The organism is Serratia sp. NGAS9 (assembly GCF_009905295.1).
Taxonomy (GTDB): domain Bacteria; phylum Pseudomonadota; class Gammaproteobacteria; order Enterobacterales; family Enterobacteriaceae; genus Serratia; species Serratia bockelmannii.
This window is the reverse complement of record NZ_CP047605.1, coordinates 1,031,005-1,088,040: the sequence shown is the minus strand read 5'-3', so window position 1 is coordinate 1,088,040 and position 57,036 is coordinate 1,031,005. Positions and strand designations below refer to the sequence as shown.

The window sequence follows — 57,036 nt, the reverse complement described above, 5'->3', positions numbered from 1 at the left end:
AGAAAGGCCCCGGCGATACGGTGCATGCCGGGACGGTGGTCGACGACGGCAGCGTGCTGTTCCGCGCCGCCGCCATCGGTAGCCAAACCACGCTGGCGCGCATCATCAAACTGGTGCGTCAGGCGCAGAGCAGTAAACCGGCGATTGGCCAGTTGGCTGACCGCGTCTCGGCGGTGTTCGTGCCGGCGGTGGTGGCGATCGCCCTGTTCAGCGCAGCGATGTGGTACTTCTTCGGCCCGCAGCCGCAGCTGGTCTATACGCTGGTGATCGCCACTACGGTGCTGATCATTGCCTGCCCGTGCGCATTGGGCCTGGCAACGCCGATGTCGATCATCTCCGGCGTCGGCCGCGCGGCGGAGTTCGGCGTGCTGGTTCGCGACGCCGACGCCCTGCAACAGGCCAGCCAGTTGGACACCCTGGTGTTCGACAAAACCGGCACCCTGACCGAAGGGAAACCGCAGGTGGTGGAGATCCTGACCTTCAATCAGGTCAGCGAGCAGCAGGCGATCGGCTGGGCCGCCGCGCTGGAACAAGGCTCCAACCACCCGCTGGCGCGCGCCATCATGGAACGCGCCGCCGGGCAAACGCTGCCGCAGGTGGCGCAGTTCCGCACCCTGCGCGGCGCCGGGGTCAGCGGGGAGATCGACGGCGCGCAGTTGCTGCTGGGTAACGCCGCGCTGCTGGAACAGCATCAGGTCGCGGCCGACGAACTGGATGCGCCGATGCGCGCCCAGGCCGAACGCGGCGTGACGCCGGTGCTGCTGGCCGTTGACGGTAAACCGGCCGCGCTGTTCGCCATTCGCGATCCGCTACGCGAGGACAGCGTCGCGGCGCTGCAGCGCCTGCACCAGCAGGGATATCAGCTGGTGATGCTGACCGGCGACAACCCGGTGACCGCCAACGCCATCGCCAAAGAGGCCGGTATCGATCGGGTGATTGCCGGCGTGCTGCCGGACGGCAAAGCGGCGGCGATCAAACAGCTGCAGGCGCAGGGCCAACGCGTGGCGATGGTCGGCGACGGCATCAACGACGCCCCGGCGCTGGCGCAGGCCGACGTGGGCATCGCGATGGGCGGCGGCAGCGACATCGCCATCGAGACCGCCGCCATCACCCTGATGCGTCATAGCCTGCACGGGGTGGCGGATGCGGTGGAACTGTCGAAGGCCACGCTGCGCAACATGAAGCAGAACCTGTTCGGCGCCTTTATCTACAATACGCTGGGCATTCCAATCGCCGCCGGCGTGCTCTACCCGCTGACCGGCACGCTGCTCAGCCCGGTGGTGGCGGGCGCGGCGATGGCGCTGTCATCGATTACCGTAGTCAGCAACGCCAACCGGCTGCTGCGTTTTAAACCCAGGAAGTGAGCTCCGGGGCGCCGTCAAGGCGCCCCGCTGTTTTCCGGGCTTCCCTGCGCGGCGGATAGCGTTTAGCATGAATGACGATTTTACCTCGCCTTGCACGCGAAAACGCGCACCCGTTATTCAGGAGCCACGCCGTATGGGTCAACTGTTACGCCGCCTCGCCGCCTTTCTCGGCCTGATCTCGCCCAAAAGTTACGCTTATCCGGCGCTGGACATCACCCTGCCGGGCGAACGTCGGCTGCATCTGGTGGGCAGCATCCATATGGGCACCGTCGATATGTCGCCGCTGCCGCCCCGGCTGGCCGCCCGGCTGCAACAGGCCGACGCGCTGATCGTCGAAGCCGATATCACCGGCGCCGCCTCCCCTTTCGACCACGCCGAACAGCAGCCGGAGCTGGAACAGCGCCTGTCCGCCGAAGAGTATCAACAGCTGCTGGCGCTGTGCCACGAACTGGGCGCCGATCCGCACGCCTTCGCCACCCTGCCCGGCTGGCAGGTGGCGCTGATGATGCAGGCGCGGCAGGCTCAGCGTCTGGGGCTGCGCGCAGAGTACGGCGTAGATTATCAGCTGCTGCAGGCCGCCCGGGCGCAGGACAAACCGGTGATCGAACTTGAAGGGGCGCAGCAGCAGTTGGCAATGCTGGAACAGCTGCCGGAAGGCGGCATCGCACTGCTGCGCGATACGCTGGAACACTGGCATACCAACGCGCGGCTGCTGCAAACCATGGTGAGCTGGTGGCTGGACGCCAAACCGCGCGGCACGCTGGACACGCTGCCGGCCACCTTCAGCGCCGGGCTGTACGACGTGCTGATGCATCAGCGCAATCGCGACTGGCGGCGTCAGCTGGAGGCGCTGCCGGCCGGGGACTATGTGGTGGCGGTTGGCGCATTGCACCTGTATGGCGAGGATAACCTGCCGGCGATGCTGCAGCCACAGGGGTAAAAAAGTGGCCAATATCGCTATTGGCCAGTCAAAGAGGAATTTCTTGTATTCTAGTTATACGCATAGCAACCGTGTTAACGGTTACAGTAAACAGGGTAGCAACCCGGTGAATATCTTGGCAACCCGCTTTATGTAACAGCCGTTCAGGTTGCCGGGCAGGTTGGATTTTTGTATTTTTAAGACTGGTTATCACCCCTTCCCCGCTGGGGACATTTTGGACAACACATCATGACGCCCGCAGTCGTTCTGCTTGAGAAACAAAAGGTCGCCTTCACCCTCCATCCTTATCACCACGACAGCGACGAAACCAACTTCGGCGATGAGGCGGTGAGAAAGCTGGGGCTGGATGCCGATCGGGTTTACAAAACCTTGCTGGTGGCGCTGAACGGCGACGCCAAACACCTGGCGGTGGCGGTCACGCCGGTCGCCACCCAGCTGGATCTGAAAAAGGTTGCCCGCGCCCTCGGCGCCAAAAAGGCCGAGATGGCCGATCCGCAGCTGGCGCAGCGCGTCACCGGGTATCTGGTGGGCGGCATCAGCCCGCTGGGGCAGAAAAAACGGCTGCCGACGGTGATCGACAGCCCGGCGCAAGCGTTCGCCACCATCTACGTTTCCGGCGGCAAACGCGGGCTGGACATCGAGCTGGCCGCCGCCGATCTGTGCCGCCTGCTGGCCGGCAGCTTCGCCGACATCGCCAAACGCGACTGACGCCGCGTACTCAGCGGCACACCACCGTGGCGTCACAGGCTGCCAGCGTCTCCACCAGGCGGTCCTCCAGCGCCTTCACCTCCGCGCCGGGCACCAGATAGTTGTTGCTGATAATGGCGAACGCCAGCGGCCGTCCGGTCGCCGAATCGACATAGCCGCTGAGCGACGAGACCCCGGTCATGGAGCCGCTCTTGGCGTGGGCGCGCCCCGCCGCCGCGCTTTTTACCATACGGTGCTGCAGCGTGCCGCCCACCAGCAACCCCGGCTGGCCCGCGACGGGCAAAGCGCGATACCAGTCGGCGAACCACGGCTGTTTTCTGGCCGCCAACAGCAGCGTCGTCAGCTGTTGCGGCGTGATCTGGTTCATGCGCGACAGCCCTGAACCGTCCACCTGACGGTACGCGCCGGCCGCGATGCCCTGGCTTTGCACAAACTGGCCGATCGCCTGCAGGCCGGCGGCCCAATCCCCCTTACCCTGCGTTTTGCGGCCCATCGCTTTGGTCAGTACCTCACCGTAACCGTTATTGGACACTTTCAGGAAGGTGACGATCAGGCGGGAGAGCGGCGGCGAGTTTTTTTGCGCCAGCAGCTGTGCGCCGGCTGGCGTCACACCCTCTTCAGCATTACCGCGCAGGGTAATGCCGTGCGCGCGCAGGGCATTTTGCAGTAAGGCACCAACCACGCGGGTGGGTTGATCGACAGTGATCAATCGCGAACGGGCCTCCGCCTGCGCGGCAATGGTGCCGCTGACCACAACCCGGTTACTGCCCGGTTGGCGCTCGAACGCCAGTGCGGTGTCGCCGCCGGTGCTGGTACGGTTGACCAGCGTCACCGCGTCATTGGCGGGATAGAAGCTCACCCGCCCCGGCGCACCGGCGCGGGCGCCCGGTTGCACATCCACCCGCACCACGTTGATATCGCCGCCGGGGGTAAAGGCGTAGTTTAGCGCCGAGATCGGTGCAGCGAAGGCAAAGGGTTCATCGTCCCAGCTCCAGCCGGCGCCGAATGGCGTTTGATCGAACGCGCTGGCGTCCAGGATCAGCCGCCCATGAATCTGGCGAACGCCGCGCTGCGCCAGCGTGGCGGCGAAGGTGTCGAGATCGTCAGGATGCAACGTCGGATCGCCGCTGCCCTGCAGATAGAGATCCCCCTGCAAGGTGTTGCCGCGCTGTTCACCGGTGGTCAGCAGCCGGGTTTCAAACCGGTAATCCGCCCCCAGCACGCCGAACGCCGCCAGAGAAGTGAACATCTTCATGTTGGAAGCCGGCGCCAAACGCTGCTCCGCGTGCGCCTGATAAAGCACGGTGCCGCTCTCGGCATCGCGCACCATCACGCCGCTCGACGCCCCAACCAGCGCCTTGTCCTGGCCGAGGGCCGCCAGCGCCTGGCTAAGCGTTTGCTCATGACCTTGGCCGGATGACGAACACCCCGCCAGCGCCAGGATGGCGGGCAGCAGCCAGCCTGCGGTTTTCAACATGTCATCTTCCTGTTTGCGTTATCAAAACCAAATTGTCGCTCAGGCTATCATTGGAAGGCAGCGGTGGCGAGAATGTCCGCCCCGTTTATCATTCAGCTACGCGCAGGCAACGCCAAACGACGCTCGTTGTGCGCCACCCGCCACGCCAACAGCAGCACGCAGAGACTGCAGAGCGACAGCACGGCACCCAGGTGCAGCGACAGCCCCGCCAGCACCAGGCCACCGCCGAGCATCAGGTAATACATCAGGCCAAGGATGGCGCCGGCAGTGCCCATGCAGTCTTTATAATGGCGCAGCGCGCGCGCCAGAATATTGGGAATGGCGATGCCGTACGCCATCACCACCAGCAGCATCGGCAGAACAAACCACAAGGTCCCTTCCAGCAGCAATACCAGCAGGCCGCCGGTCAGCGACAGCGCGCAGGCCAGCATCAACAGTGCGGGGAACAGCCAGCGTTTGCCGATCAAAAACTTGTTGATCGCCGCGCCGATACCCACTCCGACCGCCAATACCAAACCGGTATAACCGAACCACTGCGCCGGCAATCCCAACGCTGAGAAGTGGAATGGCGCCAGTTGGTAATAGCTGAACATGCAAATATTGAACAACGCCACCAACAGCGCACTGAGCCAAATATCCCCGTCCTTGATCATCCGCCCCAGCGTGCCGAAAAATGAACTCTTCACCACCTGTTGCGGACGCGTCTCCGGCAGTTGCCAACCGGCATAGCCCAACAACAGCGCCGCCAACAGCGCCAAACCGCCGAACACCCCCTGATAGCCCCAATAGTAAGTCAGCACTGCGCCGCTCAACACGCCAACCGCCGGACTGATCGCCATGGCGATCCCCATCACCGAGAACACCCGCGCCAACTCATAACCGTCGAAGCGATCGCGAATCGCCGTTTGCGTCCCGACCGAACCGACCGCCGCGCCAAAGGCGGCCAGCACACGCGCCGCCAGCAGCACGCTGAAGCTGCCGCTGAACAGCGCGATGATAGAAGCCAGCAGATAGAGCGTCAGCCCGGCCAAAATGGTAGGACGCCGCCCGATGACGTCGCACATCCGCCCCCATACCACCACGCCGAGCGCAAAAGCGAAAAAGTAACAAGAGAGCGTTTGCGCCGCCATCTCCGCACTGACCCGGAAACCGTGCGCAATGTGCGTCAATGCCGGGCTGTAGATGGTCTCCACCACCTGGGGAAACATCATCATCGACGTCGCCAACGTCAGTGTCAGTTTACGTTGCATAACAGATCCTGTAGCCAAGAATAGGCTGCACAAGGTAGCATCAGCTCCCCGGTACCGATTACAATATAAAAGACAATAAATTTACAAAATCGGACATACTATGGCGTGGCTTCAGGCGCAGGACAGTTTTAATCCGGATACGCTCGACAACGGGGTACTCGGGATCGCCGCCGAACTGGCGCAGCACGACTCGGGCACGCATTGGCATGACAGGGGGCAGTTGCTGTTCTGTCAGCAAGGCAGCATGCGCATCACGCTCAACCAAAGCATCTGCATGCTGCCGCCGGGCAGAGTCGCCTGGATCCCGCCGCAGGTGGCTCACCGCGTTCAGGTCAACGGCGTCGTCGGTTACCGTTCGCTTTATCTCGACGCCGATCGCTATGCCTGTCTGCCTGCGCAGCTTGCCGTACTGACAGCCTCGCCGCTGCTGCGCGAGGTGTTGGAACGCATCGCGTTCGCCGCCTTCGACACCGACTGGCAGCACGGGCCTCACACCAATATTCTGGCGGTCTGCCTCGACGAGATCGCCGCCGCACCGCGCGAACTGACGTTGCTGCCGCTGCCCAGCGACCGGCGCCTGCGCCATCTGGCCAATCTGGACATGCTTCCGCCGCTGCACGAGCTATCGCGCTATGGCGGCGCTTCCGAGAAAACCATCAGCCGGATTTTCCGCCGTGAAACCGGTCTCAGTTATCAACAGTGGCGTCAGCAATGGCGCCTGATCAAAGCGATAGAGATGTTGGCCGCAGGGCTGAGCCAATCCGAGGTCGCCGGCCAGCTGGCGTTTTCCAGCGACAGCGCCTTCGCCACTTTTTTCAAGAATATGATGGGTTGCCCAGCGAGGGCGTATATGGAGAGACGAAAGTAAGACGCCGTCTAAAACGGCAACGCCGACAGAAGGCGTTGATGGAGAGGAGGCTCGCGAAGGCGGGCACGGCGCCCCCGCGACAAGCGAGAACGCCGTTCCGCTACACCTCTATCGATAGACGATCTCGCCCTTTGGCTCGTAGGCCGCCGCATCCAGCGGCGAGTGTTTCTCGATGTACTGCTTCAGCACTTCGGCATCGATAAAGCCGGTGTTGACGTAGCTCGGCAGCCCGTCCAGCTTCGGATAGCCGTCGCCGCCCAGCGCATTGAAGTTCAGTGTCGCCATGCGGTAGGTTTTATCCGCCTGCAGTGGCTGGCCGTTAATCTTCACCTCGCTGACGCCCTTGCCGTCCGCCACTAGGCTGACGTTGGCGAACTGGGCGTAGGCGCCGGAGTCCGGCTTCATGTTGGCCACCACCGCCAGATACTGTTCAACCTCACGGCCTTTCATATCGACATGCACCAACGTGTTGCCAAACGGCTGCACCTTGAGCACGTTCTTGTAGGTGATATCGCCGCTTTCAATCGAATCGCGCACCCCGCCGCCGCTCATCACGGCGAAGTCGGCGTCGGCGCGCTCCCTCTGCGCCGCCAGCATCACCCGAGCCAGGTTGGTCTGCACGAAGCGCACCTTGCTGCGATCGCCTTCAAGCTTGCCGTTGACGCTGCCGATCTTCACGCCCAGCTGCGCCTTGCCCTTATCCTGGAACGGCGTCAGCAGCTTCATCATGGTCGGATCTTCCGCAATCTGCTGGGTGTAGTACACCCGCTCGCTGGTGCCGTCCGCCTTCTCCACCTTCTTCTTCAGGTTTACCGGGATCAGCTGATAATGCACCAGCTTCAGCTCGCCGTTGCGGAATTCGAAGTCGGCGCGCCCGACGTATTTCCCCCACTCATGCGCCTGCACGATCCAGGTGCCGTTCTGGCGATCCGGCGAGCACGGCGTGCCCGGCACATAATCCACCTGTTTGCGGTTGTCGCCGGCCATACACACCGGATCCTGCGAGTGGCCGCCGACGATCATGTCGAGATATCCGGCCGGCAGGCTGCGCGCCATCTCCACGTCGCCCGGCGCGTTCGAGCCGTGTTCGCCGTTGTCATAGTGCCCCATGTGGGTGGCGGCGATGATCACGTCCGGCTTCTCGTCCTTACGCAGTTGCTCCACCACCTGCTTCGCTTCCTGCGCCGGCACGCGGAATTCCATGTCGGTGAAGTACTCCGGGTTGCCTATCTTGGCGGTGTCGTCGGTCGTCAGGCCGATCACGGCAATCTTGATGCCCTGCTTGTCGAACAAGGCGTAAGGCTTGAACAGGCGCTGGCCGGTGCTTTTCTGATAGATATTGGCGGACAGCAGCGGGAAGGTCGCCCATTTCTCCTGCTGGCGCAGTACGCTCAGCGGGTTGTCGAATTCGTGGTTGCCGATCGCCATCGCGTCATAGCCCACCAGGTTCATGCCGCGGAAGTCCGGCTCGGCGTCCTGCAAATCCGATTCCGGCACGCCGGTGTTGATATCGCCGCCGGACAGCAACAGCAGGCTGCCGCCCTGCGCCGCCACTTCCTGACGAATGCCGTCCACCAGCGTTTTCTGCGCGCCCAGACCGTATTCGCCGTGATCGTTCTGCCAGAAGTGACCGTGATGATCGTTGGTATGCAGAATGGTGATGGCGTAGGTCTTATCCTTTTCCCAGGCACTGGCGGCCCCCGACAGCAACGTCAGGGAAACGGCCAGCGCGCATGCGGTGGTTTTCAGCGAAAAACGCATGGCGGATCTCCGTGTATTCAATAGCTTTTATGATGAGGGCGGAATTGTAGCGCGAATTAATGACAGCTGATTTCAAATTTTTGCGATGTGAGTCTGATTATTTCAGATATGGTAAAAATTGGGCGCCCTGCCTAAGATGTCATCTCTGTGCTCAACAACTTCTCAGGCTAATAATAATATGACCGACAGTAGCCAAAGCGCGATGCCGCCCGCCAAGGGCAGTGCGGTGAAGGGAACCGCCTTCTCCATCCTTGGCGCCATCAGCGTGTCTCACCTGCTCAACGATATGATCCAGTCGCTGATCCTGGCGATCTACCCGATCCTGCAAGCCGATTTTCACCTCAGCTTCGTGCAGATCGGCATGATCACCCTGACCTATCAGCTAACCGCCTCGCTGCTGCAGCCGTTGATCGGCTATTACACCGATAAACACCCGCAGCCTTACTCGTTGCCGATCGGCATGGGCTTTACCCTGTCCGGCCTGCTGCTGCTGTCGGTGGCGAACACCTTCCCGCTGGTGCTGCTGGCGGCGGCGCTGGTGGGCACCGGCTCATCGGTCTTCCACCCGGAATCCTCGCGCGTGGCGCGCATGGCCTCCGGCGGACGACACGGCCTGGCGCAGTCGCTGTTCCAGGTCGGCGGCAACTTCGGCAGCTCGCTCGGCCCGCTGCTGGCCGCGCTGATCATCGCGCCTTACGGCAAAGGCAACGTCGCCTGGTTCACGCTGGCGGCACTGCTGGCGATCGTGGTATTGCTGCAGGTCAGCAAGTGGTATCAACATCAGCACCGGGCAACTAAAGGGCAGCCGAAAAGCCCGTCGATGCTGAAACCGCTGCCAAAACGTACCGTTGCCTACTCGCTGGGCATTCTTCTGGTGCTAATTTTCTCCAAATACTTCTACTTGGCCAGCATTAGCAGCTATTACACCTTTTATCTGATACATAAGTTCGGCGTTTCAGTGCAGAATGCGCAAATTCATCTGTTCGCCTTCCTGTTCGCAGTAGCGGCTGGCACCATTATCGGCGGGCCTCTTGGCGATAAGATAGGGCGTAAATACGTTATTTGGGGCTCTATTCTCGGCGCTGCGCCATTTACCCTTGTTTTACCCTATGCATCACTCTATTGGACCGGCATTTTAACGGTGATCATCGGGGTTATTCTCGCCTCGGCGTTCTCCGCCATTCTGGTCTACGCTCAGGAGCTTATCCCCGGTAAAGTCGGCATGGTTTCCGGCTTATTCTTCGGTTTTGCTTTCGGTATGGGCGGGTTAGGCGCGGCAGTTCTTGGTTATGTCGCCGATTTAACCAGTATCGAACTGGTCTACCAAATCTGTGCTTTCCTACCGCTGATCGGCATTATCACCGCGCTACTGCCCAATATGGAGCATAAACCGCAATAACCCCGCGAACCGCCCGGATGAAATTATTTATTCATCCGGGTTATCCTACGGATAAATCAATGTTATTTGGCTTATCTGACACAAAACTCCCTTATTGCCCCGCCTTGAGTGAAATCCTCTGCTTTTTTACAAAAAAGGCCAAATTAGCCAAGCAAGCCGCGAACAAATGCAATAAACTAAATGTATCTTTTCGTAACTTTGTTGCGTTTCTCCCGTGCCGCGATGCATAGCCAGAAGGAGTATGGATGCATAATTCAACACCGCTCATTACCACCATCGTCGGAGGGTTAGTACTCGCCTTCCTCCTCGGCATGCTGGCGAACCGCCTGCGCATCTCCCCTCTGGTGGGGTATCTGGCCGCAGGGGTACTCGCCGGCCCGTTCACCCCCGGTTTCGTTGCTGATACCTCACTGGCGCCGGAACTGGCGGAAATCGGCGTTATCCTGTTGATGTTCGGTGTTGGCCTGCACTTCTCTTTGAAAGACCTCCTCGCAGTAAAATCTATCGCCATACCCGGCGCCGTGGCGCAGATAGCCGTCGCTACCCTGCTCGGCATGGGGCTGTCCAAGCTGCTCGGCTGGGATCTGATCTCCGGGCTGGTGTTCGGCCTCTGTCTCTCCACCGCCAGCACCGTGGTGCTGCTGCGCGCGCTGGAGGAACGGCAGCTGATCGACAGCCAGCGCGGGCAAATCGCCATCGGCTGGCTGATCGTCGAAGATTTGGCGATGGTGCTGACGCTGGTGTTACTACCGGCCTTCGGCAACATGCTGGGCAACAACAACGCCAGCAGCGGCCAACTGCTGATGGAGCTGGCGCTGACCATCGGCAAGGTCATCGCCTTCATCGCGCTGATGATCGTGGTCGGCCGCCGTCTGGTACCGTGGATCCTGTCGAAAACCGCCAGCACCGGCTCGCGCGAACTGTTCACCCTGGCGGTATTGGCGCTGGCGCTCGGCATCGCCTACGGCGCGGTGAAACTGTTCGACGTCTCCTTCGCCCTGGGCGCCTTCTTCGCCGGCATGGTGCTGAACGAGTCCGAACTGAGCCACCGCGCGGCGCACGATACCCTGCCGCTGCGCGACGCGTTCGCGGTGCTGTTCTTCGTCTCGGTCGGCATGCTGTTCGATCCGATGATCGTGATTAACGAACCGCTGGCGGTGCTGGCGACGCTGGCGATCATCGTGTTCGGCAAATCCGCCGCTGCGTTCCTGCTGGTGAAAATGTTCGGCCACTCCAAGCGCACCGCGCTGACCATCTCCGCCAGCCTGGCACAGATCGGCGAGTTCGCCTTTATTCTGGCGGGCCTTGGCATCACGCTCGGCATGATGTCGGAACACGGTCGCAATCTGGTGCTGGCAGGCGCTATCCTGTCGATCATGCTCAACCCGCTGTTGTTCACCCTGCTGGAGCGCTATCTGGCCAAGACCGAAACCATCGAAGAGCAAATCCTCGAAGAGGCGGTGGAAGAAGAGAAGCAGATCCCGGTAGAGATGTGCAACCATGCGCTGGTGGTCGGCTACGGCCGCGTCGGCAGCCTGCTGGGCGGCAAACTAGCCGAGGCGGGCATTCCGCTGGTGGTGATCGAAAACTCCCGCCCGCGGGTGGAAGCGCTGCGCGAGCAAGGCATCAAGACGGTGTTGGGCAACGCCGCCAATCCGGAAGTGATGGATCTGGCGCGGCTCGACTGCGCACGCTGGCTGCTGCTGACTATCCCCAACGGCTATGAGGCCGGCGAGATCGTCGCCTCGGCGCGCGCCAAGCGCCCGAACATCGAGATCATCGCCCGCGCCCACTACGACGACGAGGTGGCCTACATCACCGATCGCGGCGCCAATCAGGTAGTAATGGGCGAACGGGAGATCGCCAACAGCATGCTGAACATCCTGCAGCTGGACACCCTGAGCGAAGAAGAAAAAATGGGCGGCTGCCCGATCTGAAACGCCCCGCGCGCACAAAAAAAGGTCCGGCATGCCGGACCTTTTTTTGTGCGCGCGGGTTAACGCTCCCAGTAAGACTCTTCCAGGCTGTCTTCGCGCTCCGGCAGGCCGCGAGTGAGGCGCGGCGAATGCTGGTTCAACACCTGGTAGCTGACGCGGTTGGCGTATTTGCACACCTGCGCCAACGAAGAGTATGTCAGGTAACTGCGCACGTGCTTGCTGGAATTCGGCACGTTATGGCGGTGATAGCCGTTCGCGGCGATATCGTGCAGCAACGCCGACAGTGCGCCGTCGCCGGCGCCGTTGGTGTTCATGATCCTCTCGGGGCCGCCCATATAAGGCGCGATGTGCGAATAAACGCGCAGCGGATTTTCACAGTGTTCGCGGCGCATGGCGCGGCTGAATTCGTAGCGGTTGAACTCGGCGATATGCCCCGGCAGCAGCGGGTGCTGGGTCTGGCGCTTGTTGGCTTCTTCGGTGTAACCCGCCATATACAGGCCGTTCGGCCCGGCGGTGCACAGCACCAGATCCACCCACTCCAGCGCCATGTCCGAGGCGGTCAGCGGATCGCTCAGCCCGGTCAGCTCCAGCGCTTCGTCTTCATTCATCGCCAGAATCGTCACGTTTTCCTTCAGGAAGTCGCGCCACCACTGCGGGTTGTCGGCGATCACGTACTTGGTGCCCAGCGTCAACACCACCGGCACGTCGTGTTTTTTGGCATATTCGATCGCCTGCAGGGTGGCGGCCTTCATCGGCTCCCCCTCCTTACAGCGCACCAGATAAGAGCTCAGCACCAGCGCCGACGCGCCGGCGATCACCTCTTCAGGAATGCTTTCCGGGCGCAGCTGGTTCATTTGGCCAGGGTTGATGGCGAAGGTGCGCTCGCCGCTTTCCCCGATCAGCGTGAAGCAGCGGCCGATGGCGCCGTCTACGCCCTGCAGATAGTTGAGATCGGTACGGCTGGAGGTATTGCACAGATAACGGTAGGCGTAGCTGCCGATTTTCACGTTGCTGCACATCACGCCGAGCAGCACCGAGCGATCGTCCGCCAGCACCGAATAGTTGTGCATGGTGTTACCGATGGTGCCGCCGGCGAACTGATGGGTAACCAGGTTGTTTTCGTTCAGTTCCTGATACAGCGCCTCGGCGACGTCGTCTTCGATCACCAGAGAGTGGCCCAGGCTCAGGCCGTAGCGCTGGACAAAAGCGTCGTCCACTTTCGCCTCGATATCCACCAGCGTCTGATCGATGCCGACGATATACGAGGTGCTGATTTCACTTTCGGGCTGAGCCTGCTGCAGAAGCGGATCGCGGGCGCTCACCGGGAAATAGTGTTTGGACTTGCGTTTACCAGGAAATTTCATGTGATTGGCGGTGGTGACGGTTTAACAAGCGGAGAATGTTAACACATCCCCGCCCGATCACGATGCATCTAATAGACAGATTATGGATGATTACAGGCGCTGCGCCACCAGCTGCTGCATCATATCGATATGCGCCGGCTCGTCGTTCAACGCCGAGATATATTCAAACTTCTCGCCGCCGGCCTTGAGGAAGATCTCGCGGTTCTGTTCTTTGATCTCTTCCAGCGTTTCCAGGCAGTCCGCCGAGAAACCGGGGCAAATCAGCTGAATGTGCTTCACGCCCTGCGCCGGCAGCCCCTTCAGGGTCTCATCGGTGTATGGCGTCAGCCACGGCTCGCGGCCAAAGCGCGATTGGTACGTCATCATCACGCGCTCCGGCGCCAGCGGCAGCGTGGCGCTCAGCGCACGCAGCGTATCCTCGCAGCGCTGCGGGTAGTCGTCGCCCAGGCGCGCATAGCGTTTGGGGATGCCGTGGAACGACAGCACCAGCCGATCCGGCTGGCCGTGCTCGGCGAACGAGCGCTCCACGCTTTGCTGCAGCGCGGCGATATAGGCCGGGTGTTCGGCGTAATCGCGGATGAAGGCCACCGACGGCAAGCGGCGATAGCCTTTCAGCACTCGCGCTACGCCATCCCATACCGCCGCGCTGGTGGAACAGGAGTATTGCGGGTAGAGCGGCAGCACCACCAGGTTGGTCACACCTTGCGCCAGCAGCTTGTCGATGGCTTCCGCCAAACTTGGCGAGCCGTAGCTCATTCCCAGCTCCACCGGCGTATTCGGCATGCGCGCCGCCAGCGCCCGCTGTTGGCGGCGGCTGTATACCAGCAGCGGCGAGCCTTCTTCCATCCACACCGACTGATAGAGCTTCGCCACGCGCGGCGAGCGGATCGGCAGGATCGCGCCGTTGAGGATCGGCCACCAGATCAGCGGCGCCGTGTCGACCACGCGATCGTCACTGAGGAATTCCTTCAGATAGCGTTTGACCGCCGACGAGGTCGGCGCATCTGGTGTGCCCAGGTTCACCAGCAATACGCCGTGTTTCTCTTGCTTCATCTCAGTTCCCCTCATTTCCTTTCCGGCCGGCATTCCGTTCTGGGTCGGGATGTCAGCAGCCATTAATGCCGGCTATTGTAACGGAAAAGTCCTGCGTCGGAACCGATAACAGCAACAGGTTATCCCTGTGGGCTTCCCCCTTGCGCCAGTTGCCATACCGCCGCCACGTTGCGCGCCGTCACCTGCAGATTGCGATCGGCGTCCGCCAGCGCGTCTTCCAGCGTCACGATGCGATCGAGCACCGAAAACGCCGCATCGATGCCGTGTTGATGCACCACCGAATAATCCGGCGTCAGGCTGCCGGCGATGGCGATCACCGGCACGCCGTGACGCTTGGCCACTCGCGCCACGCCGATCGGCGTTTTGCCGTGGATCGACTGGCTGTCCAGCCGCCCTTCGCCGGTGATCACCAAGTCGGCATCGCGCACCGCTTCATCCAGGCGCAGGGTTTCGGTGACAATCTCGATGCCCGGCCGCAAGCGCGCTTCGAGCATGCCAAGCAGCGCCGCCCCCATGCCGCCGGCCGCGCCCGCCCCTGGCTGGGTCAGCACGGCGCGGCCGGTTTCCCGCTCCAGCAGTTCGCCATAGTGATGCAGCGCCGCATCGAGCTGGGCCACCATCTCCGGCGTCGCCCCCTTCTGCGGCCCGAACACCGCCGACGCGCCCTTTTCGCCGCACAGCGGGTTATCCACGTCGCAGGCGGCGGTTACGCTCACCCGTTGCCAACGCGCGTCCAGCCCGGCGAGATCGAGATGCGCCAGCTGCGCCAGTGCCGCACCGCCCACCGGCAGCGGCCGGCGATCCTTATCCAGCAATTTAACGCCCAGCGCCTGCATCATCCCAGCGCCGCCGTCGTTGGTGGCGCTGCCGCCGATGCCGAGAATGATCGCCTTCACGCCGCGCTCCAGCGCCGCCAGCATCAGCTCACCGGTGCCGTAACTGGTGGTGATGCGCGGATCGCGCCGGTTGGGCGGCGCCAAATGCAGCCCGGAAGCGGCGGCCATTTCAATCACCGCGGTTTCGCCGTCGCCCAGCAGGCCATAAAATCCCAACACCGGCTCCCCCAGCGGCCCGGTGACCGTCACCTGGACGATTTCGCCGCCGGTGGCCGCCACCATCGACTCCACTGTGCCTTCGCCGCCGTCCGCCATCGGCAGCTTCACGTAGTGCGCCTGCGGGTAAATTTGGCGGAATCCCCGCTCGATGGCGTCAGCGACGCCGAGCGCGCTCAGGCTCTCTTTGAAAGAATCCGGGGCAATAACCACTTTTTTCAGCGTTTTCATCACTGTTCCTTATCCCGCCAGGTTAAATACGCCAAACATCAGCGCCGAGATTGCCGCAATGGTGAACCCCACCAGCGTTTCATACGGCAGCAGCTTCAGCCGCTCGTGCACCGCCATATTGACGCTGCCGCCGGTGGCGTGGAAGAAGCTGCCGTGCGGCAGGTGATCCAGCACCGTGGCGCCCGCATGGATCATCGCCGCACCGGCCAATCCGCTCACCCCCAGCTCGAGCAGCGTGGAGCTGAACACCCCGGAAGCCACGGCGGTGCCGGCGGTGGTCGAGGCGGTCGCCATCGACATCAGCGCGCCGGACAGCGGCGCCAGCAGCCAGGCCGGTAGCCCGGTGTGCGTCAAACCGTTAATCAAGACATCCTTCAGCGCCGAGTTGGCGATAATGCCCGCCAGCGTGCCGGTGCCGAGCAGCATAATCGCCACCGGCGCCATGCGCGACAGGCCGGAAACCATAAACTGATTGCACTGGCGGATGCGCCCCATCAGCAGCGCGCCCGCCAACCCGCCAGCAGGCAGCGCGATCAGCGGATCGACGGCGATACCGGCGATCGGCCGCAGCGACAGCAGCAGGATCGCCACCAGCGGCGCGCTGATCGCCGCAGCGAAGCCCGGCCGCGCCCCTTCGGCATGCTGAGTCAGCTCTTCAGCCATCACCCTGCCGCCTTTATCGCTCAGGCGGCGCGCCAGCAGATAGGCCACCACCAGGCCGCACAGCCCCGGCACGATGCCGGCCATCATCACCGAAGTGAGCGGCACGTGGAAGTTGTCCGCCGCCGCGATGGTGTTCGGGTTGGGAGACATCACGTTGCCGGCCTTGCCGCCGCCGATCATCGCCAGCAGGATCGCCGCGCGCGAAATGCCGGCCCTCTGGGCGATCGACAGCGCGATCGGCGCGACGGTGATCACCGCCACATCGATAAACACCCCCACCGCCGTCAGGATCAGTGTAGCCACCGCCAGCGCCAGCAGCGCGCGGGTTTCGCCCACCTTGCGCACGATGGTTCCGGCGATGGTGTGCGCCGCGCCGGATTCGATCAGCACCCCGGCCAGCACCCCCGCCGCCAGAATGCGCATCACGGCGTTGGTGATGCCCTGCGCCCCGCCGATCATCAGCGTTACGGTCTGCACCAGATCGGCGCCGCCGCACAGCCCGCCCGCCAGCGCGCCGGCAATCATGCCGTAAGCCGGCGGCACCTTGCGTAGGATCAGGACGATGGCGACGGCTAACGCCACCAGCGCTCCCAGAGTGGATACGGTTGTCATTGTTGTTTTCTCCGTGGTTGATGTGCAGGCCAACATATCCCGCGCGCCCGGCGTTGACCTGAGGGGAAACAACAAAAAATTGCCGAAGGAACGGCGCGAAATTTGTGGGTTGGCACAACTCAGTCGTGCATCAGCATGCCGATATACAACCGCAGAGCGTCGGTTAATTGATTGATTTTCATGCCAGTTATGGCTTCGATACGCTGCAGGCGGTAGCGCAGGGTATTGACGTGAATATGCAGCTGCGCGGCGGCCTGCGTCTGATCACAATTCTGCGAAAAATAGTGGCGCAGCGTGGCGCGCAGCACGCCTTTTTCATCCTGTTCGCCCAGCGTCCGCCAGGGGCGCCCCAGCTCTTGCGCTCGCCAGTCCTCCCCGAGATCGCACAGCAGCGACGGCAGCGGATAGTCGTGGTAGAACAGCGTGGCGTGACGCAGTTTCAGGCGCTGCGCCATTGCCTGGGTGGCACGCGCCGTCAGGCTGGAACGGTAGGCGCTTTGCGGATCGTCATAAAAACCGCCGACGATCAGCCGCACCCGAAAGCGGTGTTTTAGCTGGTTTTGCAAACGCTGCGCCTGCTGGCGCTCCAGCTTCAAACTCCATTCGCCCTGAGCCATGCAGGCCGGGCGCAACAGGGTCATTTCATTGAAGCCGGTAATGGCGATCAACGCGTCGCGCTGGGTGGCCTCCAGCTCCGCCAACAGCTCACGCAGCAGGTGCGGCTGCGCCTCTTGCAGCTCGACGATCCAGACGATGCGCGCCTGGCGCAGATCCAATCCCAGATACGCCGCCATCGCCTCCAGCGACGCGGTGTTCGGCTGCGGTTGCAGCAGCTGATTCGCCAGCTCTTCCCGGTAACGTTTTTCCCACTGGTGCTGATCCAGCAGCGCCGCCTGCTCCACCATCATCTCCGCCGCCATCTTCACCAGCTCGGCATAGGCGCGCACCTCGGCCGGCTCGCCGGAGATGCCGATCACCCCCACCCGCTGATTGCGAAAGCTGAACGGCAGGTTGATGCCGGGCCGCACGCCCTTCAGGTGTTCGGCGGTGGCGCGGTCGATTTCCACCACCCGGTTCTCCGCCAGCGCCAGCACCGCGCCTTCATGACGCTGGAACAGGCGCTGCGGGTTGCCGGAGGCGATGATCACGCCGTTGCTGTCCATCACGTTGACGGAATGGCTGATGATGCCCATCGCCCGCTGGACGATCTGGCGCGCGGTGGCTTCCGCCAGAAGATTGGTTTGTCTGAGCATGCCCGGCTCCCTGCTGAGGGTGAAAACGCAGGCTTGTTATACGCCATTTGGCGCGGGCGATTAACGGGCACGGCCGCAACAAGCTGCCGCGATCACAATTTGGCGGGAAAACGGCAAAAAAAAACGCCGGACCACAGGCCCGGCGTCATGCACAGCCAGTTTGCTATCAACCGAGGATAGTCGCCAGCTCTGCGCTCACTTCGGCCACCTTGCGGGTGCCGTCGATTTTGCGGTATTGGGTGTTGCCCGCTGCCGCTTCTTTGCTGTAGTAAGAGATCAGCGGCGCAGTCATCTGATGGTATTCCACCAGGCGCTTGCGCACGGTCTCTTCCTGATCGTCCTTGCGCGTGGTCAGCTCTTCGCCGGTCACGTCGTCTTTGCCTTCCACCTGCGGTGGGTTGAACTTCACGTGGTAGACGCGGCCGGACGGCGCGTGTACGCGGCGGCCAACGATGCGGTCAACGATCAGCTCGTCCGGCACGTCGAACTCCAGCACGAAGTCCACGTTGATGCCGGCTTCTTTCATCGCGTCAGCCTGCGGAATGGTGCGTGGGAAGCCGTCCAGCAGGAAGCCCTTGCGGCAATCTTCCTGCGTGATGCGCTCTTTGACCAGCGCGATCACCAGCTCATCGGTCACCAGCTTGCCGGCGTCCATGATCTCTTTCGCCTGCTTGCCCAGTTCACTGCCGGCCTTCACGGCTGCGCGCAACATGTCACCGGTGGAGATTTGCGGAATGCCGTATTTCTCCATGATGAATTGAGCCTGAGTACCTTTACCAGCGCCCGGAGCGCCCAGCAGAATGATACGCATTGCGTAAATCCCCTTGCTATGTAGTTTTTATAAAATTGCGAAAACGCTCAACGATACCATTTCAGGGGGGGCAGGCTCAAGGCGCGCGAAGGAAATCGATTGCGGAATGTGCAAAAAAACGGACGAACAAAAGGCAAGAAAAAGCGGGGAAAAACCGGAAATACGCCCCTAACGGTGCCGTTAAGGGCGCATATCTTCAGCTTTTAAGCGGACAGCAACTTATTCATGCGACGGATGAACAAGTTCGGATCCTCCAGCGTGCCGCGTTCAGCCAGCAGCGCCTGATCCAATAACAGGTCGATCCATTCGGCGAAATGTTCGTTATCGCCCACGTCGGATGCTCGTTTGACCAGCGCATGCTCGGGATTAAGCTCGAAAATGTACTTCACTTCCGGCGCCTGCTGACCGGCGGCGGCGAACAGCTTGGCCATCTGGGTGCTCATTTCGTCGGCGTCGGTCACCACGATCGCCGGCGTATCGGTCAGGCGGTGCGTCAGGCGTACATCCTTCACACGCTCGCCCAGCAGGGTTTTCACACGTTCGATGAACGGTTCCAGCTGCTTCTCGGCCGCCTTCTGCTCTTCGGTTTCATCCGCCAGTTTATCCAGCGTTTCATCCGCTTTGCTGACCGACTGGAACGGCTTGCCGTCGAACTCGGTCAGGTAGCTCATCATCCACTCGTCGATGCGATCGGACAACAGCAACACTTCGATGCCTTTCTTGCGGAACAGCTCCAGATGCGGGCTGCTCTTGGCGGCGGCGTAGCTGTCGGCGGTGATGTAGTAAATCTTTTCCTGCCCTTCCGCCATGCGGCCGACGTACTCTTCCAGCGACACGGTCTGCGCCGAGCTGTCGCCGTGGGTGGTCGCGAAGCGCAGCAGTTTGGCGATCGCCTCCTGGTTGCCGTTGTCTTCCGCCGGGCCTTCTTTCAGCACCAGACCGAACTGCTGCCAGAATTTCTGGTAGCCTTCGGCGTCGTCTTTGGCCAGCTTATCCAGCATCTGCAGCACACGCTTGGTCAGCGCACCGCGCAGGTTCTGCGTCACACGGCTGTCTTGCAGGATCTCGCGCGACACGTTCAGCGGCAGATCGTTGGAATCGATCAGGCCGCGCACGAAGCGTAGGTAGTTCGGCATGAACTGCTCGGCGTCGTCCATGATGAACACACGCTGCACGTACAGCTTCAGGCCGTGCTTGTGATCGCGGTTCCACATGTCCCACGGCGCCTGCGCCGGGATATACAGCAGGCTGGTGTACTCCTGCTTGCCTTCCACCCGGTTGTGGCTCCAGCTCAGCGGATCGGTGAAGTCATGGGCGATGTGTTTGTAGAACTCTTTGTACTCTTCGTCGGTGACGTCAGCCTTGCTGCGGGTCCACAGGGCCTGCGCCTTGTTGATCTTCTCCCAGGTGACGGTGCCGTCTTCTTCGTTCTTGCTTTCGATCTCTACCGGCAGGGCGATGTGATCGGAATATTTGCCGATCACCGAGCGCAAGCGCCAGGCGTCGAGGTACTCATCTTCGCCTTCGCGCAGATGCAGGGTGATTTCGGTGCCGCGGGTCTCTTTGGTGATGTCGGCGATGGTGTAGTCGCCTTCACCGGCGGACTCCCAGAACACGCCTTCGTCATCGGCGGCGCCGGCAGCGCGGGTGCGCACGGTCACTTTGTCCGCCACGATGAACGCCGAGTAGAAACCGACGCCGAACTGGCCGATCAGTTGGCTGTCTTTCGCCTGATCTGAACCGATGGATTCCAGGAACGCTTTGGTGCCCGATTTGGCGATGGTGCCGAGGTTTTCGATCACTTCTTCGCGGCGCATGCCGATACCGTTGTCGGCGATGGTCAGGGTGCGCTGCTCTTTATCGAAGGACAAGCGCACGCGCAGCTCGCCGTCGCCGGCATACAGCTCTGGCGCGGACAGGGCGCGGAAGCGCAGCTTGTCGGCGGCGTCAGAGGCGTTGGAAATCAGCTCGCGCAGGAAAATTTCTTTGTTGGAGTACAGCGAATGGATCATCAAATGAAGCAGCTGTTTTACTTCAGACTGGAACCCGCGGGTTTCTTGACCTTTCATACTCATTGATTACCTCAAAAGACAATGGCTACCAAAATCGAACAATGAGGATCAGATGAGGGTCAGGGTCTTGTTTTTCAAGCGGACGGCGGGAAATTTTTGGCAAAAAAACGACGGGGCCGAGTGGCCCCGTCCGGGAAAACATCAGAACTTGATGGCGTGACGCCCGGCCAGCGAATGCGACAGCGTGGTGCCGTCGACCATCTCCAGCTCGCCACCCACCGGTACGCCGTGGGCGATGCGGCTGGCGAGCACGCCATACTGGCCGCACATCTCGGCGATGTAGTTGGCAGTCGCTTCCCCTTCCACCGTCGGGTTGGTGGCGAGGATCACTTCGGTGATGCTTTCCTTTTCCAGCCGTTGCTCCAGGCGATCGAGACCGATATCCCCCGGCCCGATGCCATCTAGCGGCGACAGATGGCCCATCAGCACAAAGTAGCGCCCGGCGAACTGGCCGGTCTGCTCGATGGCGTGAATATCCGCCGGGCTTTCCACCACACAAATCTGGCCGTTTTGCTGACGGCGCGGATTGGCGCAGATGGTGCAGATGTCCTGCTCGGTGAAGGTGCGGCAGTCGGCGCAGTGGCCGATTTCCGACATCGCGCGCGTCAACGCCTGCGCCAGGCGCATGCCGCCGCTGCGATCGCGCTGCAGCAACTGAAACGCCATGCGCTGCGCCGATTTCGGGCCGACGCCCGGCAGGCAGCGCAGCGCCTCCATCAGGGATTCAAGGAGCGGGCTGGTTTGCATCAGAACGGCATCTTGAAGCCAGGCGGCAACTGCATGCCGCTGGAAACGGAGGCCATTTTCTCTTTCTGAGTCTCTTCGATGCGGCGCGCGGCGTCGTTAAACGCGGCGGCGATCAGATCTTCCAGCATGTCTTTGTCATCTTCCATCAGGCTAGGATCGATCTCCACGCGGCGGCAGTTGTGTGCGCCGTTGATGGTGACTTTCACCAGGCCTGCGCCAGACTCGCCGGTCACTTCCAATTTGGCGACTTCTTCCTGCATCTGCTGCATTTTTTCTTGCATTTGCTGGGCTTGCTTCATCAGGTTGCCCAGACCGCCTTTACCAAACATAGTCGTCTCTCGTCGCTAGGGCCGCGCACCTCGCGCGGCGTTTAAAGGGGGCGGATACTCTCTTCATCCAGATCCGCGTCGAAGAACCGGCACAGCGTCTGGATATGGGTATCCGCAACGATGGACTGGCGCGCCTGCGCCAGCTTTTCTTCATAGATGGCTTGTCGCCACTCCAGCGGGGTGCGCTCCGCCGGATTATCGTCCTCCACCACGGTCAGCTCAACCGGGCTGCCGTACAGCTCGCCGAGCGCTTCGGCCAGCGTCTTCTGCGCCGAAGGCGAATTCAGATGGCGCTGCGAAGACCGCAGATGGAGGTTAATCTTGCCCGCTTCCGGCTGCTGCTTGAAGGCGTTCAACGCCAGCTGCTGCACCAGTTTCGGGATCTTGAGCTTATCGATTTCCGCCGCCCAGGCGTCGCGCTCCAGCGATTCCACCACCAGCTTGGCGGCCAGCTCCGGCGTTTTCTCGTGCTCCAACGCCGTGCGCAGCGCTTTCGGCGTCGCCAACGGTTCCGGCGCCGCTTCCGGCTCGGTCTGCGCGCGCCAGCGATAGGCTTCCGGCTTCGCCGGTTTTTCCGGCACCTTCTTCTCCGCCAGGCGCTGCTGGCTACGCTCGGTCACGGAAGCCAAACGCCCCAGCGCCGAGTTTGCCGGCCGCGCTATTCCTGGCGCCGCCGGCTCATTCTTTTTTGGTGTGGATGCTCCCTGCTGCCGTTGCAGCTGGGACCGCGCTTTCAACAGCTGGGCGGTGGCATCCGGTAAAGGGGTCGATGATTGTCGCTGCGGCGCGGCCGGCTGCCCTAGCGGGGGCGGCACGTCCTGAAACTGCGGCGGCTGTGGCGATGTGGCCTGCTGCGGTTGCGCCATCGGCGCCGGCGCGGTCTGCACCAACGCCACCGGCTCCGGGATCACCGCTTTCGGGTGAAACGCCAGCGCACGCAGCAGGGTCATCTCAACCCCCATGCGACGATCCGGCGCATAGGCCAGCTCTTTGCGGCCCACCAACAGCGTTTGGTAATAGAGTTGCACATCGGCCGGCGGCAGAGTGCGCGCCAGCTCACGCAGCCGTTGTTCTACGGCGGCGTAGTGGTTGTCGAGCATCGAAGGCAGCAGTTGCACCATCGCAATGCGGTGCAGCAACGCCAGCGTCTCCACCAGCAGGTTTTCCCAGTCCACGCCGCGCGAAGCGGCCTGCGCGACCTGCGCCATCACCTTTTCGCCGTCGGCGCTGACCAGCGCTTCGAGGATCGCCAGCGGCTGCTCGTCATCGAGCGTGCCGAGCATCTGGCTGACGGTGGCGGCGGTCACCTGCCCCTGCCCCATGGCGATCGCCTGATCGGTCAGGCTCAGCGCATCGCGCATGCTGCCGTCGGCGGCGCGCGCCAGCAGTTGCAGCGCGCGGGCGTCGCTGGTGATCTGCTCCGCCGTCAGCACCGTTTCCAGCTGCTGACGGATCTGATCGACGTCCAGCGCTTTGAGGTGAAACTGCAGGCAGCGGGAAAGAATGGTCACCGGCAATTTTTGCGGATCGGTGGTGGCCAACAGGAATTTCACGTGCGATGGCGGCTCTTCCAGCGTCTTCAGCAACGCGTTGAAGCTGTGGCGCGAGAGCATGTGCACTTCATCGATCAGGTAGACCTTGAAGCGGCCGCGCGCCGGCGCGTACTGAACGTTGTCCAGCAGATCGCGGGTATCTTCCACCTTGGTGCGGGAAGCGGCGTCGATCTCGATCAGATCGACGAAACGCCCCTGTTCGATCTCACGGCAGTTGTCGCATTGGCCGCACGGCGTGGCGGTGATGCCGGTTTCACAGTTCAGGCCTTTGGCCAGCAGGCGCGCGATGGTGGTTTTCCCCACGCCGCGGGTGCCCGAGAACAGATAGGCGTGATGGATCCGCCCCAGCGAGAGGCCGTTGGCCAGCGCGGTCAGGACATGTTCCTGGCCGACCACGTCTGCGAACGTTTGAGGGCGCCACTTACGGGCGAGAACCTGATAGCTCATTAATACCGGAGAAGTCGAGTAATCTGGAGGGTCATGCTAACACAGCCCCGCGGCGATCCGCGAGGCCGTTGTGCCCAAGGGGCGATGCCGCATCAATGGCCGGCGAAGTCCACCAGGCAGTAGCAGTCGATACCCAGCTTGTTCAGACGCGCTTCCCCGCCCAGATCCGGCAGGTTGATGATGAACGCGGCGTCTTTCACTTCACCGCCCAGACGGCGGATCAGTTTGGTGGTTGCTTCGATGGTGCCGCCGGTCGCCAGCAGATCGTCCACCACCAGCACTTTGTCACCCGCGGTGATGGCGTCGGTGTGGATCTCCAGCTTGTCGGTACCGTACTCCAGCTCATAGCTTTCGCTGAGCGTGGCACGCGGCAGTTTGCCCGGTTTGCGCACCGGCACGAAACCGACGCCCAGCGCCAGCGCGACGGGCGCACCGAACAGGAAACCACGCGCTTCGGTACCCACCACCTTGGTCACGCCCGCTTCGCGATAGCGCTCAACCAGCAGCTCGATGCTGGCGGCGTAGGCCAACGGGTTTTCCAGCAGGCTGGTCACGTCGCGGAACAGGATGCCCGGCTTCGGATAATCCGGGATGGTTTTGATACTGTCTTTAATAAACTGAAGCTGCTGCGCAGTAGCGGTCATAATTGTTGCCTGATAAAGCTGCCTGAAAACCGGCGCGCCGCTCACCCGCCGCCTCTGGGTGAAACACACCGGAGAAGGAATGGCAGGCGATCCGCGCACGAAAACGCCCAAATCTATGCAAACTGGCGGACAAATGCAACCAGCGGCGCACAATCAGCGCTGTTTTTGTTGCGACAGGTCAATAACCGGCAGGCGCAGCATAAAGGTCAGCAAAATAGCCAACATCAGCAGCAACAGACCGCGCACCCACCAGATTTTCACCAGCCACAGCGAACAGGCGAAGGTCAGCACGATCACTAGCACCGCCTTCCACTTCGCTCCCGGCGGCAGCGCGCGATGCTGCTGCCAGTGGCGCAGATAAGGGCCAAACCAGGAACGGTACAGCAGCCAGTGATGAAAGCGCGGCGAAGAGCGGGCGAAGCACCAGGCAGCCAACAGCAGGAACGGCGTGGTCGGCAACAGCGGCAGCACCACGCCCAACGTCGCCAGCACCACCGCCAGCCAGCCCAAAATGATCAATAACCCTCGCTTCATGCGGCTCTTCGCTCCTCAATCGGTTGCGGCTTACTGTAGCATCGGCGCCGCGCCGGCGGAATATGCATGCGGCGCTTGTTTCAGGGCGGCATCGCGGGCAAGCTTACGCCTGTTGAAATCAAGAGGGAGCTTATGTGAGCACTCAGCGTCTATTACAGGTGTTGGCGCAGCAGATCGCGGCGCTGGCGGCCGAAGTCACTCCGCGCGGCGACGCCCCGATCCCGCAGGCGCGCTTCGACGCCGCCCTGTTCGCCAACCGCGGCACGCGGCTGCGCGACTACCTGGCCGAGGTGGAGAAAAACTTCGCCCAGCTGCAAAACGCCGCTAACGACAGCCGCGCCAGCCAGGTGGCCTTTCTGGCCGAAAAACTGGTTGCCCAAATCTCTGCCCTGCAGCGCGAGCTGGCAACCCAGGCGCTACGGCGCAAGAATCAGCCGAAGGAAGCCCCCGAGGCCGATCTGTACCACAAGCTGGCCGAGCACCAGGATTACGAACGCCGGCTGATCGCCATGATTCAGGATCGGGAAAGCCTGCTGGGGCGCCAGACCACGCTGGCGGCGCAACAAAAGCTGCAGCACGAGCTGGCGGCGCTGGAGGGGAGACTGATGCGCTGCCGTCAGGCGCTGGCGCGCATCGAGCGCAATATCGAGCGCAAAGAAAACGGTTTTTGAAGATTTATCACAATATTTTAATGATTATTCCCGGTTGCGCGCCGGGTTCACTATACTCTGGCGAGACACGAGTTTTTCATCCCATTAATTAATAAGCGCAGGTGCTATGTCTCTGGAAAATGCCTCACCCGAACTGCAGCTGGCGGTAGACTTGATTTACCTGCTGGAATGCAACGAGATCGATCCGGCTACCGCGTTGGCAGCACTGGATATCGTCAAACGGGATTATCAGGAAAAGCTGCAGCGCGCCGGCGTCACCTCTCCCTATCTGCCTGCCGGACAGTAACCAGGGACAGCACCGCTGTCCCTTCCATCTTTCAACGCACATCAGCCCGCCGTCTGGCCGCCTTCATCCGGCGAGAGCGTTCTTTTCACTTCCTGCACTTCATTGCCCTGCTGATTATGCAGATACACCTCCAGCTGATTGAAGGCAATGTCGATGTCGTTTTCCCGGCACAAGCGGTCGATTGAGCGGTTCAGTTCGTCCACCGTGTAGCTGCGATCGCGCAGTTCCCGCACATAGAGCCGCAGTTCGTGATCCAGCGTGCTGGCGCCGAAGTTGAGGAAGAACACCTGCGGTTCGGGATCGGTCATCACCCGCGGGTTGTCGTGCGCCGCCTGCAGCAGCACCTTTTTCACCTTGTCGAGATCGGAACCGTAGGCCACGCCCACCTTGATCAGCACGCGGGTGATGGTGTCGGACAGTGACCAGTTGATCAGCCGCTCGGTGACGAACGCCTTGTTCGGAATGATCACCTCTTTGCGATCGAAGTCGGTAATGGTGGTGGCACGAATGCGGATCTTGCTGACCGAACCGGAGAAGGTGCCGATGGTGATGGTATCGCCGATGCGGATCGGGCGTTCGAACAGAATGATCAGGCCGGAGACGAAGTTGGCGAAGATCTCCTGCAGGCCAAAGCCAAGCCCGACCGTCAGACCGGCGGCCAGCCATTGCAGTTTGTCCCAGGATACGCCCAGCGATCCCAGCGCAACCACGGCGCCCACGGCGGTGATCAGGTAAGTGAGCACGGTGGTGATGGCATAAGACGCCCCCTGCCGCAGCTGCAGCCGCGACAGCACCACCACCTCCAGCAGGCCGGGCAAGTTGCGGGTGAGCACATAAGCGACGATCACCGCGGCGATCGCCACCATCATGTTACCCAGCGTCACCGCCTGCGACACGCTGCTGCCCGCTACGGTGCTGGTGTAATGCCACAGCGTGATGCTGTCCAGATAAGCGATGACCGTCACCAGATCCGACCAAATGGCGTAGAAGGCGCTGGCGAAGATGGCGAACAGCACCAGGGTGGTCAGGCGCAGCGACTGCTGGTTGATCTGATCGAGCGCCAGCGGCGGCTCTTCCACCACCGCTTCGCCGCCTTCGGCTCCCTCTTTCGCCACGTTTTGCCGCCGCGCCAGCGCGCGCCGGTAGGCCAGACGCCGCGCCGCCACGCTCAGGCCGCGCAGCGCGGTCAGGTACACAATATTCCACAGAAAGAACAGATACAGGCTGTCTATCCAGCGGCTGGCCAGCCGCAGCGTGGTATAAAAGTAGCCGGCGAACATCAGCCCCAGCAGGATTAGCGGCGTGGCGGCCAGCGCAGTGACCATCACCAGCCGCACGGCGTGCGACCCCTTTTCACGCCAGCTGTCGCGACACAGCGGGAACACCAGCACCGTGAGCAGCGCCAGCGTCAACATCACCACGATCTGGCCGATGACGTCTTCCACCAGGCGCAGCGGCGCTTTCTCGCCCAATACCGACCAGAAGATCAGCGGTTGCAGCGCCAGCCCCAGCCGCAGCGTCTGGCGGCGGTAATGCGCGCACAGGTTGGCGCCGAAGTTGAAATGCCGCTCGGCGATGCCGCCCGGTTTCAGCATGCGGTAACTGAAAGCGAATACCAGCCATGACAGCGCCAGCTGCTGCGACAATGCCCAGATAAAGTCGCTGATGCCGAAATCCGCGCGATACATCCAGAAACCGACGCCGAGGAGTAACGCGGCGCCGGGCAACACTTTCAGCAAGGTCAGCGCGATGGCCTTCGGCGTGTGCAGCTGGCCGTCGCGCTTCAGTTGCCCCACGTCGTTGGCCAGTTTTTGCAAATGACTGTCGATCAGCCGGTAGCGCCAGCGCAATACCCCGATCGCCAACAGCAACGGGATCAGGAACACCAGCGCATTCAACCCGCCCTGCACCAGCTTGCCGCCGTCGAATTTGAGATCGAGCCCGGCAATCTGATCGCGCACCGCCTCGGGCATCGCCTTCAGCCACGCCAGATCGACCGGCTTGTTGCTGTTGACCCAGAAAATCTGCTGGGTCAGCGTATCCTGCAGCGAGCCGTAGACGCTGGTGAGCTGCTGTTGGTTGATCTGCAGGTTGATCGACAGCGACAGCTGGTTGCTGAGCTGCTTGTTCAGCTGATCCAGCAGTTCGCGGCGCATGTCGACGATCTCGTTCAGTGCGTCGATCACTTCCGGGCCGGCCTTTTCCTTGCTTTCGGCCACCAGCTGGTTGATGTAATCCTCACCCTTGAACAGATCGTCGCGTTGCTGATTGATATCGAACTGCTCCAGCCGCAGATCGGCGATGCGCGTGTCTATATCAGCCAGCAGCGTGCCCTGCGGCAGGCTCTGCTGCTGCTGATACAGAATGCGCGACAGCACCAGGCTGCCCTTCAGCACCTGGATCTGCTCTTTCAGGTTACGTTCCGCCTGCAGACCGCGATCGAGCCAGTTTTTGACCCGAATATTCTGCTGGAACAGGGTGTTGCTCTCTTCGGTGGCGGCAATCAGCTGTTGGCTCAACTGTCGGTTGACGTCCAGCTGCTTGCTGACCAGCTGATCGTGCTGGATATCGGTGGCGTCTTCCGGGTTCTGCGCCTCTTTGGCGGTTTTTTCAGACAGCGTCAGGCGCTTGCTGTTGACGAGCTCCTGCAGCAGCTGCACCGACCGATCCAGCGCATCGATATGCGCCGTGGTGTAATCACGCTGTTTTTGCAGCAGATCTTGTAGCGTGGTGTTGGCTTCCAGGCTCTTGCGCTGCAGCTCCAACTGCGCGTTGAGCAGCGCCTGTTCGGTGGCCAGCATGACCTGCTGGCTATTGCGCAGCGAATCTTGCCCCGGCGTCTGGCCGCTGAGCTGGCTGCGGATCTCCTGCAGGCGCTGCGAAGCGGCGTACATGGTGCTCTGCACCCGTTCAGGCTGGGTTTGCAGCGACACCAGTTGGCTGTTGTAGGTCGAGAGGCTCTCCTGCGCGCTTTGCAGCTCGTCGAGCGTTTGATACAGCCGGCTTTCCAGCTGGCGCAGCGACAGCGGCAACAGCGCGGCGCGCGCGGCCGCGTTGTCCGTCGGCTGCTTCAGCGCATCCAGTTCGGCGGTGACCTGATTGAGCTTCGCCGGCGCCTGCTGCACCTGCTGTTTAAGCTGTGCGACGTCTTGCCGGTTGCGCTCGATGGCATCCAGCAGTTCCAGCGTGCGGGTCAAATCCTGCTGGGAGAGCTTTTCGACCGGCGTCAGGGCTTTTTGTTTGTTCAGCGTTTCCAGCTGGCTTTGCACTTCGCTGCGCTGCGGCAGATCGCCGTTCAGCGCCGCCTGTGCCGGCAAGCAACACGCAAAAATCAGGAAAAGGAGTGTCACGGCGGCGATGCGCCGCCGGCATGCGCCGACAAACGTGAGCGGCGTCAGAGAAGGCAGAGTCAACCAGCGATGCATGATTTGGCTTCGGATCGGTAAAGAAGCCTGAAGATTATCACGACCGCCGGCGGGCAACGAACAACAAAAACGTTGCCGGTGATGTCTCGTTGTCGCGAAATCAGAAAGTCAGCACTTTCTCCGCCGCCAGCGTCCACTGCGCCAGCTCGACCAAGGTGCCGATCGCCACGCCGTCCGCCAGCGGCAAGCGGCTGACGCCGCGCGCGTCGGCGCAGGTCTTGCACAGCTTGACCGGCACCTGCTGCGCGGTGAGGATCTCCAGCATCTGCTGCAGATGGTACCCTTCGTGCGGCTGCTGTCCGGCCAGCCCGGCCACCACCGCGTCGGACATCAGAAACAGCCGCAGGTCGAGGCTGCTCTGCTGCTCTTTCATGGCGATGGCCAACCGCAGCGCATTGAACAAGGATTCATGGCCATAGGCGGCGCCATTGGCAATAAGAACAACTGATGACATGAAATCTCTCCTTATAAAGGAACGCGGTCGGCGTCAGGCGTCACCGCGTCGGGTTTGAGGCGCAAGGTGGGGCAAAACTGCAGCATCTCCAAAAACGCGTCCACCAGCGCTTCGGCTTCGGCCCGCAGATCGAAACTTTCCGGCATAAACAGCCAGTTTTCCATCAGGCCGGTGATATAACCGCGCAGGATGATCGCCGCACGACGGGTATGTAAATCGGCGGGCAATTGCCCGTGGTGAATGCAGTTATACAGCACCGCTTCGATGCGTTCATAACCGGCGAGGTACAGCACCTTGCGCGAATCCAGCAGCGGCATCATTTCACCGACAAACTCGCATTTGTGGAATATAATTTCCATCAACGCCCGCCTACGGCCGTCTTCAACCGTAGACGTCAGAATGTAAATCAGAATTTCTCGGATAACCCGCAGTGGATTATCGGGAAACTTTGCCTGATACTCTGTTTCGAGCTGGTCAATTTTCGGCTCGGTAGATTCCCAAACTTCATTAAACAGGTCTACCTTATTCTTGAAGTGCCAGTAGATGGCTCCACGCGTAACCCCGGCAGCGGTGGCAATATCTGTCAGTGACGTTGCAGCAACGCCACGTTCAGAGAACTCTCTCACCGCAGCATCAAGGATTTGCTGTCGGGTTTCTTGCGCCTGCTGTTTGGTTTTTCGTGCCATGGCATTGTTATTTAGGGGGAGTGTGATTTACATACATTCGCGAATGTATGTACCATAGCACGCACATATAATTAACGCAGCAATGGGTTTTAAAGCTTGTGATCCATTGATCATTTTGAAATCGGACACTTGAGGTTTTTCTATGAACAAAAACAGAGGGTTAACGCCTCTGGCGGCCGTTCTGATGCTTTCAGGCAGCTTAGTGCTAACAGGATGTAACGATAAAGAAACCCAACAGCAAGGCGCCCAACAACAGGCGCCTGAAGTGGGCGTAGTCACCTTGAAGGCTGAGCCTCTCAACATTACTACCGATCTTCCTGGCCGCACCGCTGCGTATCGTATCGCCGAAGTTCGCCCTCAGGTCAGCGGCATCATCCTGAAGCGCAACTTCGTTGAAGGCAGCGATATCAAGGCCGGGACGTCTCTGTACCAAATCGATCCCGCAACCTATCAAGCCAGCTACGACAGCGCGAAAGGCGATTTGGCCAAAGCACAGGCCAGCGCTTCCATCGCACGCGTGACGGTAAACCGCTACAAGCCATTGCTGGGCACGAGCTACATCAGTAAACAGGACTACGACAACGCCGTCTCCACGCTGCAGCAGGCGGACGCCGCCGTCGTGGCCGCCAAGGCCGCCGTGGAAACCGCGCGCATCAACCTGGCGTACACCAAGGTGACCTCTCCGATCTCCGGCCGCATCGGCAAGTCCGCCGTGACCGAAGGCGCTCTGGTCAGCAACGGCCAGGCAACCGCACTGTCTACCGTGCAGCAGCTGGATCCGATGTATGTCGACGTCACCCAGTCAAGCACTGATTTCCTGCGCCTGAAGCAAGAGCTGGCCAGCGGCGCGCTGAAGCAGGAAAACGGCAAGGCAAAAGTGAAACTGATGCTGGAAAACGGCACCGAATACGCGCAGGAAGGCACGCTGGAGTTCTCTGACGTCACCGTCGATGAAACCACTGGCTCCATCACCATTCGCGCCCTGTTCCCTAACCCGAACGATACGCTGTTGCCGGGCATGTTCGTACGCGCCCGTCTGGACGAAGGCGTGCGCAGCGATGCGCTGCTGGTGCCTCAGCAAGGCGTTACCCGCAACCCGCGCGGCGACGCGACGGCGTTGGTGGTAGGGGCAGACGACAAAGTTGAGCTGCGCACGCTGAAGGCCGACCAGGCGATCGGCGACAAATGGCTGGTTACCGATGGCCTGAAATCCGGCGATCGCGTGATCGTCTCCGGCCTGATGAAAGTGCATCCGGGCGCGCAGGTAAAAGTGCAGGAAGTTGACACTCAGGCGCAAAAACAGCCGCAGTCTGAAGCGCAGAAGTCATAAAAAGGAGCCTGTAATACATGGCTAAGTTCTTTATAGATCGCCCGATTTTCGCCTGGGTAATCGCCATCATCGTCATGTTGGCGGGGGTGCTTGCAATAATGAAACTGCCAATCGCGCAGTATCCCACTATTGCACCGCCGGCGGTGAGTATTTCCGCCAACTACCCGGGCGCAGATGCCAAAACGGTGCAGGATACCGTCACGCAGATTATCGAACAGAACATGAACGGTATCGATAACCTGATGTACATGTCCTCCACCAGTGATTCCTCTGGTAGCGTCACCATTACCCTGACGTTTGATTCCGGCACCGATCCTGACATCGCGCAGGTTCAGGTTCAGAACAAACTGTCGTTGGCCACCCCGTTGCTGCCGCAAGAAGTTCAGCAACAGGGCCTGAAAGTAGAAAAATCCAGCAGCAGCTTCCTGATGGTGGCCGGCTTCGTTTCCGACGATCCGAACATGACTCAGGACGATATTGCGGACTACGTGGCGTCCAACATCAAGGACCCGATCAGCCGTTCGTCCGGCGTGGGTGAAGTGCAGCTGTTCGGTGCCCAGTACGCGATGCGTATCTGGCTGGATCCGAACAAGCTGAACAACTTCCAACTGACGACCACGGACGTGACCTCCGCCATCACCGAGCAGAACAACCAGATCGCCGCAGGCCAGCTGGGCGGCCTGCCGCCGGTGCCGGGGCAGCAGTTGAACGCCTCGATCATCGCGCAGACCCGTCTGACTTCGCCGGAAGAGTTCGGCAAGATCCTGCTGAAAGTGAATACCGACGGTTCTCAGGTACGCCTGCGCGACGTCGCTCATATCGAGCGCGGCGCGGAAAGCTATGCCGTTACCGCTCGCTACAACGGCAAGCCTGCCGCCGGCCTGGGTATCAAACTGGCGACCGGCGCCAACGCCTTGAACACCGCCAAAGGTGTGAAAGACGAGCTGGCCAAGATGGCGCCATTCTTCCCGCAAGGGATGAAAGTGGTTTATCCGTACGACACCACCCCGTTCGTTAAAATCTCCATCAACGAAGTGGTGAAAACGCTGATCGAAGCCATCATCCTGGTCTTCCTGGTGATGTATCTGTTCCTGCAGAACTTCCGCGCGACGCTGATCCCAACCATCGCGGTGCCGGTAGTACTGCTGGGGACCTTTGCGATCCTCGCCGCGTTCGGCTTCTCGATAAACACCCTGACGATGTTCGGCATGGTGTTGGCGATCGGCCTGCTGGTGGATGACGCCATCGTGGTGGTGGAAAACGTCGAGCGCGTCATGTCCGAAGAGGGGCTGCCGCCGAAAGAAGCTACCCGTAAATCGATGGGCCAGATCCAGGGCGCGCTGGTGGGTATCGCCATGGTGCTGTCGGCGGTATTCGTGCCGATGGCGTTCTTCGGCGGTTCAACCGGCGCCATCTATCGCCAGTTCTCGATCACCATCGTGTCCGCGATGGCGCTGTCGGTGCTGGTGGCCTTGATCCTGACGCCGGCGCTGTGCGCCACCCTACTCAAACCGATCCCGAAAGGCGATCACGGGGTTAAAACAGGCTTCTTCGGCTGGTTTAACCGCATGTTCGAGAAGAGCACGCATCACTATACCGACAGCGTGGGCAACATCCTGCGCAGCACCGGCCGCTATCTGATCATCTACCTGTTGATCGTGGTTGGCATGGGCCTGCTGTTCCTGCGCCTGCCTTCCTCGTTCCTGCCGGACGAAGATCAGGGCATTCTGTTGACCATGGTGCAGTTGCCTGCCGGTGCCACCGAGTCCCGTACCAACAAAGTGCTGGAAGAAGTCTCCGACTACTTCCTGAACAAGGAAAAGGACAACGTGGTTTCGGTGTTTACCGTCGCGGGCTTCGGCTTCAACGGTAACGGCCAGAACAACGGCCTGGCATTCGTCAGCCTGAAAGACTGGGGTGAGCGTCCAGGGGCCGGGAACAAGGTCGAGGCGATCGCGGGCCGTGCCATGGGTGCCTTCTCGCAGATTAAAGAAGGCCTGGTGTTCCCGTTCAACCTGCCGGCGATCATCGAACTCGGTACCGCAACCGGCTTCGACTTCGAGTTGATTGACCAGGGTGGCCTGGGGCACGAAAAACTGACCGAAGCGCGTAACCAGCTGTTGGGCATGGTTGCTCAGCATCCGGACGTGCTGGTGGGTGTGCGCCCGAACGGCCTGGAAGATACGCCGCAGTTCAAACTGATCGTCGATCAGGAGAAAGCCAAGGCGCTGGGCGTCAGCATCACTACCATCAACAGCACGCTGAGCACCGCCCTGGGTGGTTCGTACGTCAACGACTTCATCGACCGCGGTCGTGTGAAGAAGGTGTATGTACAGGCCGACGCGCCGTTCCGTATGCTGCCGGAAGACATCAACAAGTGGTACGTGCGCGGTACCAGCGGCCAGATGGTGCCATTCTCCGCCTTCTCTTCGGCGAAGTGGGAATACGGCTCACCGCGTCTGGAACGCTATAACGGCCTGCCGTCGATGGAAATTCTGGGCCAGGCCGCACCGGGCAAGAGTACCGGTGAAGCGATGAACCTGATGGAACAGCTGGCATCCAAACTGCCAAGTGGCATCGGTTACGACTGGACCGGTATGTCCTATCAGGAACGTCTGTCGGGCAACCAGGCGCCGGCGCTGTACGCCATCTCGATTCTGGTGGTGTTCCTGTGTCTGGCAGCGCTGTATGAAAGCTGGTCCGTGCCGTTCTCGGTCATGCTGGTATTGCCGCTGGGGGTTATCGGTGCGTTGCTGGCCGCGACGATGCGCGGCATGAACAACGACGTGTACTTCCAGGTGGGGCTGCTGACCACCATCGGTCTATCGGCGAAGAACGCCATCCTGATCGTTGAGTTCGCCAAGGATCTGATGGAGAAAGAAGGCAAAGGTCTGATCGAAGCGACGTTGGAAGCGGTGCGTATGCGTTTGCGTCCAATCCTCATGACGTCCCTGGCCTTCATCCTCGGGGTTCTGCCGCTGGTTATCAGCAGCGGCGCAGGCTCCGGCGCACAGAACGCGGTAGGTACCGGCGTAATGGGCGGGATGATCACTGCCACCGTCTTGGCGATCTTCTTCGTGCCGGTGTTCTTCGTGGTGGTTCGCCGCCGCTTCAGCAAGAAGAACGAGGACCTGGAACACAGCCATCCGGTAGAGCACCACTGATCGCTCAGTGATGTGAGCTCCACCCGATAACCGAAAAGGCCGCGCATGCGGCCTTTTTCTTTTGCTTCAGTTGCTTAATGCAAACCGTTCTCATTAATTCACTTTTGTGTGCAATTTGCGCTTGATCGCGATGCCAGGTCGGCGCATAATTATTGTTATAGTATAACATTACACGAGAGGGCCATTATGAAACCCGGCATCCACCCCGATTACCGCACCGTGGTGTTCCACGACGTCAGCGCCAATGCCTACTTCAAAGTGGGATCGACCATCAAAACCGATCGCACCATCGAACTGGACGGCGAAAGCTGGCCGTATGTCACCCTTGACGTCTCTTCTGCTTCGCATCCGTATTACACCGGCAAGCAGAAAGACTATTCCAAAGAAGGCAGCACGGCGCGCTTCCAGCAGCGCTTTGGCCGCTTTATCGGCAATAAGTAACAAGGAAACCCCATGCAGGTATTGAGTTCATTGCGTTCGGCGAAAAACCGCCACCCGGATTGCAAAGTCGTGCGTCGTCGTGGCCGCATCTATGTGATCTGTAAAAGCAATCCGCGATTCAAAGCGGTACAGGGACGTAAGAAAAAGCGTTAACTCCAAAGTGTCATCTGTCGCAAAGCCCCGTTGCTGCTCAACGGGGCTTTTTTTTACGGCGAGAAAGTACCTGCAAGCCGTCCCCCGCCGGCAGGCGGGGGCGGAGATTACTTCATGCTGCTCAGCAGCGCGTCGACATTGTGCTTGAACGCCTGCTCATAGGTGGCCGCCGGGCCGCCCGCGCGGGAGAGCGCTTCAGGGTACAGCTCGCCGCCCGCCTTGGCGCCGGTGGCGGCGGCGATCTGTTTCACCAACCGCGGATCGGTCTGATTTTCGATAAAGTAAGCGTTGACCTTTTCCTGTTTGATTTGCTTGATCAGATTGGCCACGTCGCTGGCGCTGGCTTCGGCCTCGGTGGAAAACCCGACCGGGGCAAGGAAGGTGACGCCATACTCTTGCCCAAAGTAGCCAAACGCATCATGGCTGGTCAGCACCTTACGTTTCTGTGGTGGCACTGCGGCGAACTGGGTTTTGGCCCACTGGTCCAGTTTTTGCAGCTGCTGAATGTATTCGGCTCCGCGCTGGCGAAAATAGTTGGCATCCTCGGGATCGGCGGCAATCAGGGCGTTCATCACGTTAGTGGCGTACTGTACGCCGTTTTTCATGCTGTTCCAGGCGTGAGGATCGGTAATCGGTTTGCCGTCCTCTTCCATCTGGCGGGTACTGATCCCCTGTGAAGCGGTGATCACCTGCCCTTTATAACCCGAAGCGCTGACCAAGCGATCGATCCACCCTTCCAGCCCCAGACCGCTGACGAACACCACATCAGCCTGAGCCAGCTTCTTGCCGTCCTGCGGCGAAGGCTCGAAGCTGTGCGGATCGCCATCCGGCCCCACCAGCGTGCTGACCTTAACGTGATCGCCGCCCACCTCTTTGACGATATCACCCAGAATGGAAAAGCTGGCGACGGCGTCGACGGTCTTCGCCATCGCCCATGGGCTGGCCAGCAGAGCAGCAACCGCCAGCGATATAGGTAAACGTTTCATACTTTCTCCTTGCAAATGGCACTTCTCAACGGCGCGCGAAGGCGCAAATGCCTCCGCGCGTTCCAAACAGGATCGAGACGAAAAAGATGACGCTGGCGCTGAGCACGATCGCCGGGCCGGCAGGCAGCGAAGCATAGTAGGACCACACCAGCCCAATCACGCTGGACAGCGCGCCGATGCCCATCGCCGTCGCCAGCGTCTGCGGCAGATTGCGCGCCCAGAAGCGCGCGCTGGCGGCGGGCAGCATCATCAGCCCCACCGACATCAGGGTGCCGAGGATCTGGAATCCTGCCACCAGATTGACCACCACCAGCGCCAGAAATAGGCCGTGGATCAGCGCCAACCGGCGCGGGGCGTTGACGCGCAGAAAAGTGACGTCGAAGGATTCGATCACTAACGCGCGGTACAGCGCCGCCAATGCCAGCAGCGAAACCGAGGCGATCGCACCGACCATCAGCATGGCCTGCGCATCCACCGCCAAAATCGAACCGAACAGCACGTGCAGCAGATCCACGCTGGAACCGCGCAGCGAGACCAGCGTGACCCCCAGCGCCAGTGACCCCAGATAGAACCCGGCGAAGCTGGCATCTTCTTTTAACGGCGTGCGGCGGCTCACCAGGCCGGACAGCATCGCCACCGCCAACCCGGCAATAAAACCGCCCACCCCCATCGCCACCAGCGACATGCCGGAGATCAGATAACCGATCGCCGCGCCCGGCAACACCGCGTGGGACAATGCGTCCCCGACCAGGCTCATGCGGCGCAGCAGCAGAAACACGCCCAGCGGGGCGGCGCTGAGCGACAACGCCAGACAGGCCATGAGCGCGCGGCGCATAAAACCGAAAGAGAGGAAAGGATCGATAAGCCCATGCAACAACATCATGGCGCCACCGCCCGCAGATCCGGCTGCCGTTCGGCGGCGTGATACCTCGGCACCTGTTCCAGCACCCGCTTGGCCGCGCCCCAGTGGCAAGCCTGCGGCGTCAGCAACAGTACCTGTGAAAAATGCTCGGCGACCATCGACATATCGTGCAGCACGGCGATCACCGTTTTCCCCTGCCGGTGCAGTTGCGCAATCACCTGCAGCAAAATTTGCGTGGTGGCGCTGTCGATACCGGTGAAAGGTTCATCCAGCAAAATCAGCGGCGCCTGTTGGACCAGCAGGCGCGCAAACAACACCCTCTGCAGCTGGCCGCCGGACAGTTCACCCACCGGAGTGTGCGCCAGCGCGCTCATGCCAACGCTCGCCAACGCCTCATTGACCTGGCTCGCCGCACGCTTGTTCATGCCGCCGAACATGCCACTTTGCGGCCAACAGCCCATCGCCACCAGATCGCTTACCGCAATCGGGAATTGCCGATCCAGCTCCGCCTGTTGCGGTAGATAAGCTCTGCGCGGCGGCTTTCCGCCGATAAAACTCAGGCTGCCGCCCAGCGGCGGCAACAATCCGGCGAAGGTTTTCAGCAGCGTCGACTTACCTGCCCCGTTGACGCCCACCACCGCGGTGAGCGATCCGGCGGTAAACTGCCCGCTCAGCGGCGGGAAAAGCGGCGTGGCGCCATAGCCTATCGCCAGCTGACGCAAGGTAATCATGGCAGCGACACCGCCCAGAAGATGCCGAGCCACAGCAGGGCCAGCAGCATAACGGCACCTGCGCAACGCGCGGCAGCAGAGGTGGTGAACAACGAATTCAGTGACGGCGTGGCGTCATGTTGCGAAGTGGGAGTCAATGTCGTAGCCAAAAATGATGGGTTTATAGTTATAATATAACATCACATACACTGTCGCATCTCAAGCTATGGCGCGACAATAATGCAACGGAACGTAACAATCTCTCGCGCAGCGGCACTTTCCCCCCAAGCTTCCTTATCAAATCCAGGGATATTCCCATTCGGTTGAAATGTTGGCGTAAGGTAAAGAACAGCGGTAAATCGAAAAATTTACCGACGAGGGAGGAAAAGGAGTAAGATAAGCAGATAACATTGCTGTTGGCCGAGATTAATGCTTGTTACCCTTGCCTGTAACCTGGATGTCAACGCACTTTCTGTTAACAAATTAAAGAAAGTGATTAATGACAATATAGCGGAGTTAGTGCCGGCGCTGACCAGCGGACTCAGTTTTTATTCTGAAAGCGCACGCTATGCCGAAGATTCATTAGAAATACTTGATATAGTGCAACAGGGTGGTAGCGATTATTCAATGAGTTATCGTTATAAGTGGGGCATTTTTAATGCCTGCCTGGATATCAACAGCGAAGACACTCTCAGCGATAGCGTCCGGTTCCGTGTGACAGAACGGGGTTTAATCTTCGACATCATTGATAACTCACGTCCATCTACAGCGGATGAATTGTAAGTTTACGTAATAACTACAGGCCAAACGCGAAAAAATGATTTATATTCACTTTACGGGAAGTTTATTTAAAGACCGTTAAGCTGCCTCCGTCCATGATGTAAATCAGCTTACTCACATAGTGTTATCACACCGCAATTAAGACTTACGGAGGGGATGATATGGATGAGTATTCGCCTAAGCGACACGACATTGCTCAGCTCAAATTCTTGTGCGAAAATTTGTATGATGAAGGTATCGCTACCCTGGGAGACAGTCATCATGGGTGGGTCAACGATCCGACGTCCTCCGTCAACCTGCAGCTTAATGAGTTGATCGAACATATCGCTTCGTTTGTGATGAGCTATAAAATTAAATACATGGACGAATCTGACCTGTCGGAGTTAGTCGAAGAATATCTCGATGATACCTATACGCTGTTCAGCAGTTACGGTATCAATGATTCCGACCTGCGCCGCTGGCAAAAAACCAAGGCGAGATTATTCAGAATGTTCTCAGGAGAGGACATCTGTACGACAATGAAAACTTAAGGGATAATTATTCCCGAGCTATTTTTACGGTTATTAAACTAAAGGCCACCATGACTAAAACCGACTATCTGATGCGTTTACGTAAATGCACCACGATTGATACTCTCGAACGTGTTATTGAGAAAAATAAGTACGAGCTTTCCGATGATGAACTGGAGCTGTTTTACTCAGCGGCCGATCACCGTCTGGCAGAGCTCACCATGAACAAACTGTATGACAAAATCCCCACCTCCGTTTGGAAATATGTCAGATAATCAGACCCCCAACGCGTTGAGCCGATGCTTTTATCGGCTTCAATGTTCAAGCTGAATACGTACTTTTCCTATTGACAGTAAAACTTCATTTGCACTCCCCCTTTCAATAATAATATTGCCTGGAAGCAATTTTCTTTTTAAATCGAGACAGGTTACGCCATCGCCCCCTCATTATGCTTGCATCCAGAACCGCTAATTCATTATCCAAAAGAATTGAGGGCGGGAAGAAAAGAAATGCCTTGTCGCTCTGCCTGATGACAGAAAGGGATAATCGATGAGTAGAAGAGAAACGGCAAAAGTGCGGATTGGCGAAGGCCAAATGGGTGGGGACCCTGCCAGCTACATCCCGGCACACACGTCACCTGCTGCGGCTGCTTCCTTCCGGACCTGACCGAGTTCACAAGTTAGTGTTGCGGGAGAACCAACAGGGCCCCCATTGACGGCTTCTGTACTCTGAAGCGGTGGGCATTATCGGCGATGCCCCGCCAAATAGCAAGCCAACCGGGGCTAACCGCTGTTTTCTTACCCACCTGCACTGTGGCACACTCTTCGCCTGGGTTTTGACTCGCGCAGGAACAGCAATATGCAACCAGAAGATGCCTCTTTCAGCCAGCGGGTATTCCACATCGTGGCCGCCATTCCTTACGGCAAAGTCACCACCTACGGCGAAGTCGCCCGGCTGGCCGGTTCACCGCGCGCCGCGCGCCAGGTTGGCGGCGTGCTGCGGCGTTTGCCGGAAGGCAGCGCGCTGCCCTGGCACCGGGTGATCAACCGGCACGGACAGATCTCGCAGCAGGGGGAGGATTTTCAACGGCAACGGCAGGCACTGCTGGCGGAAGGGATTATTTTCGGCCCGCACAGCACGGTCGATTTCGAGCGCTACGGCTGGCGCTGGTAAAACAAAACAGCCTTTGGCCGAAGCGCAAAGGCTGTTGATTTCATCTTGCTGTACCGCAGGAAATTTACTGCATGGCGGTTGGCGCAGCCTGAATCGGCACACCCTGAACCGGAACCAGCAGCAGATCGGCGCGGGTACCGTTGCGGTTAACCACTTCCTGGATAGTGTCGGTAATAAACATCAGTCGCCCGTTGACCGTCACCGCCGCGCTCAGAATGATACGCGCATTCGGTTGGATGTCTGACGGATTGTACGGTAGCGTAAAGTTGAATGGCGCCTGTTGCCCTTCAGTACGTATCGCGCGCTGTGCAATCACTTTGGACGGTGCATCCGCCAGCGAGGCGTCAGAGAGGGTGACCGTCAGTACGGCGTCCGGCGGCAGCGCAATACGCTGACGTATATTAACCGAACCTGTCACCGCCGGGCCTTGAATCTGCGTTTGCGCAGCCGCCGGATTACCGGCCGCCTGTGTAGGCACATCAGCACTCTTTTGCGCGCATCCTGCCAGCGTGATCGTCAGTGCCGCGGCACCGCCTACGATTTGCCAGAGTTTCATGGATCGGTCTCCTTTTTTATTATCAACATGTTGGTGGCTTTCACCACCGCACTTATTAAACCTAGCACAAAACACTGATAAATCCACTTTACCCCGCCTATTAATCACTTAAACAGCCCAAGGTGCCCACGATTAAGAGCATTCTCATCGGCCCTGTAATGCAAAATGTTGACGCCACGCCGTGATATTCCGCACACTGCGCAAAATGATTATTAGAAAGGTAACAATTTTATGAGCCAGGCATTGCAAAACCTCCTTGATCTGCTGGATCTGGAGAAAATCGAAGAAGGACTGTTCCGCGGCCAAAGCGAAGATCTGGGGCTGCGCCAGGTGTTCGGTGGACAGGTTGTCGGCCAAGCGCTCTACGCCGCCAAGCAGACGGTGCCGGACGAGCGCAGCGTGCACTCGTTCCACAGCTACTTCCTACGCCCGGGCGATAGCAGCAAACCCATCGTTTACGACGTAGAAACCCTGCGCGACGGCAACAGCTTCAGCGCCCGTCGCGTCAGCGCTATTCAGCACGGCAAACCTATTTTCTATATGACCGCCTCTTTCCAAAGCCCGGAAACCGGTTTCGAGCACCAGAACCTGATGCCGGACGTGCCGCCTCCAGAAGGGCTGCTGTCCGAGTCAGAGATCGCCCAGAAGCTGGCGCATATGCTGCCGGAAAAAGTGCGCGAAAAATTTATCGGCCAGAAGCCGATCGAAATGCGCCCGGTGAAATTCCACAATCCGTTGAAAGGCAGCGTGGAAGAACCGCATCGCTACGTGTGGTTCCGTGCCAACGGCAGCATGCCGGACGATCAGCGCATCCACCAATATCTGCTGGGCTACGCGTCGGACTTTAACTTCCTGCCGACGGCGCTGCAGCCACACGGCGTCGGCTTCCTCGAGCCGGGCATGCAGGTGGCCACCATTGACCACTCAATGTGGTTCCACCGTCCGTTCCGTATGGATGACTGGTTGCTGTACGCGGTGGAGAGCTCCTCCGCCTCCGGCGCACGGGGCTTTGTGCGCGGCCAGATCTACACTCGCGACGGTGTACTGGTCGCCACCACCGTGCAGGAAGGGGTGATTCGCCAGCGCGATGCCTAATCCGCAATATAAAGTAAGGGGCGATGTTTCCATCGCCCCTTTTTGCTTCATCATTATTTTAGTCTTTCGCGCACTGCCCTGCTTCGAGTCTTATTGGTTGTAGGCGCTCTCGCCGTGGCTGTTGACATCCAGCCCTTCGCGCTCCTGCTCTTCCGGCACTCTCAGCCCCACCATCGCGCCCGCAATCTTGAAGGCGATAAAGGCGGCGATGCTTGACCACACCAGCGTAATCACGACGCTCAGCAGCTGGATCCACACCTGATGCCCCATCGTCACCCCTTCGGCATAGCCGGTGCCGCCGAGGGAAGAAGCGGTGAACACGCCGGTCAGCAGACAGCCGACGATGCCGCACACGCCGTGCACGCCGAACACGTCGCAGGTGTCGTCCACTTTCAGCCATTTCTTCAACGTCACGACGCCCCACAGGCCGGCGACACCGCCCACCAGGCCGATGATCAACGCGCCGCCCACGCCGACGGTGCCCGCCGCCGGCGTCACCGCAACCAGCCCGGCGATCATGCCGGAGCAGGCGCCCAGCAGCGAAGGCTTGCCGCGCAGCACCCACTCTGCGAAGGTCCAGGAGAGAATGGCGCCCGCGGTAGCCACCACCGTGTTGAGGAATGCCAGGGCCGCGATGCCGTTGGCCGCGCTGGCGGAACCGGCGTTGAAACCGAACCAGCCGATATACAGGATGGACGCCCCGGTAAACACCATCGGCAGGTTGTGCGGTTTGAACGCCTCTTTACCGAAGCCGGCGCGTTTGCCGAGCAGATAGGCGCCGATCAGCCCCGCGCTGGCGGCGTTGATGTGTACCACGGTGCCGCCGGCGAAGTCCAGCGCGCCGTCGGTGGCCAGATAGCCACCGCCCCACACCATGTGCGCGATCGGCAGGTAAGACAGGGTGAACCACAGGATCGCGAAGATCAGCACCGCCGAGAAGCGAATGCGTTCGGCGAAGCCCCCCACCACCAGCGCCACAGTAATGCAGGCGAAGGAGGCTTGGAAAGCGACGTGGATCATCTGGCTGATGCTGCCAGTGACGCTGTCGATGCCGATGCCTTTCAGCATCGCCGTCTCGAATCCGCCGAACACCGCATTGCCTTCGCTGAACGCCAGGCTGTAGCCATACAGCACCCACAGCACGCAGACCAGCGCGAAGGTGACGGTGACCTGCGTCAGCATCGACAGCACGTTTTTGCCGCGCAGCAGGCCGCCGTAAAACAGCGCGATGCCCGGCAGCGTCATGAACAGCACCAACGCGGTGCAGATCATCATAAAGGCGTTGTCGGCCTTATCGGCGACCGCCGGGGCGGCCAGGGCCAAAGAAGGAACCAGGGTTACCGAACTCAGGCCCAACATGGATAACAGTCTTTTCATTATCAATCCATCCCCATTGCTTAACTGAGTTCGTGGTTACAGTGCCGATTCGTCGGTTTCGCCGGTGCGAATGCGGATCACGCGTTGCAACTCGGCAACGAAAATTTTGCCGTCGCCGATTTTACCGGTGTAGGCGGCTTTGCTAATCACATCAACCACTTCATCCAACTGATCGTCGGCGATAGCGATATCGATTTTGACCTTGGGCAAGAAGTTGACGTTATATTCGGCGCCGCGATACAGCTCGGCATGCCCCTTCTGGCGGCCAAAGCCCTTCACTTCGGTTACGGTCAACCCCTGAATGCCCACGGAGGACAGAGCCTCGCGCACATCCTCCAGCTTGAACGGTTTGATTACCACGGTCACCAGCTTCATATTGCCCCTCCACGAATTAAGCCCAAACTCACCCCTGGTACGCGTCATATGTAGCAAGGGCTGTGCCAAATTTAATTTTGCATGACGATTCAGCGGATTAGCGCACACGCGGGCGCCGCCGCGACGCAGCGCAGCGCCGATACCTTGAATGGGTTAAATAATGCGCACTGATTTGGTGCACATCGCGTCGAAAAAGTGCAGAAAGGGGGCATGGCACAGGCGGGTTGCCTGCTTGTGGTGCGTGGGAAAGAAACAAGGGCCGCGATCGCGGCCCCTGGGATCAGGCGGGTTGACTCTCCTCGCGCACCGCTTCCGCCAACTGCTCGCCCGCCAGCTGCAGCTGATACATCTGGTAGTAGCGCCCCTGCTGCGCCAGCAGCTGTTGATGGTTGCCCTGCTCCACTGCCTGGCCGCGATGCAGCACCAGGATGGAGTCGGCATCGACGATGGTCGACAGCCGGTGGGCGATCACCACCAGCGTGGTGTGCTCGCGGATCGCACGCAGCGCCCGCTGGATCGCCTGTTCGGTGCCCGAGTCGATATTGGCAGTCGCCTCGTCGAGAATCAAAATCTGCGGCGCCTGCACCAAGACCCGCGCCATCGCCAGCAGCTGTTTCTGCCCGACCGACAGGTTATTGCCCTGCTCCCCCAGGCGGGTGTGGATACCCTGCGGGAAGCCGCGCACCAGACTCGCCAACTGCACCGTTTCCAGCGCCCGCCAAACGGCGTCTTCCTCGATGTTACGCCCCAACGTGACGTTGGCCAGTACCGAATCGGCGATCACCACCGGATCCTGCTGCACCATCGCTACACCCTGACGCAGCGTGCGGTGCGACAGGCTGGATATCGGGCGTCCATCGAGACGCACTTCCCCCTCGCTGACCGGGTAATAGCCCATCAGCAAGTTGGCCAAGGTGCTCTTGCCGCTGCCGGTATGCCCGACCAGCGCCACGAAGCCGCGTGAGGGCACCGCCAGCGAAATATGCTGCAGCACCTTTTTGTCCGCACGGTAAGCGAAGCTCAGATCGGTGATGTCGATGCGGCCACCGGCCAGAGGACGATCGTCGGCACCGTAACTCTGCTGGCTGCGATCCATCAGCTCGAAAATGCGTTCGCCGGCCACCACCGCCTGCTGCAGGATCGACTGCTGTGACGTCAGCTCGATCAGCGGTTCATTCAGACGCCCCAGGTAGTTGATGAAGGCGTAGAGGACGCCGACGCCAATCACGCCCTCGCCGCTGAAGCCGAACAGCATCAACAGGCCGCACAGCACCAGCGCCGAAAACAGGCTGAGCAGCGGCCGCAGCAGAAAACCGTCGAGCCGCAGGGTCTGCATGCGCGCAAGATAATGCGACTGGCTGGCGGCGCTCATGCGCTCGCCGAAGCGCACCTGCTGGCGGAACTGCTGAATCACGCCCATGCCGTTGATCACTTCGTTGAAACCGTCGTTGATGTCCGCCAGATAACTGCGCACCCGGCGCACAATCGGCGTGCTGTAGTATTGATAGATGCCCATCACCACGAACACCGCCGGGAAGATGCAGATAGCCACCAGCGCCATGCGCCAGTCGAGGCTGAACATCGCCACCAGCATGGCGCCGATCAACGCGGCGCTTTTCAGCACCGTGGAGACCACCATCACGTACAGATCCTTGATCACTTCGGTGTCGTTGGTAACGCGCGAGATCAATTGCCCGACCGGTTGTGTGTCAAAGGCGCTGAGCGGTTGGCGCAGCGCGGCGTCCATCACGTCGGTACGCAACCGCTGCACCACGCCCACCGCCGCCTGGTTGAACAACAGCGCCTGGAAGTAGTGCAGCGCCGCCGCCAGCAGCTCCAGCAGAATGTAGGCCGCCGCCAGCCCGCCGACAATCATCAGCGGCAGTTGCCCTTTGGCGACGTAATTATCGATAAAATAGCTGACCAGGATCGGCCCGGCGACTTCCGCCGCCGCCGCTATCCACAGCATCAGCACCGCCAGCCCCAGCGGTTTGCGGTACGGCGAGCCGTAGGCCAGCAGCCGCTTCAGCGTCGGCCACAGCTTTTGCACTTTATTCATTGGCCAACGCCTCCTCGCCATTTTCCGGCGCTTCGTCCAGTGCCGCTTCCAGCTGCTGATAACGGTACATATCACGATACCAGCCCGGCTGCGCCGCCAGCGCCGCCGGATCGCCGCGCTGCGCTACACCGCCGTGCTGCATCACCAGGATTTCGCTGGCTTCGGTCAATGCCGACAGCCGGTGCGCGCTGATGATCACCGTGCGATCTTGCCCCCAGCTGCGCAGGTTGTGCAGGATTTGGTGTTCGGTACGGCCGTCCACCGCCGACAGCGCGTCGTCGAGGATCAAGATCTCTGCATCCAGCAGCAGCGCACGCGCAATGGAGATGCGCTGTTTCTGCCCGCCCGACAACATCACGCCGCGTTCGCCCACCTCGGTGTCATAGCCTTGCGGCAGCCTCAAAATGTCCTCATGGACGCTGGCCAGCCGCGCTGCCTGTTCGATCTGCGCCTGCGTCGCGCCCGGATGGCCCAGCGCGATGTTGTTCGCCACGGTATCGGAGAACAGGAACGGCGTTTGGCTCACCACCGACAGTCGCGAACGCCAGTCGTCGAGTTTGACCTGCGGCAACGGCAGGCCGTGATAGCGGATCTGCCCTTGGTCGACGTCGAACTGACGCTGGATCAGCGACAACAGCGTCGATTTACCGGCCCCGGTCGGCCCGCACAGCCCCAGCATTTGCCCTGGTTTCAGCGTCACCGCCACATCGTGCAGCGCCGGATGTGGGTTTTCCGGGTAGTGGAACGCGCGGATATCCACGTCCAGCACGCCGCGCCCGGCCGGCAGCGCCTGTGGGCCATCCTGCACCGCCGGCGCCTCATCAAGCAGGCTGCGGATGCGGCTGTAGGCCGCGCTGCCGCGTTCGACGATGTTGAACATCCAGGCCAGTGCCAGCATCGGCCAGATCATCAGGCCGAGATACATCACAAAGCTGGTCAGTTGCCCGAGCGTCAGCGAACCGTTCACCACCATCCAGCTGCCGCCGCCAATGGCCAGCAGGTTAGACGCACCGATGGCGATATAAATGGTCGGATCGAAGCGCGCATCCACCCGCGCCACGTGCATGTTCTTGGCCCCGGTCTGCGCCGCCACCTCGGCGAAGCGGTTGGATTGGTGATCTTCCAGCCCGAAGGCCTTGATCATGCGGATGCTGGTCATGCTTTCCTGCGCCTGATCGTTCAGGCTGGAAAACGCCGCCTGTGCCGATTTAAAGCGCTGGTGCAGCTGATCGCCGTAATATTTGATGGCGATCGCCATCAACGGCATCGGGATCAACGCCAGCACTGTCAGTTGCCAGCTGATTTGGGTGCTCATCACCACCAACACCACCAACCCCATCACCAGCGAATCCACCAGCGTCAGCACGCCTTCACCGGCGGCGAATACCACGCGATCCACGTCGTTGGTGGCGCGCGCCATCAGATCGCCAGTACGGTGACGCAGGTAAAACGCGGGGTTTTGCCGGCTGAGCTGACGGTAAAAGTTTTCGCGCAGCTCGACCGCGAGCTGGTAGGACGCGCCGAACAGCAACACCCGCCACACATAGCGCAGCAGGTAAACGACGATCGCGGTACCGATCATCAACCCGAGCCAGGCCATCAGCACGCCGGTGGACATCTGTTTTTCGGTGACGCCGTCCACGATGATGCCGACCAGCTTAGGCGGCAGCAGTTGCAGGATGGCGATGACGATCAGCAGCACCACCGCCCCGAGGTAGCGGCGCCACTCCCGGCGGAAGTACCAGCCGATTTGAGCAAATAATCTCACGCAGTTTGATTCCAGGGTTTTATGGGATTTGTCTCTTTTTCTGCTTCAGCAGAGCAGGATACCACCGTTGAGCCGCCCGTCCGGTGAACTTTTCACTCCGGCACCGGCAGCGCGGTGGTGTATTTGATTTTTTCCATGGCAAAGCTCGAGGTGACGTCGATGAGGCCCGGTACGCCGTTCACCAGACGCTTATAAAAGCCGTCGTAGCTTTTCATGTCCGCCACTTCGACCTGCATCAGGTAGTCGTACTCTCCCGCCATGCGGTAAAACGCCAGCACCTCGGGCATCTGGCTGGTCAGCTGCACAAAAGCCTGATACCACTCGCTGCTGTGCTGCTGGGTTTTGATCAGCACGAACGCCGTCAGCCCCAGGCCGAGCTTTTCATTATCCAGCAAGGCCACCCGACCGCGGATATAGCCCTCGTCTTCCAGACGCTTCAGGCGTTTCCAGCACGGCGTCGAGGTCAAATTGACCGCATCCGCCAGCGCCTGCAGCGACTGGGTGCAATCTTGCTGCAGCATGCACAGCAGCTTACGGTCTGTTTTATCTAACATAGCGGCCACCAGGAGAAAAATTTTCTCTCATTAGGCGATTAAACAGGAAAAATGGCAATCCTTTTTTCCCGCCGACAGGCTATGCTACGCCATAAATCAGCCCCCTATTCTGAGGCCAAATCATGACAAACTCTTGGGTAAAATATGCTATCGGTGAAATAGAAGCGGATTTTCAACGCTCCGCCGATACGCACCTGATTCGCCTGAACCTGCCGGCGTTTCCTGGCATCTGCCTGTACCTGAAAGATGAGAGCACCCACCCGACCGGCAGCCTGAAACACCGCCTGGCGCGCTCGCTGTTCCTTTACGGCCTGTGCAACGGCTGGATCACCGAGAACACCACCATCATCGAGGCCTCTTCCGGCAGCACCGCGGTGTCCGAAGCCTACTTCGCTCGCCTGATCGGCCTGCCGTTCATCGCGGTGATGCCGTCCTGCACCGCGCGCCGCAAGGTGGAACAGATCGCCTTTTACGGCGGCCGCTGTCACTTCGTCGATCACGCCGCCCAGATCTACGCCGCCTCCGAACTGCTGGCGAAAGAGCTGAACGGCCACTATATGGATCAGTTCACCTACGCCGAGCGCGCCACCGACTGGCGCGGCAACAACAACATCGCCGACAGCATCTTCCGCCAGATGGCGCGCGAACCCTTCCCGGTGCCGAAACACATCGTAATGAGCGCCGGCACCGGCGGCACCTCCGCCACGCTGGGGCGCTACATCCGCTATCAGGGGCACGACACCCGGTTGACGGTGGTCGATCCGGAAAACTCGGTGTTCTATGACTGCTTCCACCACGGCGATCGCACCCTGATCGGCAGCTGCGGCAGCCGTATCGAAGGCATCGGCCGCCCACGCGCCGAGCCGTCGTTCATCCCGTCGGTGGTCGACAACATGCTGCGCGTGCCGGATGCTGCCAGCGTCGCTACTATTCACTGGCTGGAAGGCGTGCTGGGCCGCAAGGTTGGCGCCTCTACCGGCACCAACGTTTGGGGTGCGCTGCAGTTGGCGAAGCAGATGCGGGAAAACGGCGAGCAAGGATCGATCGTCACCCTGCTGTGCGACAGCGGCGAGCGTTACCTGGATACCTATTACAACCCGGAATGGGTCAGCAACAACATCGGCGATCTGCAGCCGTATCTGGCGCAGCTGGCGGATTTGTAACGCCAGGCGTTAGGTAAAAAAAAAGCCGGGTAGTCATACCCGGCCGGCTGTAAGGAGAACCTCATTCTTCGGGGGAATAGGTGAGGCAAGGTGAACGCAGCCAATGTTGTAAATAGTGGGCCACCGCCTGTTGCTGGCAATGGCCGATAACCGGTAGCTGCGGCAGCAGGGATTTCAGCTGCGGCAGGGCGTTGCCCATCACCACGCCGTGCCCCACCGCCCCCAGCATCTCTTTGTCGTTCATTGCGTCGCCGAACGCCATGCAGTCGGCCATCTTCAGCCCCAGATGGCGGCTCAGCCGGTCCAGCGCCGTACCCTTGTTGCAACCGAGCGGCAACACCTCCAGGCAGTCGTAGGCGGAAAAGCACAGATCGGCCTCACCACCCAGCTGTGCCCGCAGCTGCACCTGCAAGGCCAGCAATTCCTCATGCGGCGCGACAAAACACACCTTGCTGTTGCCGAACGCCGGCAGACGGCGCACGTCGGCCAACTGAAAACGAAAGCCGCTCAGGTGATGCGCCCGCAGCATCTCTTCCGGCACGGGGAATTCGGTCAGCCAACCTTCGTCGCGGAACACATGCATGCTGGCGCAGGTGCGCCAATGATGATGCAGCACCTCTTCGGCGACCGCCGCCGGCAGATCGGTGGCATGCAGCTGCTGGCCGCGGTTGTCATACACCCGCGTGCCATTGCCGGTGATCAAGTAGCCCTGCAGCCCCAGCTGCGCCATGATCGGTTGCGCATCGAGGTAGTGCCGTCCGGTGGCGAACGTCACCACCATCTCCCGTTCCACCAGCTGGTTCAGCACCGCCAGCGTTTCCGGGCCAACCCGGTGATCCGGCATCAACAGCGTGCCGTCCATATCGAAAGCTGCCAGGCGATACATAGAGACCTCTGAATGTGAACGCGATTACAATCACTGCAGTATGGGATGGCATTTGCGGAAGTAATAGTGAACAATTTGAGAAAACTGTTCCGGATTTCTACTCATGCGCCTGGTTCACCGTCTCAGCCAATATCAACGCCTGTACCATCAACTCGGCAGCGCACCGGTCGCCGTGACCATCGGCGAACTGGCGGCGATGTTCTACTGCAGCGAGCGGCACGCCCGCACGCTGGTGCAGCAACTGCAGGATCAAGGCTGGTTGAGCTGGCATTCGCAGCCCGGCCGCGGCAAACGCGCTCGCCTGCACTGCCTGAAAACCCCGGATGAACTGCGCGCGCAGCTACTGCAACAGCTACTGCAACAGGGCAACCATCAGGGGGCGCTGGAGATGGCGCAACTCGATCCGCAACACCTGCAGGATCTGCTCAGCCCGCACCTCGGCGGGCAATGGCAGGCCGGCAGTCCGACGCTGCGCATTCCCTATTACCGCACGCTGGAAGCGCTCGACCCGCTCACGCTGACCGGCCGCGCCGAACAACATCTGGTGTCGACCCTGCACGCCGGGCTGACGCGCCTGGTGACCGGTAACCCGGAACCGCAGCCCGATCTGGCGCACCACTGGCAGATTGACGATCGCGGCCTGCGCTGGCGCTTCTTTCTGCGCAGCCAGCTGCGCTGGCACAACGGTGAACCGCTGACCGGCCACCAGCTGCTGCAAACGCTGGAAAAACTGCAGCGCCACCCGCGTAGCCAACCCAGCTTGGCCAACGTCGCGAACATCAGCCTGCCGCATCCGCTGTGCATTCAGTTTGATCTGCAGTTGCCGGACTATTGGCTGGCCCACCGGCTGGCGGAGCTGCCTTGTCTGATGACCCATCCGGAGCTGCCGGCCATCGGCGCCGGCCCGTTCAAACTGACGTTGAATGAACCGCAGCTGGTGCGGCTAGAACAGCACGCCGGTTACCATCTGCAGCATCCGTATCTGGACACCATCGAATACTGGATCACCCCCGATCTGCCCACCGCCGGCGCCGACGCCAGCTGCCAGCATCCGGTGCGCATCACCATCGGTCAGCAAGACGATTTGGCGCAGGCCCGGCCGGTACAGCGCAGCATGAGCCTGGGCTGGTGTTATTTGGCGCTGAACCTGCGCCACGGCGTGCTGAGCGAAGCCCAGGGGCAAAAGCTGCTGATGCTGATCCAGCAGTCAGGCCTGCTGAACCATCTGCCGATCCCCAACAGCGTGATCACCCCCAGCCATGAAATGCTGCCCGGCTGGCGCATTCCCAGCCAACAGATTGAAGAAGATGTCCCCCTGCCTGCCCGGCTGACGCTGCTGTATCGGCCGCCGGTCGAGCTGGAAACGGTGACGGTCGCGCTGCAACAGCTGTTGGCGCAGCACGGCTGCGAGCTGGAGGTGCGCTACTACGCCGGCAAGCGCTGGCAAAGCGAGGAACAGATCGCCCAGGCCGACCTGCTGTTGGCGGACAACCTGATCGGCGAAGCGCCTGAGGCGACGCTGGAGAGCTGGCTGCGGCAGGATACGCTGTGGCGCGGCATCCTGACGGAAAGCCGCTGGCAGCAGCAACAGGAGACGCTGCAGCAGATCCAGCAGTTGCAGGCGCAGCAACCGCGCTTCGAGCGGCTGCAGGCCTATTACCAACGGCTGATGGCCGCCGCCATCATCACGCCGCTGTTCCACTACCAGTATCAGATCAGCGCGCCGCCGCGCATGCATGGCGTGACGCTGACCGCACACGGCTGGTTCGATTTTTGCCAGGCGTGGCTGCCGCCGCCGGTGGACGACGCACCGACCTGAGCCGAACCGCCCTGCGCCTGGCGGCCCTTTCTGCTACTATTGTCGCCGCAACGCAATTTTTATCCTGCCGCCCGAATGTGTATCGGGAATGGCCAAAGTCCAAAAAGGTGATTTTATGAAGCGCGCGGTTGTCGTTTTCAGCGGTGGACAAGACTCCACGACCTGCTTGATCCAGGCATTGCAACAGTATGACGAAGTTCACTGCGTCACGTTCGATTATGGCCAGCGCCATCGCGCCGAGATTGAAGTGGCTCAAGAGCTGTCGGTGGCCCTCGGCGCCAAAGCGCACAAGGTGCTGGACGTAACGCTGCTCAATGAGCTGGCCGTCAGCAGCCTGACGCGCGACAATATTCCGGTTCCCGCCTACGATCCCAACCAGAAAAACGCGCTGCCGAGCACCTTCGTGCCGGGCCGCAATATCCTGTTCCTGACGCTGGCGGCGATCTACGCCTACCAGGTGGAAGCGGAAGCGGTGATCACGGGCGTGTGTGAAACCGACTTCTCCGGCTACCCGGATTGCCGCGACGAGTTCGTTAAAGCGCTGAACAAAGCGGTGACGCTGGGCATCGCCCGCGATATCCGCTTCGAAACGCCGCTGATGTGGCTGAACAAGGCCGAGACCTGGGCGCTGGCGGATTATTACCACCAGTTGGATCGCGTGCGGCAGGATACGCTGACCTGTTACAACGGCATCAAGGGTGACGGCTGTGGTGAATGCGCTGCCTGCAACCTGCGCGCCAATGGCCTGATGCAATACCGGGCCAACCAGGCGGAAGTGATGGCGGCGTTGAAACAGAAGGCCGCTCTGGCCTGAGGCAGTGACGGCGGCAACCTCTGCCGCCCGTGAGTTTACTGCGGGTTTTCCTTCAGCGTGAGCGCCTCCAGGTGCTCGCGCAATTCGCCTTCAATCGGCAGCGCCCGCTGCGTTTTCAGATCGACGCACACGAAAGTCAGCAGCGCGTCGGCCACCGACGTCCCCGCCGGATCCTGCGTCACCTTTTGGCTCAGCACCCCGCTCTTGCCGTTGAGCTGCACCATCTGGCTGTCGATACGCAGCTTATCCCCCAATACTGCCGGGCTGCGGTAATTGATATTGATGTTCACCACGATGAAAGCGATGTTGTTTTCCGTCATCCAGCGGAACCCGGCCTCGTTTTCCAGCCACTCCCAGCGCGCCTCTTCCAGAAACTCCAGATAGCGGGCGTTGTTAACGTGCTGGTAAACATCAAGGTGATAACCGCGAACTTTGATAAAGGTTTGCATAGGGAACGATCGCTCCTGCCTGGTGATTACAGAAAGAGGGAGCCGCAGAGGCTCCCTCGCCCGTTTGGTCAACGCGCCAAACTGGTAAGACCTGTAAAATGTAGCAGAGGAGTCACGGCCTCAGCGGCATTTTGCCACGCAGCCGCGACCGGGATCACATTTTCAGTCGGGTGCGATTCTTCTCAAACAGCGCCGGCCCGATGCCCGGCACCTCCTGCAGTTGCTCAACCTGGGTGAACGGCCCGTTCTGTTCGCGGTAGCGCACGATGCCTTCCGCCTTCTTCAGACCGACGCCGCTCAGGGCGGCAGCCAGCTGTTCGGCGGTGGCCTGATTGATGCTGACCGCCGTCTCTTCGGCCGCCTTGGTCATCACCTGTTGCCCGCCATTGCCCGCCGGTGTTGAGAGCATCGGCGCCGGCGCATCGGCTTTATCTACCGCGGCGGCTGGCCCCGCGAGGCATAACAACAGCGCGGTCAGCGCCGCTTTGACGTGATGACGGTAACCTGATAACGCTTTTTTCTCTGTATGTTGCATGCTGTATCCTCCTTGTGTGTGACAGCACGGCTACCTTGCCGCGGCGGCGGATATTCAGCAATCGGCGGATATCAGATGTGGAAAAGGCCGCGAAAGCGGCCTTTGTTTGTTGCACTGCGTTGCAGAAAAATGCGGCGATTACTGCGGCTGTTGCTCAGCGGCGCCCATTTTGATTTTGGCTTCTTTACGCAGGCTCGCCAGCAGCGAATCGAAGGAAACGCCGGTCGCGCCCTCTTCCATCTTGCCGACGAAGGTTTTCATTTCGTCTTCCGGCAGCGTGCCTGGCTTCACCGCATCGAGTGCGATCAGCACCACGTTGTCCTGGCGATCCTGCGACATGCCGTACACCGGTTTGCCGTCCTGCGGGTGCGGCAGCGCGAACACGCTCTCCACCAGCTGGCTGTCTTCCGGCGCGCGCGCCATCTTCTGCACGGCGCCAAAGCTCAGGCCGGCGGCTTTCATCGCCTCGTCGCCCTTGCCCTGCTTCAGCTCAACCAGCAGCTTCTCGCCCTGCAGCTTCGCTGCCTGCAGCGCCTTGTTGCGCTTCACCAGATCTGCCACGCGGTCTTTGACCTGGTCGAACGGCTCGATGCCTTCCGGCTTGTGGCCACTCACGCGCACCACGAAGGCGCGGTCGCCGTCTACGGTGATAACGTCAGAGTTGCTGCCCGGCGCGCCGTTCTCGCCGATCAGCGAGCCGTCGAAGATCGCCTGCACGACCGGCTTGAAGTTCAGCGCGGCGGGAATGTTGTCGCGGGTGAACCAGTCGCTTTGCGCCGCTTTCACGCCGGCCGCTTCTTCAGCCGAGGCCAGTGATTCGTTGTCGCTGGTCGCCGCTTCGCTCACCTTCTGCTGCAGCGCGTAATACGCGTCTACCGCTTTCTCCTGCTGCACCTGCTTGGCGATAGCGTCATGCACTTCGCTCAGCGGTTTCAGTTTCTCAGGTTCGATGTCGTTCAAACGCACGATCAGGAAACCGACAGAGGATTTCACCACGCCGGACAGCTGCCCTTTCTCGGTCAGGTTAGCCTGTTTCAGCTCGTCGGCGGTGGTTTCCGGCTCCAGCCAACCCAGCTCACCGCCGGTACGGCGTGAGATGATGTCGGTGGATTTCTCTTTCGCCAGGGTGGCGAAATCGGCACCCTTCTTCAGCTCGTCCAGCGCCGCGTTGGCTTCCGCCTCGGTTTTCAGCTGGATCACGCTGTAGTTTTTACGCTCCGGCTGGCCATAGCTGCTCTTGTGCTGGTCATAGTAAGCGCTGATGTCCTCTTCGCTCACTTTCACCTTGTCCTGCATGGACGCGGCGTCCAGCGGGATATAGCTCACCTTCACCTGCTCCGGAGCGATGAAGCTGTTTTTATTCTGATCGTAATACGCCTTCAGTTCGTCGTCGCCGGCGCTCTGTTTCGCCTGCAGCGCTTTCAAATCGATGGTCGCCAGGCGCACGTCGCGCTCCTGCAGCACCAACGCCGCCATGGCTTGCGATTCGGACGGCAGCACAAAGCCGGAATCGCCGAAGGCCTGGATCACCTGCTGATTGACCAATTGCTGACGCATCGACTGCGCGAAATTGTCGGCGGTGTAGCCCATGCGGCCGATCAGGTCGAGGTATTTGGCGTTATCAAACTGGCCGTTGGTCTGGAAGTAAGGCGCCTTGCGGATGGCGTCCTTGATCTGATCGTCGCTGACCGTCAGGCCCAGTTTCTTGGCGTACTGGTCGAGCAGCATGTTGTCGATCAACTGGGACAACACCTGACGGCGCATCTGCTGCATGTAGCCTTCGTTGCCGGCCAGCGCGGAGAACTGGTCACCCAGTTGCTGCTGCATGCGGCTACGCTCGCTTTGGAAAGCCTGTTCCAGCTGAGCGCGTTCGATCGTCTGACCATTTACTTTCGCAGCATAATCGCCGGAGCCGCCGATCAGGTAGTTACCCACCCCGGTCAGAACGAATGACAGGATGATCAGGGCCAGGATGATTTTGAGCACGACGTGATTGGCAGCCGCGCGTAAATTGTCCATCATAGTGTGACAACACTCCGCTGTGATGTGGATTAACAACCCTTGTGCAGGCGCGTTCCCTGCGACAAAAATAAAAAAAGCGCATCAGTCCGATGCGCCTTGTATCTTACCTTACCAGCACCGCTGCGTCAGGTGATTGTTTATTACAAAACCCTGTTACGCTAAACGGTTAGACGCTAAATCAGTTTACAGCGTCTTTCAGCGCTTTCCCTGCACGGAAGGCCGGTACTTTGGCTGCCGCGATTTTGATCTCTTTACCGGTCTGCGGGTTGCGGCCGGTACGAGCCGAACGTTCACGCACGGTGAAGGAACCGAAACCTACCAGAGCCACGTCATCCCCTGCTTTCAGAGAGTCGGTAACGGAAGCGATTACTGCGTCTAAAGCACGTCCCGCTGCCGCTTTGGAAATATCAGCACCTGCGGCAATCTTGTCGATCAGTTGTGACTTATTCACTCTATCATCCCCTCTAGAATTCTATCGTCGCACCGAAAAATCCCTACGGTTGCGACAGCGCAGCTGTTATATCAATCCCATCGAACCTTGGCAAGCCACCGACTGGGTGGCAAAACGCGGGCCGACAGAGATCTAACTTAGCGGTACAAAAAAATACTGGCAAGTCCGAAATGGCTTGCCAGTATAAGTTTTATCAATGGTTTTTGCGATTCGTCACTATTTTGCCGCTACCGGCAGTGCGCCGAAGGCCGGGTTTTGCAACGCAATGTTCAAAACTTCATCGATTCGCTGCACCGGATGAATCTCCAGATCGGCGATAACATTGTCCGGGATCTCTTCCAGATCGCGCTTGTTCTCGTAAGGGATCAGCACGGTTTTGATGCCACCGCGATGCGCCGCCAACAGCTTCTCTTT

General features: G+C 60.4%; 53 protein-coding genes, 1 other RNA gene and 1 other annotated feature (2 of these 55 cut by a window edge). Of the genes, 20 read left to right on the top strand and 34 right to left on the bottom strand.

All coding sequences use genetic code 11. The annotated features are described in order from the left end of the window. The 3 genes from copA to ybaK all read left to right on the top strand — a co-directional run. Nucleotides 1–1,364, top strand: partial view of a copper-exporting P-type ATPase CopA gene (copA, locus tag GUC32_RS05105; RefSeq protein ID WP_369435590.1) — the 3' portion only. 1,348 nt of this gene lie to the left of the window's left edge; only the last 1,364 of its 2,712 coding nucleotides appear in the window; its start codon lies beyond the left edge, outside the window; its stop codon occupies nt 1,362–1,364. Nucleotides 1,365–1,497: 133 nt separating this feature from the next. Then, the gene (locus GUC32_RS05100) at nt 1,498–2,304 is read left to right on the top strand and encodes a TraB/GumN family protein (protein ID WP_025301805.1); all 807 of its coding nucleotides are present in this window, start codon (nt 1,498–1,500) and stop codon (nt 2,302–2,304) included. 228 nt (nt 2,305–2,532) lie between these two features. Continuing rightward, nucleotides 2,533–3,012, top strand: coding sequence for a Cys-tRNA(Pro)/Cys-tRNA(Cys) deacylase YbaK (ybaK, locus tag GUC32_RS05095; RefSeq protein WP_004940240.1), 480 nt, complete (start codon nt 2,533–2,535; stop codon nt 3,010–3,012). 10 nt (nt 3,013–3,022) lie between these two features. Here ybaK and dacB read toward each other — a convergent pair whose 3' ends face one another. Both dacB and GUC32_RS05085 read right to left on the bottom strand, forming a co-directional pair. Further along, nucleotides 3,023–4,489 carry a D-alanyl-D-alanine carboxypeptidase/D-alanyl-D-alanine-endopeptidase gene (gene dacB, locus GUC32_RS05090; protein ID WP_060447634.1) on the bottom strand — a complete coding sequence of 489 codons (1,467 nt, stop codon included), beginning with the start codon at nt 4,487–4,489 and terminating at the stop codon, nt 3,023–3,025. Between the two features lie 92 nt (nt 4,490–4,581). After that, the gene (locus GUC32_RS05085; RefSeq protein ID WP_060447635.1) at nt 4,582–5,739 is read right to left on the bottom strand and encodes a multidrug effflux MFS transporter; all 1,158 of its coding nucleotides are present in this window, start codon (nt 5,737–5,739) and stop codon (nt 4,582–4,584) included. 100 nt (nt 5,740–5,839) lie between these two features. On the opposite strand from GUC32_RS05085, the gene GUC32_RS05080 reads away from it, so the two are divergent. After that, entirely contained in the window at nt 5,840–6,607 is a 768-nt protein-coding gene (locus GUC32_RS05080) for a helix-turn-helix domain-containing protein (protein WP_369435589.1), read from the top strand. A 108-nt stretch (nt 6,608–6,715) separates the two neighbouring features. On the opposite strand, the gene ushA is transcribed toward GUC32_RS05080, so the two are convergent. Next, nucleotides 6,716–8,368, bottom strand: coding sequence for a bifunctional UDP-sugar hydrolase/5'-nucleotidase UshA (gene ushA, locus GUC32_RS05075; protein ID WP_025301800.1), 1,653 nt, complete (start codon nt 8,366–8,368; stop codon nt 6,716–6,718). A 178-nt stretch (nt 8,369–8,546) separates the two neighbouring features. On the opposite strand from ushA, the gene GUC32_RS05070 reads away from it, so the two are divergent. Beyond that, nucleotides 8,547–9,767: an MFS transporter gene (locus tag GUC32_RS05070; RefSeq protein WP_173889312.1), complete on the top strand. Its 1,221-nt coding sequence runs from the start codon at nt 8,547–8,549 to the stop codon at nt 9,765–9,767. Nucleotides 9,768–10,012: 245 nt separating this feature from the next. Beyond that, nucleotides 10,013–11,704, top strand: a complete 1,692-nt coding sequence (ybaL, locus tag GUC32_RS05065) for a YbaL family putative K(+) efflux transporter (RefSeq protein WP_025301798.1) — start codon at nt 10,013–10,015, stop codon at nt 11,702–11,704. 59 nt (nt 11,705–11,763) lie between these two features. Here the strand turns inward: ybaL and GUC32_RS05060 are convergent, their stop codons facing one another. The 12 genes from GUC32_RS05060 to GUC32_RS05005 all read right to left on the bottom strand — a co-directional run bounded on the left by GUC32_RS05060 (nt 11,764) and on the right by GUC32_RS05005 (nt 25,069). Beyond that, nucleotides 11,764–13,068 carry an inosine/guanosine kinase gene (locus tag GUC32_RS05060; RefSeq protein WP_025301797.1) on the bottom strand — a complete coding sequence of 435 codons (1,305 nt, stop codon included), beginning with the start codon at nt 13,066–13,068 and terminating at the stop codon, nt 11,764–11,766. Between the two features lie 90 nt (nt 13,069–13,158). Further along, nucleotides 13,159–14,121, bottom strand: coding sequence for a ferrochelatase (hemH, locus tag GUC32_RS05055; protein ID WP_004940253.1), 963 nt, complete (start codon nt 14,119–14,121; stop codon nt 13,159–13,161). A gap of 119 nt (nt 14,122–14,240) precedes the next feature. Continuing rightward, nucleotides 14,241–15,404, bottom strand: a complete 1,164-nt coding sequence (locus GUC32_RS05050) for a glycerate kinase (protein ID WP_025301796.1) — start codon at nt 15,402–15,404, stop codon at nt 14,241–14,243. A 9-nt stretch (nt 15,405–15,413) separates the two neighbouring features. Then, nucleotides 15,414–16,679, bottom strand: a complete 1,266-nt coding sequence (locus GUC32_RS05045) for a GntP family permease (protein ID WP_369435588.1) — start codon at nt 16,677–16,679, stop codon at nt 15,414–15,416. Between the two features lie 119 nt (nt 16,680–16,798). After that, the gene (locus tag GUC32_RS05040; RefSeq protein ID WP_025301794.1) at nt 16,799–17,932 is read right to left on the bottom strand and encodes a sugar diacid recognition domain-containing protein; all 1,134 of its coding nucleotides are present in this window, start codon (nt 17,930–17,932) and stop codon (nt 16,799–16,801) included. A gap of 166 nt (nt 17,933–18,098) precedes the next feature. Beyond that, nucleotides 18,099–18,743: an adenylate kinase gene (gene adk / locus GUC32_RS05035; RefSeq protein WP_025301793.1), complete on the bottom strand. Its 645-nt coding sequence runs from the start codon at nt 18,741–18,743 to the stop codon at nt 18,099–18,101. A 203-nt stretch (nt 18,744–18,946) separates the two neighbouring features. After that, nucleotides 18,947–20,812, bottom strand: a complete 1,866-nt coding sequence (htpG, locus tag GUC32_RS05030; RefSeq protein ID WP_038628970.1) for a molecular chaperone HtpG — start codon at nt 20,810–20,812, stop codon at nt 18,947–18,949. Nucleotides 20,813–20,956: 144 nt separating this feature from the next. Then, entirely contained in the window at nt 20,957–21,562 is a 606-nt protein-coding gene (gene recR, locus GUC32_RS05025) for a recombination mediator RecR (protein ID WP_025301791.1), read from the bottom strand. Beyond that, nucleotides 21,562–21,891 carry a YbaB/EbfC family nucleoid-associated protein gene (locus GUC32_RS05020; RefSeq protein WP_025301790.1) on the bottom strand — a complete coding sequence of 110 codons (330 nt, stop codon included), beginning with the start codon at nt 21,889–21,891 and terminating at the stop codon, nt 21,562–21,564. Before GUC32_RS05020 ends, recR begins: the two co-directional genes overlap by 1 nt. 41 nt (nt 21,892–21,932) lie before the next feature. Then, on the bottom strand, nt 21,933–23,891 hold the full coding sequence (dnaX, locus tag GUC32_RS05015) for a DNA polymerase III subunit gamma/tau (RefSeq protein ID WP_127146258.1): 1,959 nt from the start codon (nt 23,889–23,891) through the stop codon (nt 21,933–21,935). After that, nucleotides 22,536–22,600 (bottom strand) — a sequence feature (DnaX frameshifting element). Its footprint overlaps the gene before it by 65 nt. Before the next feature lie 92 nt (nt 23,892–23,983). Then, nucleotides 23,984–24,535, bottom strand: a complete 552-nt coding sequence (gene apt / locus GUC32_RS05010; protein ID WP_019454166.1) for an adenine phosphoribosyltransferase — start codon at nt 24,533–24,535, stop codon at nt 23,984–23,986. 153 nt (nt 24,536–24,688) lie between these two features. Further along, nucleotides 24,689–25,069, bottom strand: coding sequence for a DUF454 family protein (locus tag GUC32_RS05005; protein WP_043135674.1), 381 nt, complete (start codon nt 25,067–25,069; stop codon nt 24,689–24,691). 134 nt (nt 25,070–25,203) lie between these two features. Between GUC32_RS05005 and priC the strand changes: the two genes are divergently transcribed. Both priC and rsmS read left to right on the top strand, forming a co-directional pair. Further along, the gene (gene priC, locus GUC32_RS05000; protein ID WP_025301787.1) at nt 25,204–25,740 is read left to right on the top strand and encodes a primosomal replication protein PriC; all 537 of its coding nucleotides are present in this window, start codon (nt 25,204–25,206) and stop codon (nt 25,738–25,740) included. Between the two features lie 106 nt (nt 25,741–25,846). After that, on the top strand, nt 25,847–26,026 hold the full coding sequence (gene rsmS / locus GUC32_RS04995; protein ID WP_016928837.1) for a pleiotropic regulatory protein RsmS: 180 nt from the start codon (nt 25,847–25,849) through the stop codon (nt 26,024–26,026). Between the two features lie 41 nt (nt 26,027–26,067). On the opposite strand, the gene mscK is transcribed toward rsmS, so the two are convergent. From mscK to acrR, 3 genes are all read right to left on the bottom strand, one after another. Continuing rightward, nucleotides 26,068–29,451: a mechanosensitive channel MscK gene (gene mscK, locus GUC32_RS04990; protein ID WP_369435587.1), complete on the bottom strand. Its 3,384-nt coding sequence runs from the start codon at nt 29,449–29,451 to the stop codon at nt 26,068–26,070. Between the two features lie 100 nt (nt 29,452–29,551). Then, a complete protein-coding gene (locus GUC32_RS04985; protein WP_004940282.1) occupies nt 29,552–29,905 on the bottom strand; it encodes a DsrE/DsrF/TusD sulfur relay family protein in 354 nt (117 codons plus the stop codon). Nucleotides 29,906–29,916: 11 nt separating this feature from the next. Next, on the bottom strand, nt 29,917–30,591 hold the full coding sequence (gene acrR, locus GUC32_RS04980; RefSeq protein WP_043135668.1) for a multidrug efflux transporter transcriptional repressor AcrR: 675 nt from the start codon (nt 30,589–30,591) through the stop codon (nt 29,917–29,919). A 142-nt stretch (nt 30,592–30,733) separates the two neighbouring features. Between acrR and sdeX the strand changes: the two genes are divergently transcribed. From sdeX to ykgO, 4 genes are all read left to right on the top strand, one after another. Next, nucleotides 30,734–31,921: a multidrug efflux RND transporter periplasmic adaptor subunit SdeX gene (gene sdeX / locus GUC32_RS04975; RefSeq protein ID WP_025301784.1), complete on the top strand. Its 1,188-nt coding sequence runs from the start codon at nt 30,734–30,736 to the stop codon at nt 31,919–31,921. 17 nt (nt 31,922–31,938) lie between these two features. Continuing rightward, nucleotides 31,939–35,085, top strand: coding sequence for a multidrug efflux RND transporter permease subunit SdeY (gene sdeY / locus GUC32_RS04970; protein WP_025301783.1), 3,147 nt, complete (start codon nt 31,939–31,941; stop codon nt 35,083–35,085). Nucleotides 35,086–35,271: 186 nt separating this feature from the next. Then, complete coding sequence (locus GUC32_RS04965; protein ID WP_004940303.1) at nt 35,272–35,526, top strand: type B 50S ribosomal protein L31; 255 nt, start codon at nt 35,272–35,274, stop codon at nt 35,524–35,526. Between the two features lie 12 nt (nt 35,527–35,538). Next, nucleotides 35,539–35,679 (top strand): type B 50S ribosomal protein L36, encoded by a 141-nt coding sequence (gene ykgO / locus GUC32_RS04960; protein WP_004940304.1) that lies wholly within the window; start codon nt 35,539–35,541, stop codon nt 35,677–35,679. Between the two features lie 107 nt (nt 35,680–35,786). Here ykgO and GUC32_RS04955 read toward each other — a convergent pair whose 3' ends face one another. The 3 genes from GUC32_RS04955 to GUC32_RS04945 are packed head-to-tail and all read right to left on the bottom strand — an operon-like array spanning nt 35,787 to nt 38,258. After that, entirely contained in the window at nt 35,787–36,665 is an 879-nt protein-coding gene (locus GUC32_RS04955; RefSeq protein ID WP_025301782.1) for a metal ABC transporter substrate-binding protein, read from the bottom strand. 25 nt (nt 36,666–36,690) lie between these two features. Next, the gene (locus GUC32_RS04950) at nt 36,691–37,548 is read right to left on the bottom strand and encodes a metal ABC transporter permease (protein WP_043135664.1); all 858 of its coding nucleotides are present in this window, start codon (nt 37,546–37,548) and stop codon (nt 36,691–36,693) included. After that, nucleotides 37,545–38,258: a metal ABC transporter ATP-binding protein gene (locus tag GUC32_RS04945; protein ID WP_043135662.1), complete on the bottom strand. Its 714-nt coding sequence runs from the start codon at nt 38,256–38,258 to the stop codon at nt 37,545–37,547. Before GUC32_RS04945 ends, GUC32_RS04950 begins: the two co-directional genes overlap by 4 nt. Nucleotides 38,259–38,666: 408 nt before the next feature. On the opposite strand from GUC32_RS04945, the gene GUC32_RS04940 reads away from it, so the two are divergent. The 3 genes from GUC32_RS04940 to GUC32_RS04930 all read left to right on the top strand — a co-directional run bounded on the left by GUC32_RS04940 (nt 38,667) and on the right by GUC32_RS04930 (nt 39,801). After that, entirely contained in the window at nt 38,667–39,020 is a 354-nt protein-coding gene (locus tag GUC32_RS04940; protein WP_025301779.1) for a hypothetical protein, read from the top strand. A 158-nt stretch (nt 39,021–39,178) separates the two neighbouring features. After that, nucleotides 39,179–39,547: an Hha toxicity modulator TomB gene (gene tomB / locus GUC32_RS04935; RefSeq protein WP_004940312.1), complete on the top strand. Its 369-nt coding sequence runs from the start codon at nt 39,179–39,181 to the stop codon at nt 39,545–39,547. A 50-nt stretch (nt 39,548–39,597) separates the two neighbouring features. Beyond that, a complete protein-coding gene (locus tag GUC32_RS04930; protein ID WP_004940313.1) occupies nt 39,598–39,801 on the top strand; it encodes an HHA domain-containing protein in 204 nt (67 codons plus the stop codon). A 330-nt stretch (nt 39,802–40,131) separates the two neighbouring features. On the opposite strand, the gene ffs is transcribed toward GUC32_RS04930, so the two are convergent. Continuing rightward, nucleotides 40,132–40,228: signal recognition particle sRNA small type (gene ffs, locus GUC32_RS04925), an RNA gene on the bottom strand. A gap of 156 nt (nt 40,229–40,384) precedes the next feature. On the opposite strand from ffs, the gene GUC32_RS04920 reads away from it, so the two are divergent. Next, a complete protein-coding gene (locus tag GUC32_RS04920; protein ID WP_025301778.1) occupies nt 40,385–40,699 on the top strand; it encodes an MGMT family protein in 315 nt (104 codons plus the stop codon). A gap of 64 nt (nt 40,700–40,763) precedes the next feature. Here GUC32_RS04920 and GUC32_RS04915 read toward each other — a convergent pair whose 3' ends face one another. Next, on the bottom strand, nt 40,764–41,255 hold the full coding sequence (locus GUC32_RS04915; protein WP_025301777.1) for a YbaY family lipoprotein: 492 nt from the start codon (nt 41,253–41,255) through the stop codon (nt 40,764–40,766). Between the two features lie 231 nt (nt 41,256–41,486). Here GUC32_RS04915 and tesB point away from each other — a divergent pair, with 231 nt between their 5' ends. Next, complete coding sequence (tesB, locus tag GUC32_RS04910) at nt 41,487–42,350, top strand: acyl-CoA thioesterase II (RefSeq protein ID WP_016928847.1); 864 nt, start codon at nt 41,487–41,489, stop codon at nt 42,348–42,350. A gap of 90 nt (nt 42,351–42,440) precedes the next feature. Here the strand turns inward: tesB and amtB are convergent, their stop codons facing one another. From amtB to GUC32_RS04885, 5 genes are all read right to left on the bottom strand, one after another. Beyond that, nucleotides 42,441–43,727: an ammonium transporter AmtB gene (amtB, locus tag GUC32_RS04905; protein WP_144334749.1), complete on the bottom strand. Its 1,287-nt coding sequence runs from the start codon at nt 43,725–43,727 to the stop codon at nt 42,441–42,443. Between the two features lie 36 nt (nt 43,728–43,763). After that, nucleotides 43,764–44,102, bottom strand: a complete 339-nt coding sequence (gene glnK, locus GUC32_RS04900; protein WP_004940327.1) for a P-II family nitrogen regulator — start codon at nt 44,100–44,102, stop codon at nt 43,764–43,766. A gap of 280 nt (nt 44,103–44,382) precedes the next feature. Then, nucleotides 44,383–46,161, bottom strand: coding sequence for a multidrug efflux ABC transporter permease/ATP-binding subunit SmdB (gene smdB / locus GUC32_RS04895; protein WP_089180602.1), 1,779 nt, complete (start codon nt 46,159–46,161; stop codon nt 44,383–44,385). After that, complete coding sequence (gene smdA / locus GUC32_RS04890) at nt 46,154–47,929, bottom strand: multidrug efflux ABC transporter permease/ATP-binding subunit SmdA (protein ID WP_043135657.1); 1,776 nt, start codon at nt 47,927–47,929, stop codon at nt 46,154–46,156. The genes smdB and smdA overlap by 8 nt, the downstream gene beginning before the upstream one ends. Nucleotides 47,930–48,021: 92 nt before the next feature. Next, nucleotides 48,022–48,483, bottom strand: coding sequence for an Lrp/AsnC family transcriptional regulator (locus tag GUC32_RS04885; RefSeq protein WP_004940330.1), 462 nt, complete (start codon nt 48,481–48,483; stop codon nt 48,022–48,024). A 122-nt stretch (nt 48,484–48,605) separates the two neighbouring features. Between GUC32_RS04885 and GUC32_RS04880 the strand changes: the two genes are divergently transcribed. Continuing rightward, nucleotides 48,606–49,646: a PLP-dependent cysteine synthase family protein gene (locus GUC32_RS04880; protein WP_043135655.1), complete on the top strand. Its 1,041-nt coding sequence runs from the start codon at nt 48,606–48,608 to the stop codon at nt 49,644–49,646. A gap of 61 nt (nt 49,647–49,707) precedes the next feature. On the opposite strand, the gene cof is transcribed toward GUC32_RS04880, so the two are convergent. After that, entirely contained in the window at nt 49,708–50,532 is an 825-nt protein-coding gene (gene cof, locus GUC32_RS04875) for an HMP-PP phosphatase (protein ID WP_049295141.1), read from the bottom strand. 103 nt (nt 50,533–50,635) lie between these two features. On the opposite strand from cof, the gene GUC32_RS04870 reads away from it, so the two are divergent. Both GUC32_RS04870 and queC read left to right on the top strand, forming a co-directional pair. Beyond that, nucleotides 50,636–52,351, top strand: a complete 1,716-nt coding sequence (locus GUC32_RS04870; RefSeq protein WP_043135653.1) for an SgrR family transcriptional regulator — start codon at nt 50,636–50,638, stop codon at nt 52,349–52,351. A gap of 115 nt (nt 52,352–52,466) precedes the next feature. Continuing rightward, nucleotides 52,467–53,165 (top strand): 7-cyano-7-deazaguanine synthase QueC, encoded by a 699-nt coding sequence (queC, locus tag GUC32_RS04865; protein ID WP_025301770.1) that lies wholly within the window; start codon nt 52,467–52,469, stop codon nt 53,163–53,165. Nucleotides 53,166–53,200: 35 nt separating this feature from the next. On the opposite strand, the gene GUC32_RS04860 is transcribed toward queC, so the two are convergent. The 5 genes from GUC32_RS04860 to lon form a co-directional block, all read right to left on the bottom strand. Continuing rightward, on the bottom strand, nt 53,201–53,614 hold the full coding sequence (locus tag GUC32_RS04860) for a thioesterase family protein (protein ID WP_049206198.1): 414 nt from the start codon (nt 53,612–53,614) through the stop codon (nt 53,201–53,203). 154 nt (nt 53,615–53,768) lie between these two features. Beyond that, nucleotides 53,769–54,149, bottom strand: a complete 381-nt coding sequence (locus tag GUC32_RS04855; protein WP_049295140.1) for a helix-hairpin-helix domain-containing protein — start codon at nt 54,147–54,149, stop codon at nt 53,769–53,771. Between the two features lie 138 nt (nt 54,150–54,287). After that, entirely contained in the window at nt 54,288–56,171 is a 1,884-nt protein-coding gene (ppiD, locus tag GUC32_RS04850) for a peptidylprolyl isomerase (RefSeq protein WP_049209308.1), read from the bottom strand. Between the two features lie 178 nt (nt 56,172–56,349). Next, complete coding sequence (gene hupB, locus GUC32_RS04845; protein ID WP_004940351.1) at nt 56,350–56,622, bottom strand: nucleoid-associated protein HU-beta; 273 nt, start codon at nt 56,620–56,622, stop codon at nt 56,350–56,352. 216 nt (nt 56,623–56,838) lie between these two features. Next, nucleotides 56,839–57,036 carry the 3' end of an endopeptidase La gene (lon, locus tag GUC32_RS04840; RefSeq protein WP_025301766.1) on the bottom strand. It continues 2,157 nt past the right edge of the window, so 198 of the gene's 2,355 nt are visible here — the last part of the coding sequence; the start codon falls outside the window, past its right edge — the gene reads right to left on this strand; its stop codon occupies nt 56,839–56,841.

Coding starts and splice junctions, on each gene's coding strand:
- GUC32_RS05100 (WP_025301805.1), top strand. CDS start 1,498: ATGGGTCAACTGTTACGCCGCCTCGCCGCCTTTCTCGGCCTGATCTCG.
- ybaK (WP_004940240.1), top strand. CDS start 2,533: ATGACGCCCGCAGTCGTTCTGCTTGAGAAACAAAAGGTCGCCTTCACC.
- dacB (WP_060447634.1), bottom strand. CDS start 4,489: ATGTTGAAAACCGCAGGCTGGCTGCTGCCCGCCATCCTGGCGCTGGCG.
- GUC32_RS05085 (WP_060447635.1), bottom strand. CDS start 5,739: ATGCAACGTAAACTGACACTGACGTTGGCGACGTCGATGATGATGTTT.
- GUC32_RS05080 (WP_369435589.1), top strand. CDS start 5,840: ATGGCGTGGCTTCAGGCGCAGGACAGTTTTAATCCGGATACGCTCGAC.
- ushA (WP_025301800.1), bottom strand. CDS start 8,368: ATGCGTTTTTCGCTGAAAACCACCGCATGCGCGCTGGCCGTTTCCCTG.
- GUC32_RS05070 (WP_173889312.1), top strand. CDS start 8,547: ATGACCGACAGTAGCCAAAGCGCGATGCCGCCCGCCAAGGGCAGTGCG.
- ybaL (WP_025301798.1), top strand. CDS start 10,013: ATGCATAATTCAACACCGCTCATTACCACCATCGTCGGAGGGTTAGTA.
- GUC32_RS05060 (WP_025301797.1), bottom strand. CDS start 13,068: ATGAAATTTCCTGGTAAACGCAAGTCCAAACACTATTTCCCGGTGAGC.
- hemH (WP_004940253.1), bottom strand. CDS start 14,121: ATGAAGCAAGAGAAACACGGCGTATTGCTGGTGAACCTGGGCACACCA.
- GUC32_RS05050 (WP_025301796.1), bottom strand. CDS start 15,404: ATGAAAACGCTGAAAAAAGTGGTTATTGCCCCGGATTCTTTCAAAGAG.
- GUC32_RS05045 (WP_369435588.1), bottom strand. CDS start 16,679: ATGACAACCGTATCCACTCTGGGAGCGCTGGTGGCGTTAGCCGTCGCC.
- GUC32_RS05040 (WP_025301794.1), bottom strand. CDS start 17,932: ATGCTCAGACAAACCAATCTTCTGGCGGAAGCCACCGCGCGCCAGATC.
- adk (WP_025301793.1), bottom strand. CDS start 18,743: ATGCGTATCATTCTGCTGGGCGCTCCGGGCGCTGGTAAAGGTACTCAG.
- htpG (WP_038628970.1), bottom strand. CDS start 20,812: ATGAAAGGTCAAGAAACCCGCGGGTTCCAGTCTGAAGTAAAACAGCTG.
- recR (WP_025301791.1), bottom strand. CDS start 21,562: ATGCAAACCAGCCCGCTCCTTGAATCCCTGATGGAGGCGCTGCGCTGC.
- GUC32_RS05020 (WP_025301790.1), bottom strand. CDS start 21,891: ATGTTTGGTAAAGGCGGTCTGGGCAACCTGATGAAGCAAGCCCAGCAA.
- dnaX (WP_127146258.1), bottom strand. CDS start 23,891: ATGAGCTATCAGGTTCTCGCCCGTAAGTGGCGCCCTCAAACGTTCGCA.
- apt (WP_019454166.1), bottom strand. CDS start 24,535: ATGACCGCTACTGCGCAGCAGCTTCAGTTTATTAAAGACAGTATCAAA.
- GUC32_RS05005 (WP_043135674.1), bottom strand. CDS start 25,069: ATGAAGCGAGGGTTATTGATCATTTTGGGCTGGCTGGCGGTGGTGCTG.
- rsmS (WP_016928837.1), top strand. CDS start 25,847: ATGTCTCTGGAAAATGCCTCACCCGAACTGCAGCTGGCGGTAGACTTG.
- mscK (WP_369435587.1), bottom strand. CDS start 29,451: ATGCATCGCTGGTTGACTCTGCCTTCTCTGACGCCGCTCACGTTTGTC.
- GUC32_RS04985 (WP_004940282.1), bottom strand. CDS start 29,905: ATGTCATCAGTTGTTCTTATTGCCAATGGCGCCGCCTATGGCCATGAA.
- acrR (WP_043135668.1), bottom strand. CDS start 30,591: ATGGCACGAAAAACCAAACAGCAGGCGCAAGAAACCCGACAGCAAATC.
- sdeX (WP_025301784.1), top strand. CDS start 30,734: ATGAACAAAAACAGAGGGTTAACGCCTCTGGCGGCCGTTCTGATGCTT.
- sdeY (WP_025301783.1), top strand. CDS start 31,939: ATGGCTAAGTTCTTTATAGATCGCCCGATTTTCGCCTGGGTAATCGCC.
- GUC32_RS04965 (WP_004940303.1), top strand. CDS start 35,272: ATGAAACCCGGCATCCACCCCGATTACCGCACCGTGGTGTTCCACGAC.
- ykgO (WP_004940304.1), top strand. CDS start 35,539: ATGCAGGTATTGAGTTCATTGCGTTCGGCGAAAAACCGCCACCCGGAT.
- GUC32_RS04955 (WP_025301782.1), bottom strand. CDS start 36,665: ATGAAACGTTTACCTATATCGCTGGCGGTTGCTGCTCTGCTGGCCAGC.
- GUC32_RS04950 (WP_043135664.1), bottom strand. CDS start 37,548: ATGATGTTGTTGCATGGGCTTATCGATCCTTTCCTCTCTTTCGGTTTT.
- GUC32_RS04945 (WP_043135662.1), bottom strand. CDS start 38,258: ATGATTACCTTGCGTCAGCTGGCGATAGGCTATGGCGCCACGCCGCTT.
- GUC32_RS04940 (WP_025301779.1), top strand. CDS start 38,667: ATGCTTGTTACCCTTGCCTGTAACCTGGATGTCAACGCACTTTCTGTT.
- tomB (WP_004940312.1), top strand. CDS start 39,179: ATGGATGAGTATTCGCCTAAGCGACACGACATTGCTCAGCTCAAATTC.
- GUC32_RS04930 (WP_004940313.1), top strand. CDS start 39,598: ATGACTAAAACCGACTATCTGATGCGTTTACGTAAATGCACCACGATT.
- GUC32_RS04920 (WP_025301778.1), top strand. CDS start 40,385: ATGCAACCAGAAGATGCCTCTTTCAGCCAGCGGGTATTCCACATCGTG.
- GUC32_RS04915 (WP_025301777.1), bottom strand. CDS start 41,255: ATGAAACTCTGGCAAATCGTAGGCGGTGCCGCGGCACTGACGATCACG.
- tesB (WP_016928847.1), top strand. CDS start 41,487: ATGAGCCAGGCATTGCAAAACCTCCTTGATCTGCTGGATCTGGAGAAA.
- amtB (WP_144334749.1), bottom strand. CDS start 43,727: ATGAAAAGACTGTTATCCATGTTGGGCCTGAGTTCGGTAACCCTGGTT.
- glnK (WP_004940327.1), bottom strand. CDS start 44,102: ATGAAGCTGGTGACCGTGGTAATCAAACCGTTCAAGCTGGAGGATGTG.
- smdB (WP_089180602.1), bottom strand. CDS start 46,161: ATGAATAAAGTGCAAAAGCTGTGGCCGACGCTGAAGCGGCTGCTGGCC.
- GUC32_RS04885 (WP_004940330.1), bottom strand. CDS start 48,483: ATGTTAGATAAAACAGACCGTAAGCTGCTGTGCATGCTGCAGCAAGAT.
- GUC32_RS04880 (WP_043135655.1), top strand. CDS start 48,606: ATGACAAACTCTTGGGTAAAATATGCTATCGGTGAAATAGAAGCGGAT.
- cof (WP_049295141.1), bottom strand. CDS start 50,532: ATGTATCGCCTGGCAGCTTTCGATATGGACGGCACGCTGTTGATGCCG.
- GUC32_RS04870 (WP_043135653.1), top strand. CDS start 50,636: ATGCGCCTGGTTCACCGTCTCAGCCAATATCAACGCCTGTACCATCAA.
- queC (WP_025301770.1), top strand. CDS start 52,467: ATGAAGCGCGCGGTTGTCGTTTTCAGCGGTGGACAAGACTCCACGACC.
- GUC32_RS04860 (WP_049206198.1), bottom strand. CDS start 53,614: ATGCAAACCTTTATCAAAGTTCGCGGTTATCACCTTGATGTTTACCAG.
- GUC32_RS04855 (WP_049295140.1), bottom strand. CDS start 54,149: ATGCAACATACAGAGAAAAAAGCGTTATCAGGTTACCGTCATCACGTC.
- ppiD (WP_049209308.1), bottom strand. CDS start 56,171: ATGATGGACAATTTACGCGCGGCTGCCAATCACGTCGTGCTCAAAATC.